Raw genomic sequence first — 42,643 nt, forward strand, 5'->3', positions numbered from 1 at the left:
CCACCCTTCTTAACACTTTCAAGTCATGCGTGATTCACGAAATGGGTGAATTGCGTCTCAATGTAGGAGAAAAGATATGGCACCTCATAAAGCTATCATAACGCAAGCAGACATTGCACGAGCTTTGAGAGAAGCAAAAAAACAAAAATGCGAACTCATAGAAATCAAACCTACCGGTGAACTGCTTATCTATCTTAAAGCAGATATCCCAATACCAAACTCAACAGCATATCCTGATAAAATATGGAATTTATCTCGTGATGATTATGAATTTGATATCGTCTTATAGGTGATCACCATGCCTAAACCACGTCTCCTCCTCATCTCGTTAAACAAATTACTCAACATGGCAAAATTGTATGGTATGTACGTATTGGTCACGGCAAACGCATTAGAATACGCGGTACCTATGGAACGCAAGAGTTTGTTGATAACTACAAAAGCGCACTTGCCGAGTTACAAGGGCTTATACTTCCTAAATCAAAAACTGGTAAACTTGTTGAAGGGTCATTTGNTGGAGTTGAACGGCGTAAAGAAACACCAGCAATGGCTAGAGAATTTCTGAAAGTACTTAATGGGCTTTTTAATTGGGCGATTGACCAAGGTCTTTTGGAAAACAATCCGACTTTAGGGGTCAAAAAACCTCCTCTAAAAAATAAAGGGGGCTTTCCTGTTTGGACAGAAGAAGATGTTGAGAAATATTATAAAAGATGGTCCCATGGTACCCATGAACGTGTTTGGATTGATGTTCTTCTTTACACGGGGTTGCGCCGTGGTGACGCCGTTCGTATTGGTTGGAAAGATGTTAAAGATAATATCATTCATCTCAAAACAGAAAAAAGTAAATTCCAAACAGATGTTTTTCTCCCTATTTTACCGGAATTAGCCAAAACACTTGAAGCTGGTCCTATTGGTGAGGACACATTCATTTGTAGTAAACACAGGGGGGAAATACCTAAAGAAAGATTCGGAATTACATTTTATAATGCTTGTACCCAAGCAGGTATCAAAAAAACAGCCCATGGCTTAAGAAAATTAGCAGCAACACGCGCAGCTAATTCTGGTGCAACAGTATCACAACTCAAAGCAATTTTTGGCTGGACACATGATGCTATGGCATCTCTCTACACAAAGAGCGCAGATCGCAAAAAACTCGCTCTTGAAGCCATAAAAAAGCTTCAAAAAGATGGGGGATAGAGGAAAAAAAATGTAATAGAATCAGGATTCCTCAATTCCCTTATATTAGACATAACTATTTTATTTTACTTGCTTTTTATTTGCCTAATGAATATACTAGCAACTTCATAACATTGGTAAGATTATCCGGCGGGCTATTATTAAAAGAATCAGAAAGTTTTTTGTAAAATTCTTTCCACAAACATTTATTTTCAATAAAGCCACCTAATTCATCAGCCTTAGCTTTAGCAAAGATATAACCAAAGTCTTCTAAAGCTTTAATGCGATAAAGAGTGAGATTATAAAATACATGCGTTTCATTTATTAAAGCAAATTCTTTTCTTTAAAAAGGTTATAGCCTTCTATCTAACAGCGTTTTTGCTGTAAAATTCAAATTATCGATCTGCTCAACTAAAGAACTTTCATTGTTTAGCTTTTGTGCTTTTTTCAAAGAGATGTGGGCTTTCAAGAATAAGCTTTTCTCGTGCTTTTTGTAACTGTTTAATGACTTCATCAATCTTTGATGGAGAACAAAAAGATTCTTGGCTATTCAACAAATGCAGCCTCTCCTTTCCCTCATACAAACATTGCATCTGAGATTGAAGTATTCTAACTTCTTGAAAAAAAAGACGTCCTGTTTCCTTAAAACCATTATTAAGTGCAAAAAGTTGATCAGAAATGGATAGCAGAATTTGTTTTAAAAAACGCTCATTTTCTTGGCGTTTACGATATTCTAAAATAAGAGCATGGCTTATCTCATCTAACTGTTTTTTTGTAGAATCAATTTGACGCAATAAATTTGGTTTTTCCCCCATATCACCTTTTCTCACCTTCACAAGCATAGCATGAATGTCTAATAACTTAATTGCGGAATGAGATAAATAATCAACAACTGTAGGCGTATTAACATAGCGTTTCCGTGCAATCATCACAAACTCACCTAATGACTGTTTTTTACATTCATCCCGCTATTTATTTTTCATTTTACAAGACCATTCTAAAGAAAGTGCTAAAAAATATTACCTCCAATACATTATTCGATGGAGCCCCTTCTCTCTTTTCACGATCAACGTGGAATCCGTGGAGAGAGAAAACGTACAGGCGTATAAAGGATAAGATGTGTTGTTTTTTCCAACACACTACTACCATCAGCAAGAAGGGCTTGACTAGGTGACAATTCTGTACCTTGCATAATTGTGGAAGCCAAAGAACCTTCTCGAGAAAGAGCCATCAACGTTGGCGAAGATGCAAAGACATTGTGTGCTCCCCCATCCACATGAGAGAAATCAAGAACAGCTATTCCATTTTTACGCAACATTTCAATATCTGAGCCATCGCCCACACGATGATGACCACCCGTAAGACGTCCTGAAACCGCAAGAGCTTTATCCGCTCTGGATACTAAAATAGCGGTTGGCTGCGGGAGTTTTTTTATATCATTAAGTTGGCGCTCAAATACATCAACATCAATATCTGGTGCAGCCATTAATAAACTTGTAATACGACGAATAGGCCTATATTTTCCCTGTAACGCTAACGTTCTAAATGCTTCCATTATAACAAAATTGCCCATAGAATGTGCAATAACCGAAATTTGATCAGCATTGGTTTCACTAATAAGTGTTAAAAGCTCTATCAATCCGTCACGGGCAAAATTAGCACTGTCACGATCATAAATATAAAGAGGAACTGATCCGGCCGAAGGCCAAGAATAATGCACAGCGACAACATTTAAAGAATAATCGTGTGTAAACTGTGCTGTACGAAATGTACCATCTGCAAAATTATTATTATACCCATGGATAAAAAGAAAAATTTCTCTTTTTCCTTTTGGCTTTTTTGCTAAAGCAGCATTTAATCGCTGTTTAAACTGTTCTTTATTATCGTATTTTTGCAATGCTACTGCTGCAAAATACTTATCATGCGTAGGTTTATAGGCATTTATTTCAACAACTCCCTTTACATGTTGCTGAGGAATTCCTACGTCAACACGATTATAATGAACTTTATTTGATCGCTCTGCACCATAAGGTTGAGCGTAATTATTTTGCATCATACGACTCGTTGCAACATACACTGGAACGATGGCTTTTGGAGAAACTGGTTTCCCTTCAACTTCCCTTTCTACGGCAGTCATAGAAGGTGTTGCATGCACCCCATGCCAAAGTACAGCACGTGAATCACTACACGCTGATAATAAAGAAATACAAATAAGAAGTGTTAAATATCTCAGAATCATTATACTTCTCACTGCAACTTCACCCCACCTTATAAAAATATAACATTTCAAATGCATAGATAAAGTAATAAAAAACGAAACATTATTGGCAACACACCAACAAATAACATACAAAAAAGATTTTTCTATAATGCCTATAAATCCCCTCTCTCTAACATAACTTCATCTCATTATGGAGATGACTCACTGCTAATTGGTGCGGTCGAGAAGACTCGAACTTCCACGGGTTACCCCACAGCGACCTCAACGCTGCGCGTCTACCAATTCCGCCACGACCGCACGTGGAAAGAAAAAATCCTGGTTTCTAGCCTTTAACAAATCATAAAGAAAGGTACAAGCCAATTTTCTTTTTCTCATAATTTATTTTATCCGGATGCTTTATAACTTAACAAAGATTACGAGAAATATGGGCTTTACTATGACCTTTGAACCATCATCATAAAATGTGCTTGTGCCGCTTGATCTTTTTCATAATAACCATGAAAGTTTTTTGTAATTGTTGTAGAGCCCTGTTTTTGGATTCCTCTCATAGCCATACACATGTGCTCAGCCTCAATCAATACTGCTACACCATGAGGCTTCAGATACGTTTTTAACGCGTGAGCCACTTGCGCTGTCATAGCTTCTTGAGTTTGTAAACGGCGAGAAAAAATATCTACAACACGTACAATTTTTGAAAGACCAACAATTTTTGCATTAGGAAGATATGCTATATGTGCTTTCCCAATAATTGGGATCATGTGATGCTCACAGTGTGAATAAAAAGGTATATTCTTTACGATTACGGCTTCATTGTATCCTGAAACCTCTTCAAAAACTGTACCTAAGGTTTCTTTAACCGATTGACTATAACCATTAAAAAGCTCGCGATATGCCTTGGCTATACGTTTTGGAGTATCTAAAAGCCCTTCTCTATTTGGATTTTCCCCTATCCATAAGAGTAATGTACGAATCGCTTCTTCCACCTTTTCAATACTCGGACGCTTTTCTTCAGATAAATTTGCGTCTTCTTTAACAACATTACGCATTCAAAAACTCCAAGCTTACTCTATACAAAGCATTTGCTCCATACCTATCTCATTTTGTATAATCTCTATATAAGCGAATTAAAAGTTTAAACAATCACGACTCTCAAAATTTCAGGCAATAGCGCATGATTGATAATATCTATAATGATAAAATACTTAAATATGCTGCACATATAGGCAAAATTGGGCGTCTTAATAATCCTGATGCAACATCAAGAAAACATGCGCACCTTTGTGGTTCGACAATCACTGTAGATTTAAAAGTGGAAAATGGTATTATTACCGGTTTTGCTCACGAAATACATGCATGTGTGCTAGGGCAAGCTTCAGCTTCACTTTTAGCATCTCATATCATCGGACAAACAACTCAAGATCTTAAAATATTGCGTGAAGTTATCTACCAAATGCTAACGCAAAATGGCCCTTCTCCTCAAGCTCCATTTGAGGATTTTTCTTGCTTACAGCCCATTAAAGACTATAAAGTGCGCCATGCAGCAACACTACTACCCTTTGATGCAACGATAGACTGCATTCAAAAAATTGAAGAAAAATAAATGTTCAAATTACAATCTCGACAAAAAAAGTTGACTCGGAATTACACAGGCACTTGGCAAAAAACATCTGGACGATTATTGGGTATTTTCTTAATACGTTTCTATCAAATAACACTTTCAAGCCTTATAGGCAATCAATGTCGCCATGCCCCAACTTGTTCAGAATATACATATGAAGCGATTGCACGCCATGGGCTTTGGGCTGGTGCATGGATGGGACTCTTTCGTATCATACGTTGTGGGCCCTTTGGAACAGATGGCTTTGATCCAGTCCCTCCATCGCTTGGAAATTCTTGCTGTTTTTATAAACCTTGGCGTTACTGGAAAATTTCTGACAAACACAACAAATAATCCTTTTCTTTTTTCACATGTATTGATAAAAAAATTAGTCTATAAGCTTTTTACTCAATTTTCACGAAACCATCCGCAATCGTTAGCGGAATTGGATTAAAAGGGTGTTTTTATGTCTTGCTCTATTTCTCTTTTTTTTCCCGATGGTTCAAAACGTAATTACCCCGCCGAAATGACAGGCTTGGAATTAGCAGAATCTATTTCTAAATCACTTGCAAAAAAAGCAGTCGCCTATAATCTTGATGGTATCACGCGAGACTTATCGGATCCATTGGGACAATCTGGTCAAGTAGAGATTATTACCCGAGAAGATTCACGCGCTCTTGAGCTCATAAGGCATGATTGCGCCCATGTCCTTGCTGAAGCAGTGCAAGAGCTCTTTCCTGAAACGCAAGTAACAATAGGTCCTGTCATTGAGAATGGATTCTATTATGATTTTGCACGCCAACAACCTTTTACATTAGATGATCTCACCGTCATTGAACAGAAAATGCATGAAATTATCCAACGCAATAAACCTTTTAGAAAAGAAATTTGGTCTCGTGAAAAAGCAAGAAAAGTTTTTTCTGAGAAAAAGGAATTTTATAAAGTTGAACTTATTGATAGCATTCCTGAAAATCAAGATTTAAAAATCTATTATCAAGGGGAGTGGTTTGATCTTTGTCGCGGACCGCACATGCAATCTACAGGGCAAATTGGGAATGCTTTCAAATTAATGAAAGTTGCAGGAGCTTATTGGCGTGGCGATGCCAATAATCCAATGCTCACGAGAATTTATGGAACAGCATTTGCAAATGAAAATGACTTAAAAGCCTACCTCCATATGCTAGAAGAAGCTGAAAAACGTGATCATCGCCGCTTGGGACGTGAAATGGACTTATTTCACTTTCAAGAAGAAGGGCCAGGAATGATTTTTTGGCACAAAAAAGGTTGGAAAATGTTCCAAAATTTGATCAGCTATATGCGTAGACGCCTTGATGATCATCAATATGCTGAAGTTAATGCACCACAAGTTCTCGATAGGTCACTCTGGGAAATATCTGGCCATTGGGGTTGGTATAAGGAGAATATGTTCAAAGTAATTTCAGCAGAAGAAGATTCAGATCATGGGAATGTTTATGCCCTTAAACCAATGAATTGCCCTGGTCATGTGCAAATTTTTAAACATGGTTTAAAATCTTATCGTGATTTGCCTATTAGACTTGCTGAATTTGGACTTGTTCATCGTTATGAGCCTTCAGGCTCTTTACATGGTCTTATGCGTGTGCGTGGTTTTACACAAGATGATGCGCATATTTTTTGTACTGATGAACAATTAGCCGATGAATGTCTCAGTATTAATGATCTTATTTTATCAACTTATGCTGATTTTGGTTTTAAAGGAATTAGTCTTAAGCTTTCAACACGTCCAGAAAAACGAGTTGGATCTGATGCATTATGGGATCATGCAGAAAGTATCATGGAATCTGTCCTTAAAACGATTGAAACAAAATTTGCAGGACAAATCAAAACAAGCATCCTTCCAGGTGAAGGAGCATTTTATGGTCCAAAATTTGAATATACATTAAAGGATGCTATCGGTCGTGAATGGCAATGTGGAACAACACAAATAGACTTTAATCTCCCTGAACGTTTTGGTGCATTCTATATTGATAAAGATTCAGAAAAACGTCAACCTGTTATGATCCACCGTGCTATTTTTGGATCAATGGAGCGTTTTCTTGGTATATTAATTGAAAATTTTGCTGGACATATGCCACTTTGGCTTGCTCCTGAACAAATTGTTGTTGCAACAATTACATCCGAAGCAAATGAATATGCCCAAAAAATAACAGCAAAACTTAAAGCTACTGGGCTTTCCGCAACAATAGATCTCCGCAATGAAAAAATTAACTATAAAATACGAGAACATTCTTTACAAAAAGTCCCCGTAATTTTGGTATGTGGCAAACGTGAAGCTGAAACAAACAGCGTAAATATGCGCCGCTTAGGAAGTACAAATCAAACCCTTTTATCTGTAGAAGATGTGATTAAACAACTCTCAAATGAAGCAACACCTCCAGATTTGCAACGTGTAATAAATGCATAATATCACGGAAGATGGTAATACGTTAATTTTTTACTATAAATCTTCAGTTTTTGTACAAAATGAAATAATTTGATATTGTAGTGTGTTTTTGTTTCATGCACAATGACCTATCATCAGAAAGAATAACGTGCTCTCTCTCTACAAGGTGGATTGGTGAAAAAGTTGAATATAAGCTATGAGCTGTTTAAATGCAAAAATCATAGACAATTGAATATTAATAATAACATTAACCTTTTACCTTTATAATGGAAAGATTCTTCTATTATCATGGATAGATCATTACAATAATTATAGCAACATCAAGCAAGGAAACTGAAAACAAGATTATATTTATTAATAAAAAATATGTAAAATTAGCTGAACAATGATATTTCTTATTCGTAAGATAAGCCCTTATAAAAAGGACAAGATATTGATTTATAATGATAATATATCATTATTCATATTAAATAAGGTTTCGAATATCATAGGCTTCTCTTATTTTTAATATGTTTATGTTGAATCTATCAAAATCATTTGCTTGCACGAAACAAGCGGAATGAGTGTGTGGATAAAAATTATTGAGAAAGGACTTTTAAAATGCCTACAATGAACCGCCTAAAGTGCTAAGGATTGTTGCAGTCATTGAGAACAGGCTATAACTATAATGATGATGCCGACTTGATCCTTCATAAATATAAAAATAGCGGTACTCAACGAGTTTACCATTAATCATTCACGAGGCATTATGGTAAAATAAGATTAAGAAGCCTTAAGAAACATCTCTTTAAAACAAGCACATGAATTGGTAAACTAATGGCATTCTACATCCCGCAATCTACACTGATGAGATATTGCCTTAATTTTTATAAAGCCAAATCAAAAAAATGGCAAAACTCAGCGTTTATTCTTTCTCTTCTTCATGTTTTACCAAATGAAAAACTCTTATAAAAACTCGTTAAATATACACATACGATATATGACTACTCGTTGAACGTATAAAATTCTGGGCACATCCATAAAACATCTAAATATCTACGAAACACATATAAAATAAAAAATATTATTATCGTGCTCTATCAAGAACACGCTTACATTCAATGAGTTCAAACAGAATTTCTTGTAACAATGCTTTATCAGTTTTATCTTTGTAAAGATTCACAGAACCGACAGATGTTTCTCCCTCACTCCTCATGAAACTCAAAAGCCCAAAAGAAGATTTCTTAGGCTTATTGCTAGCATTTTCAGAAGTTTGTCCTGCATGTTTCTTCTCTATGACCACATTCATAGCATCAAGATCACCATTACCCAATGCAGTTACAAAAGCAACACCATTTTCTTTCAAAAGGCGTTGAACACCTTTTATCGTATAACCCTGATCATATAGTAACTGCTTAATACCATTGAGCAAATCAACATCGACCGGACGATAATAGCGCCTTCCTCCGCTACGTTTCATTGGTTTAATCTGCCTAAAACGTGTTTCCCAAAATCTTAAGACATGCTGCGGAAGCTCTAATAACTCCGCTACTTCGCTAATTGTGCGAAAAGCATCAGAGCTTTTATCCATTTTGTAACACCTTATTTAAAACAAAATAAATTACTTCACAATGACTCATTCTGTCTCAATTTCTCAACAAGATTAGTCAAAAATAAGACCATCATTGATACCTTACTCACCAGTCTTTTTCTAAAAAATAAAGACCCTTATTTTATCCATTTCTTTAACAAATACCAAACATACCATGGCATTTATTTATGAGATATCATTTTTTCTGTTTTGCACGATGCGAATCTAAAATTCTCTGTTTAAGAACATTGGCAGCCTTAAACGTCACAACACGTCGCGGCGGAATAGGTGCTTCAACACCTGTTTTTGGATTGCGTCCAACACGTTCATTTTTACTGCGAACCTGAAAAGTTGCAAAAGAAGATAATTTAACCGCTTCACCTCTTACAAGTGAGTTGCAAATCTCATCCAAAACCAATTCGACTAAAGCTGCTGATTCAGTATGTGACAAGCCCACTCTTTTACAAACTACGCTCGCTAAATCTGCACGCGTTACTGTCTTACTTGTCATTATAACCACCTATTAAAATATTAAAAATTACAAAATGACTTATACGTTTTCTTGAAATATGGTCAAGTAGCCATAATTTACCAACGAATAAGAATTGCTCCCCATGTAAATCCACCTCCCATGGCTTCTAACATGATAAGATCTCCTTCTTTTATTTTTCCATCGCAAACAGCTGTTGTTAAAGCCAACGGAACTGATGCAGCAGACGTATTACCATGTTGATCAACGGTAATCACAACTTTATCTAGTGAAATTCCCAGCTTTTTAGCAGATGCTTCAATAATGCGCTTATTAGCCTGATGAGGTACAAACCAATCTAGTTGTGAAGAATCCATACCAGCAGCTGCAAAACAATCATCAACCACATCCGTTATCATACCAACAGCATATTTAAAAACTTCTCGTCCTTCCATACGCAAATAGCCTGTCGTTTGTGTTGTTGAAGGTCCACCATCAACATATAGCTTATCTATATAAGCACCATTAGAGCGCAATTTCGCAGACAATATACCACGCTCAAAAGCAATACCCCCCTCAGTTTCTTGTGCTTCCAAAATAACAGCACCAGCACCATCACCAAACAAAACACATGTCGTACGATCCTCCCAATCTAAAATTCGAGAAAATGTATCGGATCCAATAACTAAAATTCTTTTAGCCCCTCCACACCGTAAATAAGAATCTCCTGTTGTTAAAGCAAAAATAAAACCAGAGCAAACAGCTTGAATATCAAAAGCAAATCCATGGCTCATTCCCAAAGCATGCTGAATTTCAACAGCAGAAGCAGGAAAAGTGCGATTCGGGGTGGACGTTGCTAAAATAATACAATCGATGTCTTTTATTGTTAAACCAGCATTTGTAAGTGCTTCTTGCGCAGCCTCAACTCCTAAAGAAACAGTTGTTTCATTTTCACTGGCAATATAACGTTGGCGTATTCCTGTACGCTGAACAATCCATGAATCTGACGTTTCAACAAACTTTGCAATCTCATCATTTGATAAACTTCTTTTCGGCAAAGCACTTCCTACACCACGTATAATTGACCGAATCATTCAGCTCTTACCTTTTCTTCAAATTTTTTATTTCTATTATAAGAGCTTATCATAAGGACTCTCCATTCATCACCGCTTCATCTTCTTGGTCAAAAAGTGTTTCTTTATTTTCATGAAATCGCCGTAAATCAGCCGTTATTTTTTGTAAAAGTCCATTATTAACCATTTTATAACCAACGCGGATAGCAGAAGCAAAGCCATTAGCATTAGCACTGCCATGACTTTTTATAACAACACCATTCAAACCTAAAAGCACTCCTCCATTCACCCTATCAGGATCCATTTTATGTTTCAGTATACGAAAAGCACCCCGTGATAAAAAATAACCAAGAGATGTTAAAAAAGAACTGCGCATTGCAGAGTTTAAAATCTCTCCTATCTGTCGCGCGGTTCCTTCTGCGGTTTTTAAAGCAATATTACCAGAAAACCCCTCTGTCACAACAACATCGACTGTTCCTTTTCCAATGTCATTGCCCTCAACAAATCCTTTATATTCCAATCCTTCTAATTGCACTTCACGCAATATCATTCCTGCTTTTTTTATTTCATAAAGTCCTTTAACCTCTTCCACCCCCACATTTAAAAGCCCAACACTTGGTCTTTCAGTGTGATATAAAGCGCGAAACATACCTGCTCCCATAACCGCCAAATCAACCAACTGACTAGCAGAAGCACCAATTGTTGCTCCAATATCTAAAACAATACTCTCACTGCGCAGTGTTGGCCAGATACCCGCAATACCAGGACGTTCAGCCTCTGCAAGCATTTTCAAACAAAAATAAGACATGGCCATGAGTGCACCCGTATTACCAGCAGAAATGCAAGCATCAGCTTCACCATTTTTTACCGCTTCAATGGCGTACCACATTGATGATTTACCACGTCCATTACGAAGTGCTTGGCTTGGCTTTTCATCCATGCGTGTATAACTTTCTGTAGGGCAAAAGCGCGATACAGAATCCAAACAGGGATATTTTTTTAAAACCGGACGAACAGCCTCCTCTACTCCATAAAATAGAAAATAAATATTTGATAAATATTTTTGTACAATTGCTGCTCCTGCAATAGCTGCTTCTGGACCGTAATCACCGCCCATGACATCCACAGAAATTCTAATCACGCTTGCATATCCCACATCTTTTCATTTACATCTTTAAATACATATTATGATTTTTGGCTCCTGAATACTCACACAGCACATCTTGCGAAAATCGCTTCGCAGAAAATACCGTTTAGCATACAATAGATATTTTTTGTATGTTTTTACAATCACTTCCAATTTTTCAAAACAGAAAATGGAGAGAATTTTCGCTCTGCTTCTTCTAAATTTTCACCCATATTCATCTTTATCCCTTCTTTACGTGGATAATGATTAATAGACAACTCAAAAAACTCTTCCATGATTGCGCCAATATCAATTTTATCATCATAAAATACTTCAGGAGTATCAAGCCCCTCCACATCTAAAAACAATTCCCCTGTATCCTCTGATATTTTGGGCTTCATCAAATTTGAATCTTCAGGAACAAAAACAACCTCAATATTTTCACAAAGGATATTTTCTAATGGTTCTAATGTAACAACACATAACTGTAGTATACGCGCTTGCAACAGACCTTTTATACGCACTCCGCGTTTTTTCCATGGGAAAATATGGAATTTTCCCTCACAAGATTTTACTTCAATTAAATCATGGTTCTGGGCTAAATGTGTACATTCTTTTTTGTTTGCACAAAAATGAACCCTTATACCTTTAGCAGGTAGAGAACGTACAGATATTGGATAAGCTAAAGCAAATGTCATTTGAGGAACATTTTGAACATTCATTGACAACTCCCAAACATAAAAACGCGTAAAGCACTATGTTTTTATTTATCTCAAGTATTTATGCATTTTTTTCTTTTCTAAAGAAATTCTATATGGCATAATTTGCTTTATAACAGGGAAACTCAGTGTAAGCTACGGTAGATTAAGTTAAAATTAGAAAAAACTTGAGGTTGCCTTCTTGTCCTACATCTCAGTATAAAAAGGAGATACTATTGTTTCAAATGCCTCACATAATAGCCTTAATCAAACGTAAATTATTGATTGGTCTATCAATAGCAAGCATAGGAATGCTTTCTGGGTGTAGCCTTCTTGATTCTTCAGGTTCGAGCCAAATTTATAGAGAAGGCTATGTTCTTGATAAAAATGCTCTAAGTTCTATCTCTATTGGCTCCAGTCAAGAGCAAGTTCTTTTAACTTTAGGGACCCCTTCATTAAAAACAAAATATGATAATGAAGTTTTTTATTACATCTCACAGACACGTTATCGTGGGATGCAGTTTATGAAAACAAAGATTATTGATCGCAAAGTTTTAGCCATTTACTTCAATAAAAATAATCAAGTTGCAAAAGTTGCAAATTACGGATTACAAGACGGTCAAGTGTTTGATTTTATTACACAAACAACGCCAACTGTAACGAAAGAACATCCTTTCTTAATTCAAATTATAAAAGGCCCTGCGAATTTGCCACCCCATAACTAAATTATATAGTCTGCATACCGTTTCAATATTATAGGTCTGATAATATCAGATCTATAATAGGGGGATTTGTAACTCTTAGAGGCGAACTTTTTTTGCCATACTGTCAAGAACTGCATTAACAAGTTTTGGCTCATCACCTTCAAAAAACGCCTTTGCTATGTCAACATACTCATTCATGACAACCGCAACGGGAACATCTTTACGGTTGATCAACTCCCATAAACCTGCTCGTAAAATTGCTCGCAATATAGAATCAAGACGTGAAAGAGACCACTCTGCAGAAAGCTGTTGATGAAGCAGCGGATCAAGCTGCTTTTGATCTTTTACAACACCCGTTATAATAGCCAAAAACCATTGAAAATCAGCTTCAAGATATTGGTCTCCATCAATATCTTTTCCCAAACGATAAGCCTCATACTCAGCTGCCGTTTCCATCACCCCCGAACCCACGATATCCATTTGATAGAGTGCTTGAACTGCAGCGAGTCTTGCTGCTCCACGTTTATTGGCTGAACGCGGAAAATGTCTGCTTTTTATATCAGCCATATTTAACGATTATCTCCAAATCTCTTTTTTAGAGCGATCATACATAAAGCAGCTTCAGCCGCAAAACCACCTTTATTTTTGTCATCTAGTTTTGCACGCACCCATGCTTGTTCTTTGTTTTCAACAGTCAAAATACCATTTCCAATAGCCAAGTGCTGATGAACAGTTAAATCCATCAATGCACGACAAGAATCATTAGCAACAATTTCAAAGTGATATGTTTCACCCCGAATAACACAACCAAGAGCAACATAACCATCATACGATATCTTGTTTTGTTCAGCAAAAGCTATTGCACTTGGTATTTCTAATGCTCCAGGAACCGTTACAACATCATAACTTGCTTCAGCTTTTTGCAAAGTATTCACCGCACCTCTCAAAAGCGCATCAGAAATCCCCTCATAAAAACGTGCCTCAACAATCAATACGTGAGGCTTTTTAACTATCTCTTTCATCATAATGGAATTCCACAAAAAACGAATCAAAAAAATCAAAGTTATAAAGCATAAAATTCTGAAAACGATCAATAGAGTGTTGGCTTATTCATCTTCTCTTTTTAAAGTAAAAAGTTTTGCAGCATAACGAGCAAGTTGATCAATTTCCAAATTGACCCGATCTCCAATTTTAGCTTGTCCCCACGTTGTCATTTCAAGTGTATGGCGAATAATAAGAACATCAAAAACACAATCCTCAACACCATTAACAGTCAAAGATGTCCCATTAAGTGCAATAGATCCCTTATTAACAATGAAAGGCATAAATTGTCTTGAAACTTTTAAATAAAAGCGAATTGCATCCCCTTCATTTTTTTGATCAATGATTTCAGCCAAACCATCAATATGACCAGAAACTAAATGTCCTCCCATTTCATCACCCAATCGAAGCGAACGTTCCAAATTAACAAAAGTTCCTTTTATCCATTGTGCAAGATTCGTTAAACGTAATGTTTCTTCCCACGCCTCGACAACAAACCAATTGGAATCTTCTTGCTTTAATCCTCGCTCTACAATTGTCAGACAAATTCCTGAACAAGCAATTGACGCGCCAATTGCTAAGCTTTCTATAGCATAGCGGGTAGAAATCTTTAAACGCATCCCCTGCTTTAAAGGTTGAACATCTTCAACACAACCAATATCCGTTATAATTCCTGTGAACATAATGTCTTACGTCTCCACTTATAAAAACGGTCATTTCCAAACATTCTTGTCTCAATTTCATGAAACTGCGAGAGATAATTTCCAAAATGAGGGGCTTCAATACGATTTTTGCCTAAAACAATGGGGGTATGAAAACATATCAAATGATCAACACAACCAGCATTCAAAAATTTTTCCCCTGTCTTGACGCCTCCTTCCAATAAAACACTATTAATCCCATGTTTATAAAGCATCTGTAAAAGAGCAAAGGGTTCTACACAACCATTGTTCATCTCGACCGAATAAACAGACACACCATATTGCTCCAATGCATTTTTTTTGCTTTTCTTTGAAAGATCCACATCACAAATAACCCATGTAGGAATTTTTATGGCTGTTTGGACAACTTTTGCATCAAGGGGGATAGATAAATCTGCATCCAAAATAATACGAATTGGTGAGCGCATCTCCATCCCTGGCAAGCGGCAATTGAGTTGTGGATCATCTGCTAATATAGTACCAATACCAACGAGGATAGCATTATTTTGAGCACGTAGAATATGCGTATAGGCATGAGAAAGTGTTCCACTAATTTTTACGCTGCCCTTCTCTCTTTTTCCAACACCATTATCGGCAGAAATTGCCATTTTAAAAGTGACCGCACAGCGTTGTATCTTCCTTATGCACCAATGCGTCCATAAGGATTCAAAAGCCTCTTCAGCTAAAATGCCCTCAACCACTTCAATACCCGCCGCTCGCAAAAGAGCAATACCATGACCATCAACACGCTTGTCACAATCAGTCAGCGCAACAACAACTCGAGAAACACCTGAATCAATAAGCGCATTCACACACGGCGAAGTTTTTCCATAATGCGCACAAGGTTCTAAAGTAACATAAGCAGTCGCTCCTTGAGCCAAAGAACCTGCCATGTGTAAAGCTTGCACTTCCGCATGAGGGCTCCCATGAATAGCTGTTACGCCATAGCCAACAATAAACGCCCCCACAGCACCATTATCGTTTCGCACAATTAACGTACCAACGGAAGGATTCTCACCTGTAAGACCGACATGACGTTCTGCTAAACGAATAGCTGCAGCCATAAACCGTTCATCTTGCACTTTTTTATTCATCAAAACGAGATTCTGTATCCGCGATACCCTTTGACAATTCATCTATAACATCGTGAAAATCGCTTGCATTACGAAAATCTCGATACACAGAAGCAAAGCGAATATAAGCAATATCATCAATTCTTTTCAATGCTTCCATCACAAGATACCCAATTTTTTCTGAAGAAATCTCTGGTTCTCCCAAACTTTCAAGCTGGCGTACAATGCCAGAAATTGCTCGTTCAATATGATCAGGATCAATATTGCGCTTACGTACAGCCACATCAACTGATCGCATTAACTTATCACGATCGAAGGGTTCACATCGTCCACTTTTTTTAGCAACCAAGAGCTCACGCAACTGAACACGTTCAAAAGTTGTAAAACGACCACCACAAACGGAACACACACGGCGGCGGCGAATCACTGCCCCCTCTTCTGCTGGACGTGAGTCTTTGACCTGTGTATCCTCATATTGGCAGTAAGGACAGCGCATCCTTTGTATCCTTAACGAGTGGTAAGATAAGAGTAAAGAGGAAATTGATTCGTTATATCTTTTACCTTTTTCTCAACAGCCATTTCAACGGCATGATTATCTTCATCACTTTTTGCACTCCGAAGACCATCAAGAACTTCTGAAATCAGATGACCAACTTGAATAAACTCTTTTTCTAAAAAACCACGCGTCGTGGCAGCAGGTGATCCCAAACGAATTCCTGATGTTATAGATGGCGTTTCAGAATCAAAAGGAATGCCATTTTTGTTGCAGGTAATATGAGCGCGTCCCAAAGCCAATTCAGCACGTTTACCTGTTAGATTTTTGGAACGTAAATCAACTAACAACAAGTGATTATCTGTACCACCAGAAACAATATTAAAACCATTACCCTGTAATGTTTTTGCTAAAGTTTTCGCATTAGCGACAACATTGGCACTATAATTCTTAAAAGAGGGACGCAAAGCCTCCTCAAACGCAACAGCCTTTGCGGCAATCACATGCATTAAAGGACCACCTTGAAGACCCGGAAAAATTGCAGAATTAATTTTTCTGGATAAAGCCTCATCATTTGTCAATATTAAACCACCACGAGGACCTCGAAGCGACTTATGTGTTGTTGTTGTTACAATATGCGCATGTGGAACAGGTGAAGGATGCACGCCACCAGCAACAAGACCAGCAATATGAGACATATCAACGAGTAGATGAGCACCAATCTCATCTGCAATTTCACGGAATCGTTTCCAATCCCATAGCCGTGGATAAGATGAGCCCCCTGCTATAATAAGTTTTGGCTTACGTTCTTTTGCAAGCTGCTCAACCTCATCCATATCAATAATCTGATCTTCTTGACGCACACCATAGGAAACAACATCAAACCATTTTCCTGACATATTAACAGGTGAACCATGCGTAAGGTGACCACCAGCATTTAAATCCAATCCCATAAATGTGTCACCAGGCTGAAGTAAAGCTAAAAAGACAGCTTGATTCATTTGGCTACCAGAATTAGGCTGTACATTCGCAAACGCAGCACCGAAAAGCTGTTTTGCCCTTTCAATAGCTAAATCTTCAACGACATCAACAAATTGACACCCACCATAGTAGCGCTTTCTTGGATAACCTTCTGCATACTTATTGGTTAAAACAGACCCCTGCGCTTCAAGGACCGCTCTTGAAACAATATTCTCTGAAGCAATCAGCTCAATTTCATGTTGTTGACGCTCAAACTCCCCTCTAATTGCGTCAAAAATTGCACCATCAACAGTTTGTAAATTATCATTAAAAAAGCGCTTTTGTGCGTCATTTTCTTGTTGAGTCATAAACACATTCCTAACATAAAAAAATAAATTCAAGGAACGATAACACAGCAAACCATGCAAACCAAACATTTTAAACTACTTACACTCAAAAATAATGAGGCAAATATTTATCTTATTCTTTGTTATAAAAACAGCGAAAAACTTCCCTCTCGAGAATGGTAAAAAATGAAATTACATTTCTTTTTTACACTCTTATTTGTTTACACCTTTTACAAAAAATATCTATAATCTAAAGAAATTCAATAATTTAATGATTAAAAATAATTTATAATGTGAAAAGCTGAATATAATAGGCAAAGTTAATACGAAGGCAAATAAGAATGCTAACCAAAGTTTTTATTGATGGTGAACATGGCACAACCGGACTACAAATACAAAAACGCTTAGAAAGGCGTACAGATTTAAAACTAATCTCTCTTGCTCATAAAGATCGCCATAATGTTCATCTGCGACAAGACTATCTTAATCAAGCCGATATTGCTATTTTGTGTCTTCCAGATGATACTGCACGCGAAACAGTTCATTGGCTTAAAAAAAATAAAAACATTAGGATTATTGATAGCTCGACAGCCCACCGTGTTGCACCAGACTGGGTTTACGGTTTTCCTGAAATGACAGCAGGACAAAGAAAGCGCATCCAAGCAGCACATTATATAACCAATCCCGGATGCTATCCTACCGGTGCCATTAGTTTGATTCGCCCACTCCGTGAAGCAGGACTGCTAGACGCCGATTATCCCATCTCGATTAATGCAATCTCCGGCTATACCGGTGGTGGAAAACAGTTGATTTTACAAATGGAAAATCAATCTCAACAAAATATTCAGGACAATTATTTTATCTATGGTCTTAATCTTGAACACAAACATGTGCCAGAAATTAAAATCTATGGACAAATCAATCAAACCCCAGTTTTTATACCAAGTGTGAGTCGTTTTCCCCAAGGAATGATTGTGAATCTTCCTCTGCATCGCCATTTATTCACAAAATCAGCAAACTGTTCTGATTTGCGCGAAATTCTCGCAAACCATTACGAAGGACAAAATACCATTTTAGTCGCATCACAAGAAGAAACTGTTTCACTTGAAAGACTTAATCCAGAGTGTTTAGCCAATAAAGATGGTATGAAACTGTTCGTATTTGGAAATGATCGTGAAGGTATTTTCAATCTCAGCGCTATATTCGATAATTTAGGAAAAGGCGCATCAGCTGCAGCTATCCAAAACCTCGATTTAATGCTTTCAAGCAACTAAACCTCCCTACTCACAAACTTTTATTCAACAACGGGATAAGCCCCTTTTGTTGCTCGCCAATGCGCAACAACAAAACACAACACGACTAATGCCATACTTTGATGAATGAGCCCCAAACTTATCGGAACCTCATGTAACAGTGTCAAAATACCTAAAAGTGCTTGGATAATAATCATAACACAGATAAGAAATGCACGACGAGAGTGGGTTGAACGGGGAACATTTTTTTGTACATAGAAAGCATGAATAGCCGAGGCAATCAATAAAAAATAAGCAAAAAATCTATGAATAAACTGAACCGTTAAGGGATTTTCGAATAAATTGAGCCAAACAGGACGATGCTGTAACAATCCATCAGGAATAATCTGACCATCCATAAGGGGCCATGTATTATAGACTTTTCCTGCATGAAGCCCTGCAACCAAAGCACCCCAATAAATCTCTATCAAGACGAGAATAACAAGCCAAGCCGCAAAATATTGCACCTTTTGATTTGCTGGCTTTTCTGAGTATTCTTCAAGTCCTCGAGATAAATAAGTAACAAAAACAATAACAAAACATGCCGTTATAAGATGAAATGCCAAACGATATTGGCTCACACTTGTTAAACTACTTTGCCCAATCCCTGAAGCAACCATCCACCAACCAATAAAGCCTTGAAAGGCGATAAGAATAGGTACAACAATAAGCGGGAGTAAGATATTTTTTTCAACACGCTTAGTCGCCCAAAACCAAATGAGCCCCAATAAAGCGACAAGACCAACAAGACGCCCAAGAACACGATGCGCCCATTCCCACCAAAAAATGACCTTAAAAGCACTTAAGGTCATATCAGGATTAAGCAGCTTATATTGTGCTATCTGTTGATATTTTAAAAATTCCTCTTGCCATTGATCCACACCAATCGGTGGAATAACGCCGTGTATTGGCTTCCATTCCGTTATAGATAATCCTGATCCCGTCAAACGAGTAGCGCCACCCACTAAGACAATTGCCAAACACAGCAATAAAATAGAGTAAAGCCACACCTGTATATGTTTTCTATTTTCCTTTTGCACAGGCGTTAAAATGCTATTGTTTAATCTCTTTACTACCATCTCTGATTGCCCCACGCTTCTCTCCAACTAAAATGCATTTTAAAATTTAAACATTAACTTTTTGTCTATTTTAGTATGTACTACAACTTTAGCAAAAAACAAGCGTACCACTATAACATGCGATATATATTTCTTTTTTACTTTACGAAGCTTATGATGTTACAACACGATAAACAGTCTTTGGAAAGCTGTCTACCATCCGCATCATCCATTCTTGTTCATTAAGAACAGTATTACAAATATAATAGTCTGTTAGCTCTGCAAATTGCTCAAACCCATATTTTGGTTCGCTTGCCATCTCTAGGATGATAAAATCATATTCTTTTTTAAATTCTTGTAATATATGAAAAATATCATTTGAAAAATCTTGTGCTGAAATGGCACTTGTTAACCCCTGAGGAAGAATATCAACCCCCGTATCATAATCACGGTAAATAACATCATGCAACTTGGCATTGCCCGTTAAAATATCACTCAGTCCGCGATGTGGGCCAATGACTTTCTCTATTTGTTGACCAGAAATATCGACCAACAAAATTGTTTTGTTCTCTTTTGTGAGATGAAGTGAAAGCTTTGCCGCTGTCCGTGCAGCCTCTGGTCCAATGATTGAAATAATGGTTGAAGCACGCCATTTCAAAACATCAGATAATCCCTCTATCGTAATAAAAGCTTCAAAATTTTTCATTTCTTGAGAGACTAAAATATTCTCATTCTTCTTAAGAGAATTTTCTTTTGATCTCAAATCCTCTTCTGAGATTTGGTCTTTTTTCCTTTTAAAGCACGGATAGAATAACAAGATTCCTAGCAAAAGAGTAAAGAAGCTGGCCAATGCACTCACAAGAATATTTTTTCCATAAAGAGCCATAAAAGAAATTGGTGCTAACGTTATTGGCATAACCACGTGGATATTTGTATTTTGTAAGAGAAGAGGATTATCACTCAATCCCCAATATGAACCAATGACTTTTTCTCTTCGTTGAACAGACTTACTCATCGCTTTATTTTGGACATCGATCGCTGCTTTTATTTTATTTTCAAATTCATTAAATATTTCATTCAAAGATTGGGATTGATCTTTTATAAAAAAACTCACCCTTTTTTGAAGCTGTTTTTCCAATTCCGTTGCAATAACCTCATCTGAATGAACTTGATAAACAATCTGTAAAATTTTATTTTTTAATTGATGAGAAACTGTCTCTAATTCTGCAGTCATCGCTTTAATTTGAGGATGTGTCCACCCTAATTGTGCAGCCATATGTGCTCTTTGCGTTTCCAAGAGATCACGTTTAGATTCCAGAGCAACAATTGCTGAATTGCCTGCAATAAACGATAAAGACAGTAAAGACTGCCCATTTTCACGCATCATGTTAATCGTTGAATTCAAACTTGTTAAATGAATACGCTTTAAAGTTGCTTGCGTTAATTGCATCGAAAGATTATGAAGCTCTGTTTGTTTTACACCACGCTGAATAAAAGAATCAATAGATTTACAAAATTCCTGCACGATATTAAGGATTGCAATATTATCATATTGTTTGTCTTCTAATTTATCATTTAACAAGAATTGTTTCTGTTTTATGATTGCTTGTGAAAATGCGGAAAACAAAGTTTCCAACCCACGTTGAGCTGCTTCAAGTGTCTCGGCTTCAAAAATAAGATCGATAAAATCACCATGACGCGATAAACGGATATTTTCATGATTTTTTTTCTTATAAGAAGCATTTAAAGAAAAATTCGAATCATTGAAGAACATAGGCTGTGAAAACAAAAAAGCGATAACATTGTCTTGCTTTTTAATTGGTAATGGCTTTCCTACAGAATCAGATAATGAAAATGTTAAAGTTGCTTGGTAACCACGGGGCTGAACAAAATAATACAACCAAATCAAAGATACACATAGCATTTGTAATAGCAAAACAATCAAAATGCTTCGCCATACGGTACGTACGAATAGTCTTTTATTACATATAAGACTCATCTTTATTTTAACCAGCAAAATACTTCTTCATATTGTTTTATTAAGAGAAAGTAGTAACTATCCTCTTAACTTGCTGTCATATTATTTTGAGATAATAAAAATATAAAATTTAAGCACAAATGTTCAAAAATAGCTTTAAAGAACTTAATTCATATTTTTTTTGAGGCTCTCTAGTTGTTTTTTTGCTTCAGAAGTAACAACCGCTCTAATGGTAATAGACCCATCATCATGCCCTTCTTGCACTATTTCCGCAGAGTTTTCATAAAACCAATCAATAAGCGACATTTCATGAGGTTGTAAAAGATATTCAATGCTTTGCACCTCTCCAAAAATTCGTTTTTCAATGGCTCTTAATAATTGATCGAGTCCATCCCCCTTAAGTGCTGATACCATGAGAGCAGGATTTAATCGCGTCTTTGCGCTTGTTTGTAAAACATTCAATGCTTGCTCATCTAACATATCAATCTTATTCCAAACTTCTATGATGTGCTCCATATCATCAATATCGATATCAAGACTTGAAAGCACTTCTAAAACATCTTGGGCATGTGCTAGATGATCAAGATCTGACATATCTCTTACATGAAGAATGAGATCCGCTTCAACCACTTCTTCAAGGGTTGCTCTAAAAGCTGCAATCAAATTCGTTGGCAAGTTAGAAATAAACCCTACAGTATCAGACAAAAGAACAGTTTTTCCATGGGGAAGAACAACTTTGCGCAAAGTCGGATCAAGCGTTGCAAATAACATATTCTTTGCTAAAACATCTGCACCGCTTAAACGGTTAAAGAGAGTTGACTTTCCTGTATTCGTATATCCTACCAGTGCTACAACAGGATAAGATGTTTTTTTCCTTTTTGCTCTATGAAGTGCACGTGTTTTAATAACCGTTTGCAATTCGCGGCGAATACGAATAATTTTTTCTTGTAAAAGACGCCTATCTGCTTCAATTTGCGTCTCACCAGGTCCACCTAGGAAGCCACGCCCCCCCCGTTGCCTTTCCAAGTGCGTCCAACTCCGCACAAGCCTCCCTTTTTGATAGGACAAACGCGCTAACTCTACTTGCAAAACTCCTTCTTTTGTTCGTGCACGGTCCCCAAAAATTTCAAGAATCAAAGCCGTTCTATCGATAACTTTGCAATTCCACAATTTTTCTAAATTACGCTGCTGTACTGGCGTTAAAAAGTGATCTACAATCGCAAGCTCAATAGAATATTCATCTATATAACAGGTTAACGCATCTACTTTACCTTTTCCAAAGAGAGTCGCAGAGCGAGGCGTTGCAATATTAATCGTTTCATAATTAACAACTTCTAACCTTATAGCACGTGCTAACCCCAATGATTCTTTAACACGAGAAGATATAGAACACTCTCTCAAAGAACTTTCACTTCTATTTTCTTGAAAAATCGGTATCAAAACAAGTGCGCGCACCTGTCCTGTATTCTGCGAAAATACCCCTCCTAATCTCTCATTTTCATTTATCATAGCAATCTAAGTACTTTTAAATGGGATAAGAGGTCTATCTTAAAATGATATGTTTACTCAGGACTTTCACCCTCAAACATCTGTACAGGCTGTCCAGGCATAATCGTAGAAATAGCATGCTTATAAACCAATTGCGCGTGTCCATCTCGACGCAAAAGAACACAAAAATTATCAAATGAAGTTACAATACCCGTGAGTTTAACGCCATTGACAAGAAAAATTGTAAGGGAAATTTTTTGCTTACGCACCGTATTTAAAAACACATCTTGCAGGTGTTGTGATCGCTCTGCCATTATTCTTACACCTTTATCTAGATTGCATAAAATATTCGTGCATGCATATCGACTGAAAAATATCCAATTGTCAACGTAGAAGCTTAAAAATTCAGCAACAAACAACTGAAATTAGAGAAAAAACGGCTCTTTAACACAATAATAAAGTACAACTTACGAAAAGCTATATTAAATTAAAAATTTTTCCACGTTTACTTTTTATGAGCTTACAATTCAAAGGCATACTTTTATACATCCTAAGCTATTACAGACTATATGTGATGATGAATCTGCTTCGTTTAGAATCAATAAAAGTAAGCGGACAACAATATTTATTAACGATTATCGATATTAAAGAGAGGCATTTGCACCTTACTGTATATATAACCGCTATTAAAGTCCTTATTTCAAAGACTGCCGGCTTATAAAGCTTTCTATAAACACAAGTTGTAAACAGTATTTTTGTTTTAGTTAGATTTAAATAATAAATTGTTTTTACTATATTTTATAACATATTTAAACAGGGTACAAGAAATCGCGTTAACTTTATCTTGATAAGTTTTTAAAATTTTTCCCTAAGCATATTCCTTTCTAAATAATTAACAGCTAGTATGTAGAAATTATGTGGAAGAGGACGTATCCCTTTTCCGGCTGTAAGAGTACGAGGCGAGTATGGCACGCAGAACAAAATTGCAAACATTTGAAGTTGAAGTTGAAGAAGCCCTCACAAAAGCTATGAACTTTGATTTCGATGACACAGGATTTGAAACGATATCATCCAATAATTCTGAAAATGTTGTTAATGTCGATGATCTGATTCAAAAAATTGCAATGGCAGAAGAAGAATTTTTTGCTGAAAACGGTACGTCAACTTTTGTTTCTAATATTCATGATGAAGCTGTTATTGATAAATCCGTTGTTGAACAGCTTTTTGCTCCAAAACCTTCACCTGATATTTCAGGTGGAACTGTTCATAATACATTATTGCCTACAAAACTTCTTCCCGCAAATGATGATATAACAACCCCTGTAAATTTTGGACCATTCAAGCAGCGTTCTTCCTCGCGAGTCTACTGGTATACAACAGCGCTTAGTGCTTTATGGGCAACGGGAGGAGCTTTTATTGCGCATAAGCTCGCACCTACCGGACTCAGCTCCTTATCCAATATCAGCACTTTTGTTACATCCCCAACAGGACTTGCTGTAGCAGCCGGAACAGCAATTCCTATCCTTATATCTTGGGGCGTTGCTCAATTAACAAAACGTTCAAACGACTTACATAATATTGCACTTCTTATGACCAATGCTGCACAGCGCCTTAGTGAACCACAACATCTATCTGAAAAACAAGCTATTGCTATAGGGCAAACCATTCGTGAAGAAGTAGCGGCAATGAACGAAGGTATTGAACGTACCCTCGGACGTGCTGTTGAACTTGAAGCAATCATACAAGGTGAAGTTCACAATCTAGAACAAGCCTATGCTGAGAATGAATCACGCATTCACACATTAATCAAAGAATTGAGTAATGAACGCATAGCCATTTTGAATCATGCAGATCGCGTACAATCAACAATTAAAGGAACCCAAGAACAACTGAATGATGAATTTGGTTTGGTTACCTCTAACATTGTAACTAATGTTGAAAAGCTTGCACAAACCCTTTCTCAAACTTTACAAAAACAAGGCGAAGACCTCGTTGAAAAACTTTCCTATGCTGGTGATGGCGTAACAAATCAGCTTGTTGAAAAATTTAACAAAACAACAACACAAATTCAGCAGAAAAACACGGAATTTTTTCATGAATTAGGAAAAAACTTCGATGGCTTTGCAAAACGACTTGATCATAATGAAAAACAAATAGAAAAAACTTTTAATGAAACAGCTGAAAAAGCAGAAGTACATGTTGCTAAAATTGCAACACATATACAAGCAGTAACAGATCAAACTTTGCACGCTGTCGATGAAAAGTTTAAAGCCTTGGATAAAGCTCTTATTGATCGTAATAATCAATCTCTACAGAATTTTGATGAGAAGATCTTAAAGCTCGACGACCAAGCACATAAACTCTCTTCTAAATTTGATAACGTAACCTCGCAAGCAATTGGAGCCTTTGAACAACGTTTAGCAACGGTTGATCTTTCTCTTAAAAAACATAGTGATTCCATCATTGATTCCTTTATAGAACGTAGTCAGGCTTTAGAGGATAATGCTGAAAAACTTGGTAACTTCTTGGAAGCTCATGTCTTGAAAATAAATGAGAACCTCCAAGAAAAAACAGCAGACATTACCCATGCATTTACAAATGGACGTGAAGCTATTCTTTCTGCAATTGATAAAAGTAAAGAAAGTCTGAGAGAAGAAATTCAATATGTCGACAATGCCATTGTTGATATCATACAAGAACGTTCACAAGATTTTAAAGTACAACTTTCTGATCAACGAGCTCTTATGGCAGACATGCTCGATAACGAGAAGAATAAAATTGCGGACACATTAAGAAATCAAATTGATGTTTTATCCCAAAATACTTCTCATATTGAAAAAGTTTTGGCTAACAATGTTCAAGTCGTTGATAAACAAGCTGAAAATCATATTACAAACATCATTCAATGCACTGAAAAGTTACAAGATGTCATTGTACAAAGTTGTAATACAACCCAAGATGCTTTAGAAGCACAAGCGAGAAATATTGATATCCGTGCCGATGCTCTGCGCGATTCTTTAGCGATTAATAGTTTTTCTCTCAATGAAGTTCTTGCCGATCAAGCACGTACACTTGAACAACGCATGGAAACAATCCATAACCTCATTGCAAAAAGTGATATACGTGTCGATGTTGCATTGAAACAACAAATAGATTTAGTTGAGAGTGCAATTGTCGCCAATAATAAAAACATTACTGAAACGGTTCAAGATCATATCAAAAACCTTGAAAGCCATGCCGAAATTTTAAAGAATACTCTCTCTCAATCGAGTGGTGTTTTCTTTGAAACCCTTGAAACACGTATGGAATCATTCGATACAGATCTAGAAGATCGTGCACACAAAATTTTTGAACGGACAACAACGCTAGAGGAAACATTATCTGAAAAATTTAGCCAAATCTGTGAGGCCATTGATATGCAAACATCTGTTATTGAGGAACGTTCTGACACATTAAAAACGTCTCTCATGATTAATAATGAGCAAAGTCAGATAATTCAACAAGCGCTGGAAAGCAGTGTTGACAATATGCGTGTAAGCTTAGAAGACTCTGTTAATACAGTGACAGATAACCTGCATAATAAGATTATAAAAGCTTCTGATATTCTTTCTTCTACGAGTGAACAAATTCTTTCATCTGTTACAAATGTTACTGCACAAGCAGAAAATATTCTCTCAGAATCAGGCAATCGCATTGTATCAAATGTCAAAAAAACTGTTTATGATACCAGTGAAAAAGTTCTGTCCGTTCTGTCTGAACAAACAGCGCATACTGTCGAAGCTTTCGCAACAGCCAGTCATAATGCACAAGCATTATTGAATGAAACTATTCACACATCAACAACAGTAATAGAACAAGTTCTTAATGAACGCTGTGATGTTCTTCATCACTCTATGCAAAATCTTAAAAATAATTTAGGATATCAACTCTCTGATGTAACGAGCCGTCTGGAAGATGCTGGAAATCAAACAACAACACAAATTTCAGAACATGTTGGAAAAATAACAGAGCTTACAAATCACTTAAATCAAGCAGCGCAAAATACAACAGAATCAATTGATTCTTTAACACAGCATATCGGTGAACAACTCTCTCTTTCCACACAAGATGCTGAACAAAGAATTTATGCACATAATGAATCTTTAGTGAATAGCTTAACCAAAGCTAACTCTGAAACACTTCAAACAATAACGATTATGAAGGAAGAGCTTGTTAATAATGTCTCATCCATCTTAACACAGTTGAATCAATCAATTTACAATTTTCAGGAAAATAGTAATGTTTTATTATCGGCTGTTCAAAATATTGATGGGCAGTTTAATGAGAGTACAAATAATTTTTTCCGCAACACGAACCAAGTAGCAGAGCGTTTGTCAGCCTCAAATCAAGCGCTCAATACTAATGTTGAAATTCTGCAAGGACTTTCAAAGAGTACCTTTGAACAAATTAATCATATAACGAGCAGTTTTGGTGAACATGCAAAGACACTTTCCCAAACTATTCATGTTCTTGAACAGTCTGAAAATTCACTTAGTGCAACACTTGAAGAAAAACATAATACGCTTTCTGTATTAAGCGATGCTCTTGTTTCAAAGTCTCATGAAATTAATCAAATGATTGGGCATTATGAAAAAATCTTCAACTCAGCACTTGAACGCTCTGATAAGAATGCGCGTAACTCCACAAATTCATTCCAACAATCACTTAATAAGCTTGTTAGTGAAGCATCAACGCGTTTTTCAGAAGCAGCAGAAGATATACGTCGCTCCGCTGATGAAGTTCGTTTAGAGCTTTCAAAGATTAATAATGATATCAATGAAAATGTAAAAAAACTTCCAGAAAAAACAAAAGAAACAACGCAAACAATTCGCACAGCTTTGAATGAACAGATTACAGCGTTACAAGATTTAGTCAGTGTTATACAAAATGATCAAAAGAGCGCACAAAAACAGCTAATATCAGCATTTCCTACATCATCAATGTTTAATCAAAAAAGTGACAGTTCCACTGAGTCTGTTAAAAAGATTGTGCCACCTAAGCCTATTTTGCAACAAGATCAAAGCAAAAAAAGACCAAATAAATGGGTATCAAATCTCTTAGAAAGAGCTTCACGTGAAGAAACATTTTATGATGCTCCCCCTAGTGATGATGTTTTAACATCAGTGCAAACAAAACCATCTCCTGCAAACTGTTCTCTTAATTCATTAGCTTCTGGTATAGTGCAAGCTATTAATCACAATGCCATTGTTGAGCTATGGGATCATTATCAACGTGGACAAAAAAACATCGTAACAGAACGCCTTTATACCTTAAATGGACAAAAAATATTTGAAATGATTAAGAAAAAATATATGAGCGATTTTGGGTTTAAACGTTCAGTGAATCAATATGTTACAGATTTCGAAAAGCTCTTACGTGATATATCGCGCAGTTCTGGCTCTTCCAACTTAGTTCGCAAGTACTTGATATCAGATACCGGAAAAGTTTATACTATGCTTGCTCATGCAAGTGGTCGAATCCAATAACAAATAAGAAAGTGGAAAAAGATATTTTTTCCACTTTCTCTCTCCAGTTGTTTTAATGGCTCATCATAGAATGCTTTTTTTTCAACTGTAGCTTTGTACTTCAAAGGTTGGGATAATTGGCATGCGGTTTTCTTTGACATCCTAAGCAATAACCCTAAAGAAGCGTAATGACTTATCGAACACCGTATCATTCTAAGAATGATAAAGCATGTTTTCTATTTCCTTATCTTTTTCTTAACTCCTTTATTTTTCATAGTTTTATAAAGGTACAAAATCGGTAATAATTATTTTTATTAATTGTGAAAAAATTCATGCTTTTGTATTAAAATAGCTCATAGAAACACTTCTATTTATTTTTTTTATCCACATATTACTCTCGTTGAATTATCTAAGTAAATATTTTTTATTATATTAGGTGAATTTGAGCTAAAAGAATCTTATTGTATTCAAATTTCTCATTCAACATACGAGATGATTCATTATAAATTATAAAGTTTGCATTATTAAGAGTTCAATTGAATAATAAACAAAACAACTCCCATTTTTAAAGTTCCAATTTCCTTTAAATAGCTGCAAAAATAATTTATAAATTGCAAATTGTTATTTAAAATTTCTTCTACCTCCCTATAGAAATTTAAATAAAGAAGATGAAGTTAATAGAAAGCACTCTTCTTTTCTTTCCTTAAGTTGTAAGCATTGCAAAAAAAATAATGGCTTGGTAATGTAATTATTAGTAATATTTTATTCGTTTGTAGACTAATCAATTTTTACGGGTTTTATTAAGGAAAGAAAAAACTGATCGTGCTGCTATCAATGAAATTATTCATGCACACAAACAAAAAGAATTATCAAACTGGTTTTACGATCCAGAAGAGTTTTCTCATACTCATACATTTTGATATTCAGAGAAATGAGGATTTATTAGTGGACAAAACCTTATCGTAGATGGAACATCTCATATACACATACGCTAACTTGGATATCATAAAAATGTCTAGAGAACAAAATAGTGATTTCAGTTCACCAAAAGCTGAACTTGACAGTGCCGCACTTTTTTATCACCAACACCCAAAACCTGGAAAATTGGAAATACAAGCAACAAAACCTCTTGATAATCAACGTGATTTAGCTCTTGCTTATTCTCCAGGCGTTGCTGCACCATGTCTTGCGATTCATGAAGATCCCAATCTCGCTGCTCAATATACCTCCCGTGCTAATTTAGTCGCTGTTATATCCAATGGAACTGCTGTTCTTGGTTTAGGGAACATTGGTCCACTCGCTTCCAAACCAGTTATGGAAGGCAAGGCCGTTTTATTTAAAAAATTTGCGAATATTGATGTTTTTGATATTGAAATTGATGCATCCGATATAGAACAAATGGTACAAACAATATCGACCTTAGAACCTACATTTGGTGGTATTAATCTTGAAGACATTAAGGCTCCTGAATGTTTTGACATCGAAGAAAAACTTCGTGCTAAAATGAAAATTCCAGTTTTTCATGATGACCAACATGGAACTGCCATTATCGTTTCTGCGGCTGTATTAAATGCCTTAAATCTTTCAGGAAAAAAAATTGAAAATGCAAAAATAGTTACCTCAGGTGCAGGTGCTGCTGCCCTCGCTTGCCTTAATCTTTTGGTTCGTCTTGGGGCAAAAGTTGAAAATATTTGGCTTAGTGACTTAGAGGGAGTTGTTTATGAAGGTCGCAAGACCCTTATGGATCGTTGGAAAATCAATTACGCACAAAAAACGGACGCACGAACTTTATCTGATATTATTGATGATGCGGATATTTTTCTAGGCCTATCTGCGGGTGGTGTTTTAAAGCCTGAATATCTTAAAAGAATGGCTCAAAATCCACTCATTTTAGCACTGGCTAATCCAGTACCAGAAATTATGCCTGAAGAAGCACGCTCTATACGACCAGATGCAATGATCTGCACAGGACGCTCTGATTATCCCAATCAAGTTAATAATGTCCTTTGTTTTCCCTATATCTTCCGTGGTGCATTAGACGTAGGTGCTAGTGCAATTAATGAAGAAATGAAAATGGCCGCTGTTCATGCGATTGCTGCCCTTGCACGTGAAGAAACTTCAGATGTTGTAGCACGTGCATACTCGAAAGAACCACCCAATTTTGGACCAGACTATCTGATCCCCTCTCCTTTTGATCCGCGTTTAATACTGCGTATTGCTCCCGCTGTTGCTAAAGCAGCAATGACAACTGGTGTCGCCATTCGTCCCATTGAAGATATGGAGGCCTACTATGATATCCTCAATCGATTTGTCTTTCTTTCTGGTTTAACAATGAAACCTGTTTTTGCTGCAGCAAAAACAGCAAAACGTAAACGCGTCATCTATGCCAATGGTGAAGATGAACGCGTCCTTCGTGCAGCACAAGTTGTCATTGAAGAACAAACAGCAACGCCCCTCCTTATCGGCCGTCCACATGTCGTAGAAGCAAGATTAAAACGCTTTGGTTTAAGAATTCGTCCTGGTATAGATTTTGAATTAACAAACCCTGAAGATGATCCACGTTTTCGTGATTATGTTAATTTATTTTTTCATTATACAGGGAGGCGTGGTGTTACGCCTGAAATGGCAAAAACAGTAGTGAGAACATCAACAACGGCTATTGCTGCCCTTGCCGTTATGCGTGAAGAAGCAGATGCAATGATTTGCGGCTTAGAAGGACGCTTTGAACGTCAACTTGAATTGATTGAACAAATTATCGGTCTTGATCCTCATGTTCACCGTTTTTCTGCTATGAGTTTGCTTATCTCTCAACAACGTACTCTTTTCCTCACAGATACTTACGTCAATGAAAATCCTTCTGCAGAAGAAATCGCTGAAATGACTGTGTTGGCAGCTCAAGAAGTTGAAGCATTTGGAATAACACCAAAAGCAGCCTTATTATCACACTCAAACTTTGGTTCTAAAAACACAGAAAGTGCGCGTAAAATGCGACGTGCAACAGAAATTCTTGCCAAATTACACCCTGATTTAGAAGCAGATGGTGAAATGCATGCTGATGCTGCCCTTTCCAAAGTTTTTCGTGATCGTGTTTTTCCTAATTCTCGTCTTAAAAGTGAAGCTAATTTGCTTGTCTTTCCAACACTTGATTCAGCCAATATCACGCTCAACACTGTTAAAAGCCTCACAAATGCACTCCATGTTGGTCCTATTCTAATCGGGGCAGCACGTCCCGCCCATATCTTAACGCCTTCAGTAACTTCCCGGGGAGTTGTTAATATAACAGCCCTTGCTGTCCTTGCTGCCAATAGAAAAAATAGTCTTGTAAAATAAATGCGCAATAAAATTTCAAAGTTTTTTAAATATTGAGATATAGTATTTCATGTACTGTAAACCTCTTTTCTCTATAGATAAAGACAGCTATATTCTGGATTAAGTCTTTTTTTTAAAGAGAAAAAAGGCTAGAAGAACAATATTAAATGTATTTTGAATTTACTAACTCTATAATAAGGAATCCGTACATTGCCTTCCACGTTTGATAAAGTTGCTGATATCATTGCAGAAATCAGTGAAATTGATCGCAATACAATTACACCTGAGAGTCATACAATTGACGATTTAGGAATCGACAGTCTTGATTTTCTTGATATTGTTTTCGCTATTGATAAAGCTTTCGGAATAAAAGTCCCTCTAGAACAATGGACACAAGAAGTCAACGAAGGTACCGTTGCAACAGAAGAATACTTTGTTCTTAAAAACCTTTGTGCAAAAATTGATGATCTCGTTGCCTTAAAACAGGCGGAGTAGTTTTTTCGCCATGCATGATCAATCTGTATTCATTACTGGTATAGGTCTCATAAGCTCTCTGGGGGCAGGAACTGATCAACATTGGAATCTCTTAAATGATCCAATCCGTACACCAAACCTAGATTATATAACTTTTTCACCTTACACGGTTCATAAATTGCCCGAAATTGATTGGAGTTTACAAATTCCTAAAAAAAGTGATCAACGGCAAATGGGAACATGGCAGCGTCTTGGTACCTATGCAGCTGGTCTTGCTCTTGATGATGCCGGCATAAAAAATAATGAACAACTCACTTCAACAATGGATATGATCGTAGCGGCAAGTGGGGGAGAACGTGATATTACTGTTGATACACAGATTCTTTCTAAAGCGCGCGCAGTTGCCGATCATGCTTCTATGTTAAATGTTGCTCTTTCAACTGAACTTCGTCCAACATTATTTTTGGCACAACTTTCAAACCTTTTGGCAGGAAACATTTCAATTGTTCATAAAGTCACTGGATCATCTCGTACATTTATGGGAGAAGAAGGCAGTGGTCTTTCTGCACTTCAAATTGCTGTAGCTCGTATTAAATCAGGTCAAAGTACCCATGCTCTTGTAGGAAGTTCCTATAATGCACAAAGTTATGATATGTTGTTGGCGCATGAGCTTGGTGGTCTTTTAACCCATAATGGATGGAGCCCAGTGTGGAATCGTGAAATTCACCCCGGCGGCGGTATTATAACCGGTTCTGGTGGTATCTTTCTAGTTCTTGAAAGTGGAGAGCATGCGAAAAAACGTAACGCGCGTGCTTATGCTGAAATTAGTCAAATTGTTACAGACCAAACAGATAGAACCAAAACTTCACTGAGAGAGTCAATTGCAACAATGTTGAAAACTGTGGGCGCTAAATCTGCCTTAGTCATTTCAGCAGCCTCAGGTGCTCACGAAGCAACAAAAGCAGAACAATATGCTCTTGACGATGCTGATCTATCTTATCGCGGTATTACAACATTATTTGGTTATATGCGGGAAGCACAATTTCCTCTAGCGCTTGCTCTGGCAGCACTTGCAATTGAAAAAAAACACTGTTTTCCAGCATTAAGTCCTCATGAAAAACCTTTTCCTAAAGAAGTGCGTGAAATATTTATTACAACTATTGGTATAAAAAGAGCTGAAGGTATCGTGCGTCTTACAGCTGTTTAAAGGGGAATTTCTATCGTGAAATATCATGATCATTTTGGACGTCCACTTGTAGCAATAACTGGTGTAGGCGTTGTCACATCACTAGGACGAGGAAAACATGAAAATTGGCAAAAATTAACAAGCGGTGTAAGCGGAATCCACAAAATAACACGTTTTCCCATTGAGGGATTAAACACATATATTGCTGGAACGATTGATTTCCTCAAAGAAAGTACGTTTGGTGCTTCAGCTCTCTCTGAGAAGCTTGCACATCTTTCTGCTGAAGAAGCTTTAGAACAAGCTACTATTGATAAAAAAAATTTTAATGGACCACTCTTTCTAGCTGCTCCTCCTGTTGAACTTGAATGGAAAGCACGTTTTAGTCTTGATCAAGAGGAAGAATTCAATAATGAGCCTTCTTATGCACATCTTCTTAAAGTCTGTAAAGATAAACTCCATGAGACGCTTTTTGAATCCACACAATTTGGTGCAATTGCAGAAAAACTTCAAAAAACATTTGGCACAAAAGGACTTCCTGTTACACTTTCCACTGCCTGTGCATCTGGTGCAACAGCAATTCAATTAGGTGTTGAGTCTATTAGACGGAGAGAGACAAATAGAGCTCTCATAATTGCGACAGATGGATCAGTTTCAGCAGAATCTCTTATTCGTTTTTCGCTACTATCTGCTCTTTCAACTCAGAATGAGCCTCCAGAAAAAGCAGCAAAACCCTTTAGCCGTGATCGAGATGGTTTTGTTATGGCAGAAGGCTCAGGCGCTCTTGTTCTTGAATCTCTTCAAAGCGCATTAAACCGTAATGCTACAGTTTTAGGAATTTTAGCTGGCTGTGGAGAAACCGCCGATGACTTTCACCGTACACGTTCAAAACCCGATGCATCACCAGCAATTGAATCCGTTCGCAAAGCTTTAGACGATGCAAAAATAACCATCAATGAAATTGACTATATTAATGCCCACGGAACTTCAACACCTGAAAATGAGAAAATGGAATATCTTGCATTATCAACAGTATTCGGTGATCTTTTAGAGCATATTCCTGTCTCTTCTAATAAATCAATGATTGGGCATACATTAACTGCAGCTGGTGCAATAGAAGCGGTTTTTTCGCTTTTAACCATTCAATCGGGAATACTTCCACCGACAATAAATTATGATAATCCTGACCCTACTATCCCTTTAGATGTTGTTCCTCATCATAGCCGTAAGTCCTGTGTCAATGCGGTTTTGTCAAACTCATTTGGATTTGGTGGTCAAAATATGAGTCTTGTTATCACTGCATATAAAGGATAATCCTTTAATAATAAAATTTTATAACGCTAACCAATAATATATTTAAGGGGGATGATAATGCGTGCACTGCAACTCTTCGATGATCGTCGGCTTGAAATCAGCAATATTTCCCCGCCATTTTCACCTAGTATAGGTGAAGTAACTGTGCGGATAAAAGCCGTTGCTCTTAATCATATTGATGTATGGGGATGGCGTGGCATGGCTTTTGCGAAAAGAAAAATGCCACTCATCATTGGTGCAGAAGCCTCTGGTGAGGTTATACAAATAGGAGATGGCGTTGAACATCTCCAACTTGGACAGATTGTCTCAATTTATGGTGCACAAACCTGCGGAGTATGCCAAGCTTGTCATGAAGGGCGGGATAATCTTTGCAGTAATGTAAAGGGAGTCTATGGTTTTCACCTTGATGGATTTGCGTGTGAGCTTGTCAATTTGCCAGCACGTTTATTAGTTCCATCACCTCCCCAATGTGATGAATTGCAAGCAGCAGTTGCTCCAATTACTTTTGGTACCGTAGAACATATGCTTTTCGATAACGCAAAACTACAAGCAGGAGAAACAATCCTGGTACAGGCTGGTGGCTCAGGTATTGGTTCTGCAGCCATTCAACTTGCAAAACACATGGGCTGTACAGTTATCACAACTGTAGGTTCAGATGAAAAAATTGCAAAAGCGCACTCTCTTGGGGCAGATCATGTGATTAATTATCGTAAAGATCGTTTTGAAGGTGTAGTGCGTAAATTAACCCAAAAAAAAGGTGTTGACGTTGTTTTTGAGCATGTTGGTGTCGATACATGGAACGGTTCTCTGTTATGTATGAAAAAAGGAGCACGTTTAGTGACTTGCGGTTCTACCTCTGGTGTTTCAGTACCAATAAATCTCATGCAATTATTCCAGCAACAGCTTAAGATATTCGGTTCATTTGGCTGCCGTATGGAAAATATGAAAAATGCCATGCAAAAAATGGCACAAAAAGCCGTACACCCTGTCATTGATACAATTGTTGGGCTGGATGAAATTGATACAGCTTTAAAACGAATGGAGAGTCGTGATGTTTTTGGTAAAATTATCCTTAAAATCGATTAAATCATGATGAAGCTTTCTCTTAAAAATCTCATATATCGTATTAAAATTATAGCTAAAAAAATATCCTACTTGTTATGGGCATATCTACTCTTTGGTTCTTTATTTATTCTAAAATGTTTTCCAGCCAAAATGGGAATTTCTTTTTTTGCTTGGTTAGCAAAAAAAATTGGTCCCCTTGTACATCGTCATCAAATCACACTTGCAAACCTTAGGAGTGCATATCCAGAAAAAGCAGAGCAAGAACTCCGTGCGATTGCAATAGAAATGTGGGAAAATATAGGACGTTTCCTAGCTGAATATATTTTTCTTGATAAAATTTTTGATTTTGATCCTCATGCAGACGAGCCAGGTTTCATTGAGGTTAAAGGCATTGAAATATTTGAGCGATTAAAAAATGAAAAAAAACCACATATTTTTTTCACCGCACATACTGGCAATTTTGAACTTCTGCCTATTTGTGCACAAAGTTTTGATCTTAATGTTACGGTATTATTTAGACCACCCAATAATCCCTATGTTGCCAAACGAATCCTTAAAGCACGACAAACTTCTATGGGACATCTTGTTCCCTCCAAGGCCGGTGCAGCATGGGCATTAGCAGCCAAATTAGAAGATGGTGAAAATGTTGGTATGCTCGTTGATCAAAAATTTCGCCGCGGTATCATGGGAACATTTTTTAACAGACCTCTTAAAACAAACCCCTTAATTATAAAACTTGCTCGACAATATGACTGTGATATTTATCCAGCACGTTGTATTCGTTTGCCTAGTGGACGTCATCGTTTAGAGTTATATGAACATGTAGAACTTCCACGTGATGAAAAAAATGATATCGATATAGCTGCTTCTACGCAAAAATTAAATGATATTGTTGAATCTTGGGTCCGTGAATATCCTGGACAATGGATGTGGTTACATAGACGTTGGGACATCTAACATAAGCTCTATTGCTTACAAAGGAAGTGCAAAATGTTAGCCTCAAAAGATATCAGAGATCTCACTACAATTATCACTGCATTACGAAACTCTGATAATGGTTGTATCTGGCATAAAAAACAAACTTTTGAATCCCTCATACCCTATATGCTCGAAGAAGTTTACGAAGTCATCGATGCCATTGAACGAAAAAATCGAAAGGATCTCTGTGAAGAACTTGGGGATCTTCTTTTACAAGTTGTATATCATGCTACCATAGCACAAGAAGAAGGCAGCTTTACTTTTGAAGATGTTGTTTATGCAATCACAGAAAAAATGATTCGACGCCATCCTCATGTTTTTGGAAATGCCGAGCAAAAAAAACGAGGATTTATAAAAGAGGAGTGGGAATATATAAAAAAAAGAGAACAGGTTGAACAAAAAAGAATGTGCGAAGAAAAAAACAACAATTCCTCCACAAGCATACTCGCAAAAGTAAAACAAATCCAGCCAGCAAACCAAGAGGCACTTGCTTTACAAGAAGCAGCAGCTAAAGTAGGTTTTGATTGGCAAAAAAGTGATAAAGTTTTTGAAAAAATAGAAGAAGAACTCGAAGAGCTCAAAGAAGCCATCAAAAATAAACAAAACTCAGAGATAGAAGCAGAGTTTGGAGATCTCTACTTTATACTCCTTAATCTCGCGCGCCACTTAGCGATTGATTCACAAAAAGCATTAAAAAAAACGAATATAAAATTTCGAAATCGTTTCGCCTATATTGAAGAAAAGCTATCCACTCAATCTAAAACACTCACTGACGCATCCTTGAATGAAATGGAAGAACTTTGGAAGCAAGCTAAAATGAACGATAAAAAATAGTAGATTTCTTCTACCTAAAAGAACAAGCCCCTCTAAAATTACTAAATTATAATTTAGCTCAGCTCAATTTGTTTTATATTGATCCTGCGTAGCAGGACGAAGTTCCACCGATTCGCCACACCCGCATGCTGAAACTTGATTAGGATTTTTAAAGACAAAACCCGACCGAAGCGTTGTCACTTCATAATCCATCTGCGTCCCTAATAAAAATAATACCGCATCATGTGCTACAAAAACACGGGCACCATTCACTTCAACAACATCCGCATCTATCCCCTTTTCTTTGACAAGAGTAATTGTATACTCCATCCCTGCACAACCACCTTTTTTGATACCAACAAGAATACCCTGTGCATCTTTTGCATCCATAATCGCTTTAACACGATCCACTGCTGCTTGCGTCAAATTTATTACCGAAAAACGGCTCATCCTTTACTCTTTTCTTAGTTCAATAGACACTTTGAAAGTTTTTCCTCTATAATATTTTATCTGATATTTTAGAAAAAAAAACGAAACATCAATTAAAGCATTCTGACCTTGTTTATTTGGATAAAAATACATACCCGTAAAATGAGATTTGTAATTATACAATCCAGAACTTACAATTTTTTATCCACATAAAATGCAAAATACCTCATCTATAAAACTCTAAAAAAACGAAACTTTTCAAAACCATACATTCACTCCTCTTCTTTTGAAAATCCTTATCTTTTTAGAAAAGTAACGATTAGGTAAGAAAACAATATACCTTCCGCACTCATTTGCTCCAATTCATACCCCTAAAGTCACCAATCTTACCCCCCTACTCACAATCTCAAAAGTAATTAAATGCATACATCTATTAACTATAAAGCTAAAAATTTAATGATCACAAAGAATTTTACAAATTCGTTATTTATCTTGAATTAACAACAAAATATTGATGTCCCAAATTTTTTACTTTCAAAAGCTCTAAGTGCAAAAGCATTTTAGATTTTATTCTGTTTATTTTTTCTCTTGCCTTTAAAGAAACAGTCATTTAATCGTTTTACACGAACTCGGAGCGTAGCGCAGCTTGGTAGCGCACTTGACTGGGGGTCAAGGGGTCGTGGGTTCAAATCCCGCCGCTCCGACCATTTTTAAAATGCTATAAAATAAGCTTACTTAAAAAGTGAATTATTATGCATTTCAATTGCACACACATGAACTTTTTCTTCAACGTAGAATAATGTGCAATGATATTTTATCATAAATTCGAGATAAGCTGTTTTATTAAAACGCGCTTCGTTCTTAGGAAAACACATACGAAACGCGAGACCTTTTGCCTCGCGTTTTTATTCTTCAGAAAAATTTATAGTTATCCGATCTCATATTTTCTAAATTTTCTTTACACGATAACGTCGCTGTTATCATTTTTTGTAATGGATGGTGACATCTGTACGGTTATCTTTTTGGGTTTTAATTCAGCTGGCATTTCCCTTTTAAGCTGAATATGAAGAAGCCCATCTCCAAGTTCTGCCCCAATAACCTTAACATGATCAGCCAAATGAAAACGCCGTTCAAAAGCACGCGAAGCAATACCTCGATAAAGGAATTCTCGCTCTTCATCATCATTTTTAGACTTTCTATCTCCCTTAACGATCAGCTGGTTACAATGCGTTTCAATATCAATTTCATCTTGAGAAAAACCAGCAACAGCCATAGAAATTCTATAAGAATCTTCAGTTAAACGCTCGATATTATAAGGGGGATAAGAAGAAACTTCGTCTGGTTGTGTTCTAGAATCAAACCAGTTAAAAAGATGATCAAAACCTACTGTGGAACGATAAAATGGTGAAAAATCTACTTGACGCATAATATTGCCCTCCTCTAGAGCGACTATAATTTATAATTAATTCACAAAGTTCCCACATGGCAAACTTACTTGTGAACCTGCGGCCCCATCATGGCAACCGCACTATATTATCTAGTAATCGTTTTTCTTTATTTCAACTCTTTGGGACCTAAATTGATAAAAACTATCTAAAAAGCAATATACCCCTTTTTTAATCCTCTTTCTTCATTACATAAATATCAAAGCACTAAACGGCAAATACACTGTAAAAAGGATTTCAATTGGAAACACCTCTTTATCCCATAGACTGGGGTTCCACTTCTCTTAATATCCATCATGATACTCTTAAAATAGCAATAGATCACGAAATTCGTTTTGCTATAACATATCCTGAGGTGAAAAAATCTAAGGGAACAATTGTTATTCTCAAAAGCTACGCAAATACTTTAGAAAAATATTTTTTATTAATAAATGAAATTTCTAAACGCGGTTTTCATACAGCAATATTTGACTGCTTTGATCAAAAAAAAATATCCTTCAAGATAAGAAAACAAAGACGATATCATTGTTTTGATATAAATAATGATATTAATGACTTATATAAATTTCTTAAAAATATTGTTTATCCTAATTGTCCGCCGCCTTACTCTATGCTCACCTATGGCATAGGTGGATTGATAGCACTTAGCGGATTAGATCTCATTAATCATCAGTTTAATAGATTGCTCTGTGTTTCTCCTCTTTTTGCTCCATTCGGCAATAAAACGAATAGTTTTCAACATAAATTAACACAATTTCTTTCTGATATAGGTCTTGGCTTTATATCAGTGAAAGATGGGAAAAAATTAAACAAGACAAAACAAAAAAATATACAATTGGGACACATACATAAAGTGCCGCTCCCTTCCATTAAGCCCCCAACATCCCAATGGATGGCTTCAGTATTTAATGCGATTGATTCTATGAAAAGAAATGTACTTCATGGAAATTTACGAATCCCAACACTCTTTATTCTTGCCAATCAAAACAATATTGCAAACAACATTGAAGTGCGGCAATTATGCCAACACACACGTCTAACAGAAAGTATTACTATTACAGGCGCTGAACTGGATACAATTATGGTTAACGAAGATTATAAAAAACAATTTTGGGCTGCATTTGATGCCTTTATTCCCGATAATGTATCTGTAAAATAACACTAAACCTTAATTTCCGCTCCACCCCATCAAAAAAGAAAATTTCTACGAGCATTGGATCTACAAACACTTTATAAATATAATAGATTTTTCTTTCCAACCACTCATATGATTCGTTTTCTAGCCTTTACAGGCAAGCCATGACCTAAATATTCACCACGCATTCTAATAAAAAACTAATATACAAAGTATATCATTACATTAAACAATATTATTTTACATCATAAAAAATAACTTAATAAAAAAACTATTTATATAAATAAAAATAATAAATATATCTTAATATAACATGATACATATTTACAAATAAAGCATCAAAATACTATTTTTGATATTTTATTAAGTGATAATTTAATATTATATCTAGGAAAACAATAGTTTTCATCTATTTAAGAAAAAAATGGAAATAAAGCGCATTTATAATATTTATTACAAATCTCTATAAAAATAAATAACTATAAAATTTCTATTTCTTAGGAGAACTTTTTAAAAACAATAAATTAACATAATATTCTTCTAATTTCTCGATATATGAAAACCCTACAATAACGGTTTTCATAAGTTTTTTAATGGAATTCTGATAATAATCAGTAACTTTAAAAGAAAAGATAGTAATGAATCATCTTAGTAGTTTTAGAGAACCCCTTCTTTTTTCAAAATCACATATATTTCGAATTTAACCAACTCACAACGAATATGCTGTATTTTGAATCAGAATGTAAGAATTAACCATTTTGCCATTCATTTCAATTATGAGCATTTTACCATCTTTTTTATAAATACTCTATATTGTATAATTGATGCGGCAAAACTCTGACAAATGGAGCCATTGGAATATAATCATGAAACGAATCCTGCTCGCAGAAGATGATAACGATATGCGTCGCTTTCTCGTAAAAGCCCTAGAACGTGCAGGCTACGAAGTCGCCGATTTCGATAATGGTATTAGCGCATATGAACGTTTACAAGAAGAGCCATTTTCCCTTCTCCTGACTGATATTGTGATGCCAGAGATGGACGGAATCGAACTTGCACGACGTGCGACTGAGATTGACCCCGATTTACGAGTAATGTTCATTACGGGTTTTGCAGCGGTAGCACTCAATTCAAATAGTGATGCCCCTCCTGATGCAAAGGTTCTCTCTAAGCCATTTCACTTACGTGAACTCGTCAATGAAGTTGAAAAGATCCTTATCGCTGCTTAAAAAGTATTTTTTAAAGTTATTTGCATCTGTTGAAAGAGAAAATAAAATTAGGCATTGACGTTTGGCATTCTATATGGTGTATGCAACATCAATGAATGGGCGTGTAGCTCAGCGGGAGAGCACTACGTTGACATCGTAGGGGTCACAGGTTCAATCCCTGTCACGCCCACCATTGCATTTTATATCAACAATAATTTATTGATTTTCCATATATTTTTTACAGTGAGGGACGCGTAAATAAAAGTTAGGGAATAGGATTTTTAACATTTCTCTATAAA

Annotated in this window: 36 protein-coding genes, 3 tRNA genes and 1 pseudogene; 19 read left to right on the forward strand and 21 right to left on the reverse strand. The window is 36.4% G+C overall.

The genetic code is table 11. The annotated features are described in order from the left end of the window. Positions 1-76: 76 nt before the first annotated feature. Both ACFIMX_RS07860 and ACFIMX_RS07865 read left to right on the forward strand, forming a co-directional pair. A complete protein-coding gene (locus tag ACFIMX_RS07860) occupies positions 77-289 on the forward strand; it encodes a hypothetical protein (protein ID WP_375640113.1) in 213 nt (70 codons plus the stop codon). A gap of 9 nt (positions 290-298) precedes the next feature. After that, positions 299-1,197, forward strand: a pseudogene (locus ACFIMX_RS07865) (tyrosine-type recombinase/integrase). A 401-nt stretch (positions 1,198-1,598) separates the two neighbouring features. On the opposite strand, the gene ACFIMX_RS07870 reads toward ACFIMX_RS07865, so the two are convergent. From ACFIMX_RS07870 to folE, 4 genes are all read right to left on the reverse strand, one after another. Then, complete coding sequence (locus ACFIMX_RS07870) at positions 1,599-2,105, reverse strand: hypothetical protein (RefSeq protein ID WP_015856440.1); 507 nt, start codon at positions 2,103-2,105, stop codon at positions 1,599-1,601. Between the two features lie 137 nt (positions 2,106-2,242). Then, entirely contained in the window at positions 2,243-3,415 is a 1,173-nt protein-coding gene (locus tag ACFIMX_RS07875) for an alpha/beta hydrolase (RefSeq protein WP_375618498.1), read from the reverse strand. 194 nt (positions 3,416-3,609) lie between these two features. Next, positions 3,610-3,694: transfer RNA gene (locus ACFIMX_RS07880), tRNA-Leu, on the reverse strand. A 137-nt stretch (positions 3,695-3,831) separates the two neighbouring features. Beyond that, a complete protein-coding gene (folE, locus tag ACFIMX_RS07885; protein WP_375611579.1) occupies positions 3,832-4,443 on the reverse strand; it encodes a GTP cyclohydrolase I FolE in 612 nt (203 codons plus the stop codon). A 125-nt stretch (positions 4,444-4,568) separates the two neighbouring features. On the opposite strand from folE, the gene ACFIMX_RS07890 reads away from it, so the two are divergent. The 3 genes from ACFIMX_RS07890 (at position 4,569) to thrS (ending at position 7,437) form a co-directional block, all read left to right on the forward strand. Further along, entirely contained in the window at positions 4,569-4,997 is a 429-nt protein-coding gene (locus ACFIMX_RS07890; protein ID WP_375618499.1) for an iron-sulfur cluster assembly scaffold protein, read from the forward strand. Beyond that, on the forward strand, positions 4,998-5,348 hold the full coding sequence (gene yidD, locus ACFIMX_RS07895; RefSeq protein ID WP_375640109.1) for a membrane protein insertion efficiency factor YidD: 351 nt from the start codon (positions 4,998-5,000) through the stop codon (positions 5,346-5,348). A 112-nt stretch (positions 5,349-5,460) separates the two neighbouring features. After that, a complete protein-coding gene (gene thrS, locus ACFIMX_RS07900; protein ID WP_375694297.1) occupies positions 5,461-7,437 on the forward strand; it encodes a threonine--tRNA ligase in 1,977 nt (658 codons plus the stop codon). A 1,045-nt stretch (positions 7,438-8,482) separates the two neighbouring features. Here the strand turns inward: thrS and ACFIMX_RS07905 are convergent. The 5 genes from ACFIMX_RS07905 to ACFIMX_RS07925 all read right to left on the reverse strand — a co-directional run bounded on the left by ACFIMX_RS07905 (position 8,483) and on the right by ACFIMX_RS07925 (position 12,376). Further along, positions 8,483-8,986, reverse strand: coding sequence for a MerR family transcriptional regulator (locus ACFIMX_RS07905; protein WP_375618502.1), 504 nt, complete (start codon positions 8,984-8,986; stop codon positions 8,483-8,485). A 196-nt stretch (positions 8,987-9,182) separates the two neighbouring features. Further along, positions 9,183-9,497, reverse strand: coding sequence for an integration host factor subunit alpha (locus ACFIMX_RS07910; RefSeq protein WP_273791377.1), 315 nt, complete (start codon positions 9,495-9,497; stop codon positions 9,183-9,185). A 77-nt stretch (positions 9,498-9,574) separates the two neighbouring features. Beyond that, positions 9,575-10,549: a beta-ketoacyl-ACP synthase III gene (locus ACFIMX_RS07915; RefSeq protein ID WP_375640107.1), complete on the reverse strand. Its 975-nt coding sequence runs from the start codon at positions 10,547-10,549 to the stop codon at positions 9,575-9,577. Between the two features lie 49 nt (positions 10,550-10,598). Continuing rightward, a complete protein-coding gene (gene plsX, locus ACFIMX_RS07920) occupies positions 10,599-11,669 on the reverse strand; it encodes a phosphate acyltransferase PlsX (protein WP_375618503.1) in 1,071 nt (356 codons plus the stop codon). Between the two features lie 149 nt (positions 11,670-11,818). Continuing rightward, on the reverse strand, positions 11,819-12,376 hold the full coding sequence (locus ACFIMX_RS07925) for a DUF177 domain-containing protein (RefSeq protein WP_375618504.1): 558 nt from the start codon (positions 12,374-12,376) through the stop codon (positions 11,819-11,821). A 221-nt stretch (positions 12,377-12,597) separates the two neighbouring features. Between ACFIMX_RS07925 and ACFIMX_RS07930 the strand changes: the two genes are divergently transcribed. Further along, positions 12,598-13,077 carry an outer membrane protein assembly factor BamE gene (locus ACFIMX_RS07930; RefSeq protein WP_375618522.1) on the forward strand — a complete coding sequence of 160 codons (480 nt, stop codon included), beginning with the start codon at positions 12,598-12,600 and terminating at the stop codon, positions 13,075-13,077. 75 nt (positions 13,078-13,152) lie between these two features. Here ACFIMX_RS07930 and nusB read toward each other — a convergent pair whose 3' ends face one another. From nusB to glyA, 6 genes are all read right to left on the reverse strand, one after another. Next, positions 13,153-13,623 (reverse strand): transcription antitermination factor NusB, encoded by a 471-nt coding sequence (nusB, locus tag ACFIMX_RS07935; RefSeq protein WP_015856452.1) that lies wholly within the window; start codon positions 13,621-13,623, stop codon positions 13,153-13,155. A 2-nt stretch (positions 13,624-13,625) separates the two neighbouring features. Next, positions 13,626-14,081 (reverse strand): 6,7-dimethyl-8-ribityllumazine synthase, encoded by a 456-nt coding sequence (locus ACFIMX_RS07940; RefSeq protein ID WP_375618505.1) that lies wholly within the window; start codon positions 14,079-14,081, stop codon positions 13,626-13,628. An 81-nt stretch (positions 14,082-14,162) separates the two neighbouring features. After that, entirely contained in the window at positions 14,163-14,780 is a 618-nt protein-coding gene (locus ACFIMX_RS07945) for a riboflavin synthase (protein ID WP_375611571.1), read from the reverse strand. Continuing rightward, entirely contained in the window at positions 14,762-15,892 is a 1,131-nt protein-coding gene (gene ribD, locus ACFIMX_RS07950; protein ID WP_375618523.1) for a bifunctional diaminohydroxyphosphoribosylaminopyrimidine deaminase/5-amino-6-(5-phosphoribosylamino)uracil reductase RibD, read from the reverse strand. The genes ACFIMX_RS07945 and ribD overlap by 19 nt, the downstream gene beginning before the upstream one ends. Further along, positions 15,885-16,367: a transcriptional regulator NrdR gene (gene nrdR, locus ACFIMX_RS07955; protein WP_375618506.1), complete on the reverse strand. Its 483-nt coding sequence runs from the start codon at positions 16,365-16,367 to the stop codon at positions 15,885-15,887. The genes ribD and nrdR overlap by 8 nt, the downstream gene beginning before the upstream one ends. Before the next feature lie 11 nt (positions 16,368-16,378). Further along, positions 16,379-17,692: a serine hydroxymethyltransferase gene (gene glyA, locus ACFIMX_RS07960; RefSeq protein WP_375694298.1), complete on the reverse strand. Its 1,314-nt coding sequence runs from the start codon at positions 17,690-17,692 to the stop codon at positions 16,379-16,381. A gap of 320 nt (positions 17,693-18,012) precedes the next feature. On the opposite strand from glyA, the gene argC reads away from it, so the two are divergent. Further along, positions 18,013-18,945, forward strand: a complete 933-nt coding sequence (gene argC / locus ACFIMX_RS07965) for an N-acetyl-gamma-glutamyl-phosphate reductase (protein ID WP_375694299.1) — start codon at positions 18,013-18,015, stop codon at positions 18,943-18,945. Between the two features lie 20 nt (positions 18,946-18,965). Here the strand turns inward: argC and ACFIMX_RS07970 are convergent, their stop codons facing one another. From ACFIMX_RS07970 to hfq, 4 genes are all read right to left on the reverse strand, one after another. Beyond that, the gene (locus ACFIMX_RS07970) at positions 18,966-20,057 is read right to left on the reverse strand and encodes a COX15/CtaA family protein (protein WP_375640104.1); all 1,092 of its coding nucleotides are present in this window, start codon (positions 20,055-20,057) and stop codon (positions 18,966-18,968) included. A gap of 136 nt (positions 20,058-20,193) precedes the next feature. Next, on the reverse strand, positions 20,194-22,020 hold the full coding sequence (locus ACFIMX_RS07975) for a hypothetical protein (RefSeq protein ID WP_375694300.1): 1,827 nt from the start codon (positions 22,018-22,020) through the stop codon (positions 20,194-20,196). 144 nt (positions 22,021-22,164) lie between these two features. After that, a complete protein-coding gene (gene hflX / locus ACFIMX_RS07980) occupies positions 22,165-23,508 on the reverse strand; it encodes a GTPase HflX (protein WP_375618511.1) in 1,344 nt (447 codons plus the stop codon). Positions 23,509-23,561: 53 nt separating this feature from the next. Continuing rightward, entirely contained in the window at positions 23,562-23,801 is a 240-nt protein-coding gene (gene hfq / locus ACFIMX_RS07985) for an RNA chaperone Hfq (protein ID WP_005773461.1), read from the reverse strand. A gap of 651 nt (positions 23,802-24,452) precedes the next feature. Between hfq and ACFIMX_RS07990 the strand changes: the two genes are divergently transcribed. From ACFIMX_RS07990 to mazG, 8 genes are all read left to right on the forward strand, one after another. Then, positions 24,453-29,012, forward strand: a complete 4,560-nt coding sequence (locus ACFIMX_RS07990) for a hypothetical protein (RefSeq protein ID WP_375640101.1) — start codon at positions 24,453-24,455, stop codon at positions 29,010-29,012. A gap of 990 nt (positions 29,013-30,002) precedes the next feature. Next, positions 30,003-32,321 (forward strand): NADP-dependent malic enzyme, encoded by a 2,319-nt coding sequence (locus ACFIMX_RS07995; protein WP_375618513.1) that lies wholly within the window; start codon positions 30,003-30,005, stop codon positions 32,319-32,321. A gap of 189 nt (positions 32,322-32,510) precedes the next feature. Then, positions 32,511-32,795 carry an acyl carrier protein gene (locus tag ACFIMX_RS08000; RefSeq protein ID WP_005773457.1) on the forward strand — a complete coding sequence of 95 codons (285 nt, stop codon included), beginning with the start codon at positions 32,511-32,513 and terminating at the stop codon, positions 32,793-32,795. A 10-nt stretch (positions 32,796-32,805) separates the two neighbouring features. Beyond that, entirely contained in the window at positions 32,806-33,981 is a 1,176-nt protein-coding gene (locus ACFIMX_RS08005; RefSeq protein WP_375640100.1) for a beta-ketoacyl-ACP synthase, read from the forward strand. 15 nt (positions 33,982-33,996) lie between these two features. Continuing rightward, on the forward strand, positions 33,997-35,271 hold the full coding sequence (locus ACFIMX_RS08010) for a beta-ketoacyl-ACP synthase (protein WP_375618515.1): 1,275 nt from the start codon (positions 33,997-33,999) through the stop codon (positions 35,269-35,271). Between the two features lie 57 nt (positions 35,272-35,328). Continuing rightward, positions 35,329-36,357 (forward strand): zinc-binding dehydrogenase, encoded by a 1,029-nt coding sequence (locus ACFIMX_RS08015; protein ID WP_375618516.1) that lies wholly within the window; start codon positions 35,329-35,331, stop codon positions 36,355-36,357. A gap of 6 nt (positions 36,358-36,363) precedes the next feature. Beyond that, positions 36,364-37,293, forward strand: coding sequence for a lipid A biosynthesis lauroyl acyltransferase (locus ACFIMX_RS08020; protein ID WP_375640115.1), 930 nt, complete (start codon positions 36,364-36,366; stop codon positions 37,291-37,293). A gap of 33 nt (positions 37,294-37,326) precedes the next feature. After that, a complete protein-coding gene (mazG, locus tag ACFIMX_RS08025; RefSeq protein WP_375640099.1) occupies positions 37,327-38,148 on the forward strand; it encodes a nucleoside triphosphate pyrophosphohydrolase in 822 nt (273 codons plus the stop codon). Positions 38,149-38,211: 63 nt separating this feature from the next. Here the strand turns inward: mazG and ACFIMX_RS08030 are convergent, their stop codons facing one another. Further along, positions 38,212-38,577, reverse strand: coding sequence for an iron-sulfur cluster assembly accessory protein (locus ACFIMX_RS08030; RefSeq protein ID WP_375618518.1), 366 nt, complete (start codon positions 38,575-38,577; stop codon positions 38,212-38,214). 609 nt (positions 38,578-39,186) lie between these two features. Here ACFIMX_RS08030 and ACFIMX_RS08035 point away from each other — a divergent pair. Continuing rightward, positions 39,187-39,263, forward strand: a tRNA-Pro gene (locus ACFIMX_RS08035). A gap of 251 nt (positions 39,264-39,514) precedes the next feature. Here ACFIMX_RS08035 and ACFIMX_RS08040 read toward each other — a convergent pair. Beyond that, positions 39,515-39,982: an Hsp20 family protein gene (locus ACFIMX_RS08040; protein WP_375613075.1), complete on the reverse strand. Its 468-nt coding sequence runs from the start codon at positions 39,980-39,982 to the stop codon at positions 39,515-39,517. Positions 39,983-40,242: 260 nt separating this feature from the next. On the opposite strand from ACFIMX_RS08040, the gene ACFIMX_RS08045 reads away from it, so the two are divergent. The 3 genes from ACFIMX_RS08045 to ACFIMX_RS08055 all read left to right on the forward strand — a co-directional run bounded on the left by ACFIMX_RS08045 (position 40,243) and on the right by ACFIMX_RS08055 (position 42,537). Further along, complete coding sequence (locus tag ACFIMX_RS08045; protein WP_375694301.1) at positions 40,243-41,160, forward strand: serine aminopeptidase domain-containing protein; 918 nt, start codon at positions 40,243-40,245, stop codon at positions 41,158-41,160. A gap of 842 nt (positions 41,161-42,002) precedes the next feature. Further along, positions 42,003-42,365, forward strand: a complete 363-nt coding sequence (gene cpdR / locus ACFIMX_RS08050) for a cell cycle two-component system response regulator CpdR (RefSeq protein ID WP_005773448.1) — start codon at positions 42,003-42,005, stop codon at positions 42,363-42,365. 97 nt (positions 42,366-42,462) lie between these two features. Then, a tRNA-Val gene (locus ACFIMX_RS08055) sits at positions 42,463-42,537 on the forward strand. Positions 42,538-42,643: the final 106 nt, after the last annotated feature.

Source organism: Bartonella sp. AD24XZML, assembly GCF_042196485.1.
Taxonomy (GTDB): domain Bacteria; phylum Pseudomonadota; class Alphaproteobacteria; order Rhizobiales; family Rhizobiaceae; genus Bartonella.

Coding starts and splice junctions, on each gene's coding strand:
- ACFIMX_RS07860 (WP_375640113.1), top strand. CDS start 77: ATGGCACCTCATAAAGCTATCATAACGCAAGCAGACATTGCACGAGCT.
- ACFIMX_RS07870 (WP_015856440.1), bottom strand. CDS start 2,105: ATGATTGCACGGAAACGCTATGTTAATACGCCTACAGTTGTTGATTAT.
- ACFIMX_RS07875 (WP_375618498.1), bottom strand. CDS start 3,415: ATGATTCTGAGATATTTAACACTTCTTATTTGTATTTCTTTATTATCA.
- folE (WP_375611579.1), bottom strand. CDS start 4,443: ATGCGTAATGTTGTTAAAGAAGACGCAAATTTATCTGAAGAAAAGCGT.
- ACFIMX_RS07890 (WP_375618499.1), top strand. CDS start 4,569: ATGATTGATAATATCTATAATGATAAAATACTTAAATATGCTGCACAT.
- yidD (WP_375640109.1), top strand. CDS start 4,998: ATGTTCAAATTACAATCTCGACAAAAAAAGTTGACTCGGAATTACACA.
- thrS (WP_375694297.1), top strand. CDS start 5,461: ATGTCTTGCTCTATTTCTCTTTTTTTTCCCGATGGTTCAAAACGTAAT.
- ACFIMX_RS07905 (WP_375618502.1), bottom strand. CDS start 8,986: ATGGATAAAAGCTCTGATGCTTTTCGCACAATTAGCGAAGTAGCGGAG.
- ACFIMX_RS07910 (WP_273791377.1), bottom strand. CDS start 9,497: ATGACAAGTAAGACAGTAACGCGTGCAGATTTAGCGAGCGTAGTTTGT.
- ACFIMX_RS07915 (WP_375640107.1), bottom strand. CDS start 10,549: ATGATTCGGTCAATTATACGTGGTGTAGGAAGTGCTTTGCCGAAAAGA.
- ACFIMX_RS07925 (WP_375618504.1), bottom strand. CDS start 12,376: ATGAATGTTCAAAATGTTCCTCAAATGACATTTGCTTTAGCTTATCCA.
- ACFIMX_RS07930 (WP_375618522.1), top strand. CDS start 12,598: ATGCCTCACATAATAGCCTTAATCAAACGTAAATTATTGATTGGTCTA.
- nusB (WP_015856452.1), bottom strand. CDS start 13,623: ATGGCTGATATAAAAAGCAGACATTTTCCGCGTTCAGCCAATAAACGT.
- ACFIMX_RS07940 (WP_375618505.1), bottom strand. CDS start 14,081: ATGATGAAAGAGATAGTTAAAAAGCCTCACGTATTGATTGTTGAGGCA.
- ACFIMX_RS07945 (WP_375611571.1), bottom strand. CDS start 14,780: ATGTTCACAGGAATTATAACGGATATTGGTTGTGTTGAAGATGTTCAA.
- ribD (WP_375618523.1), bottom strand. CDS start 15,892: ATGAATAAAAAAGTGCAAGATGAACGGTTTATGGCTGCAGCTATTCGT.
- nrdR (WP_375618506.1), bottom strand. CDS start 16,367: ATGCGCTGTCCTTACTGCCAATATGAGGATACACAGGTCAAAGACTCA.
- glyA (WP_375694298.1), bottom strand. CDS start 17,692: ATGACTCAACAAGAAAATGACGCACAAAAGCGCTTTTTTAATGATAAT.
- argC (WP_375694299.1), top strand. CDS start 18,013: ATGCTAACCAAAGTTTTTATTGATGGTGAACATGGCACAACCGGACTA.
- ACFIMX_RS07975 (WP_375694300.1), bottom strand. CDS start 22,020: ATGAGTCTTATATGTAATAAAAGACTATTCGTACGTACCGTATGGCGA.
- hflX (WP_375618511.1), bottom strand. CDS start 23,508: ATGATAAATGAAAATGAGAGATTAGGAGGGGTATTTTCGCAGAATACA.
- hfq (WP_005773461.1), bottom strand. CDS start 23,801: ATGGCAGAGCGATCACAACACCTGCAAGATGTGTTTTTAAATACGGTG.
- ACFIMX_RS07990 (WP_375640101.1), top strand. CDS start 24,453: ATGGCACGCAGAACAAAATTGCAAACATTTGAAGTTGAAGTTGAAGAA.
- ACFIMX_RS07995 (WP_375618513.1), top strand. CDS start 30,003: ATGTCTAGAGAACAAAATAGTGATTTCAGTTCACCAAAAGCTGAACTT.
- ACFIMX_RS08005 (WP_375640100.1), top strand. CDS start 32,806: ATGCATGATCAATCTGTATTCATTACTGGTATAGGTCTCATAAGCTCT.
- ACFIMX_RS08015 (WP_375618516.1), top strand. CDS start 35,329: ATGCGTGCACTGCAACTCTTCGATGATCGTCGGCTTGAAATCAGCAAT.
- ACFIMX_RS08020 (WP_375640115.1), top strand. CDS start 36,364: ATGAAGCTTTCTCTTAAAAATCTCATATATCGTATTAAAATTATAGCT.
- mazG (WP_375640099.1), top strand. CDS start 37,327: ATGTTAGCCTCAAAAGATATCAGAGATCTCACTACAATTATCACTGCA.
- ACFIMX_RS08030 (WP_375618518.1), bottom strand. CDS start 38,577: ATGAGCCGTTTTTCGGTAATAAATTTGACGCAAGCAGCAGTGGATCGT.
- ACFIMX_RS08040 (WP_375613075.1), bottom strand. CDS start 39,982: ATGCGTCAAGTAGATTTTTCACCATTTTATCGTTCCACAGTAGGTTTT.
- cpdR (WP_005773448.1), top strand. CDS start 42,003: ATGAAACGAATCCTGCTCGCAGAAGATGATAACGATATGCGTCGCTTT.